The organism is Herpetosiphon gulosus, from assembly GCF_039545135.1.
GTDB lineage: Bacteria > Chloroflexota > Chloroflexia > Chloroflexales > Herpetosiphonaceae > Herpetosiphon > Herpetosiphon gulosus.
Genome location: NZ_BAABRU010000023.1, coordinates 1 through 57,671, shown reverse-complemented (window position 1 = coordinate 57,671; position 57,671 = coordinate 1). Strand labels below are relative to the sequence as shown.

Sequence of the window (57,671 nt, the reverse complement as noted above, 5' to 3'; positions counted from 1 at the left end):
CTCCAAGCCTTCCCAACGCACGACATCACCAGGTTTGATCAACGAACCATCAGCGAACGTTAGATCGCTCAATTGTAGTGGGCCATCAGCCCGCACAATATCGATCCACACCCGACCAGTAATCGGGTGAGCTTCGGTGCTCATGCCTGCTAAGGCCACACCTTTTTTCACCCGCGATACTGCCAAAACCAGCAAATCTATTGGTTGCGCCATAACGTTTAAACCATTGTCCAATGAGTGAATCTTGCACCATTATGGTGAAATCTTGAGTCATTGTCAATTTGGCTAGGGCGTTGGCTGCCACAATCAAATGGCATCCAGCACCTATTTTTCTAACAGTTGCCGAAATTCGCGTGAACGCTCCCATGCTTGTGGGTCACTTTTCGATAATAGGGTACAAATCACCCGTTTTTGATCACGATTAAGCGAATCGGCTCCGCTTGCGACTGCCCGCAACGATAGATCAGCATCAGCCCCTGGCCCACTCAGATAATCTTCCAAAAACGAATTAGGTTGTTGAGGCAAGTAGTATTGAAGTTTAAAGGTTTGGAGCGCCTGAAAGATTTCGGTGATCACATGGGTAAATTGAATCGCAAAGACCGCAGCGCCACGTGGCGCAGGAATTTCGCGATATTTACCGACAACTAAGGGTGGCGAGGTTTCACTAAACATATATTCATCGTAGGCTTCAACCATTACCCCAGAATCACTGAACAAGAGCGTTGCCCGTACCACTGTTTTACGCCAGAGCCGCATACAATCCTCCGAACAATCGTGTGTCGAGTACAACAATGTTGGACGCTATCGCCACGATAGCGCCTGCTCCTTCGATTGTCCTCTATTCTACGCCTTTTTTAGATCAGGCTTTTGGCTCTGATAGATCCGATGCAGGGCTAAACCCAACTGTAATGCCAGCCGATCAGGCGCACGGTCGAGATGATGCGATGTAATATTTTCAATTCGACCAAGCCGATAGAGGAGGGTATTACGGTGAATATGCAGCGCTGCTGCGGCCTGACTATGGTTGCCAAGATAAGCAAAGAACATTTGTAGGGTGTACAACAGGTCGCCATCTTGTTTGGCATCATGAGCAGCTAATGGGCCAATCGTCCGATCATAAAACATTCTAGCACGAGCTGAGTCTGCCACGCTCAGTAGTAGCCGATAAACGCCTAATTCGGCTCCACCAGCCAACACGCCCGCCCCTAGTAATTCGCGGCCCAACCGTAATGCGCCGATTGCCTCGGCCCAAGCCCCTGACCATGCGCCGTTTTCCGATGCAATGCCGAAGCCGCCATCAAGTACCCAACTGGCTTCATGCAAGGCGCTGTGAACCTCGCGCAACCGCTGCTCAGGATTATCAAGGCTATCGATCGGCATGGCCAACACAATAATTCCATCGTGATCAGCGATAAACGCCGGATAGCGCAAGCGATCGCAAGCTCGGCGCACCGCCGCCATCACCCGATCGATCTGCAAGGAATCTTGGGGGCGTAAAGCAGCTAGGGCATAAGCTGAATCGAGCAAAATGCCTTGCTCAGCTGCCCGCCGTTGGCCAGGCACATCCAAGGGAATCCCTGCCAACAACGATTCAAGCACGCTGCCACGCAAACGATCCTCGGTGGCTTCGATTGCCCGTTCTTTATCGAGTAGCAACGATAATGCGGCTGAGCCTTGTTCGAGCGCCCCTGCATCCCACGGATGGCTGCCGATGCTGCCCAGAAATCCCACGCGATGTCCATCCAGCAGCACTGGCACGGTGGTTGGCATCCCCGCATCAGCCGGAAAAACCACACTATGGCCAGTCCAAAGTTCAAGCATGCGCAAGAGCGTTGTGCGGCCCTCACTCAATCCATTCGTGGTTAAAGCACTATAGAGCTGAGCGGCTCGGCGTTCATATTGGGCTTCAGGATCAGAGAGCAACCGCTCACTTTCACGTTGCACCATGCGTAAATCGGCGTTATGTGGCAATTCAAACAAGGTAATATTGGCAGTTTCCGCCGCCGCCACTGCCCGTTCATCAACCATTCCGGTGAGGCCAACCGCCAACACCGAAGTCCCATTCAAACGCTCAATCAAGCGTGCTAACGAAAGCCGCAACGAATCCAAGACGGTTGTACTAACGAGCACAACTTCGGAGCCAGCAAGATCGGGGAGGGCTGGTTGGGTTGGGCGTGCCAGCACAACTGCCCGCACTGCAAGGGTGTTGGCCTCGCCAGCTCGTAGGCTGGTTGTTGGCGGTAAGGCCAAGCGCCAAATTTCATATAGAGTTGCCACGATCGATACCTAAACTTGGCGACGATTTTAGTTAAAAATCGCCTCTCTAGCAATTTGCACAATCTGATGCTGAATTATGGCATAGTGTGGCAACTCATGCAAGCGCTTCCTTGGCTGTCAATTGTTAAATTTGTGAATAGCTTTGTGCACATTGTATAGAGCTTAAGCGAACACCACCGTCGTGCAGGACGGTGGTGTTGCAATCGGGAGCCAAGCAATAATTTAAAACGGCAAGTCGTCTTCGTCGGTTACCACTGGCTTGCGCGAGGCTGGCCGTGTTTGGGTTGCAGCTGGAGCAGCGCTACGAGCTGGTGCTTTGGCGGGAGCAGCACTACCACCATTGCCATTGCTGCGAGCAGGGGCAGCAGGTCGGGCAGCGGCAGGTCGGGCAACTGGAGCTGGCTCAGGCGGGCTAGCCCATTCTTCTTCTGGCTCCTCAGCGTTGTAAGCCACGCCCTCGCGCCGGCCATCGAGAATAATCATATCATTGGCCACAATCTCGGTTTTATAGCGGGTTTGACCGCTTTGTTCCTCAACCCACGAGCGGGTTTGTGATCGGCCTTCGATATAAACGCGAGTGCCTTTATTCAAATATTGATTACAAATTTCGGCGAGTTTATTCCACGCGACAATTGAAAACCATTCGGTATCTTCACGTTGTTCGCCTTCAGCTGTTTTCCACGAGCGGTTTGAAGCCACCCGAAAGGTAGTGACAGCAGTGCCTTGGGGCGTAAAACGCATCTCAGGGTCTGCACCTAAACGCCCAGTCAATTGAACTTTGTTGAGATCCTTGGCCATAGTAGTAGATCCTCCGTTTTAACGTAAAAACTCGTCATGTATCTATCAATACTCAAGCGGCAGCGCTGTGAGCAGGACTATCTTTGCGGCGGTTTTCAAGCCGTTCGCGCTGAGTTGATTTGCGATAGGCCTCCAATCGGCCTTGGTGCTGTTGCAAAAAGTCGCGAATTTCAAGGCAAATGCCCAGCCAATCGTCGGCAGGAAAGCGCATCGCCATTTGGGTGGTTGGCTTGCCATCGGGGGCAATGCCGCCAGTTGCAGTTTGCTTGCCTGGGCCAATCGTGATTGACAAACGGATTGGGAAGCGGGCAAACTTATGATCAGCACCAGGATCGCATTCGACTTTAAATAAGCGACTTTCGATCCCATCGTCGCGAACCGAGCCACCGAATACTTCAAGCTTCCAACCTGGCTCAAAGGCCTTGCCAGTTAAGGTGTGGTGCACCAACAATTTACAGCGCAAAATTGGCAAGTAAGCGTTAGCCCGATCAAGATGCACTCGCCGTGCCCGATCATAGCTCACAACTTCCCATTCAAGCCGCTCGATACCCATTGCATCGTAAACATTGCAAAAGTTTTTGTTGGTGGTGTACTCCACTAAGGCATATTTTAGCTGTTGCTTGGCTTGCATACTCGGTTCCCCATTCGTCAAATAGCGCTTTTTTATGATTCAGTACATTTGTTCTAAACAGCATAGCATAGCCTGCGCAGATGTCAAGCGTATACACGGTCGGGTTTGCTGACCCCCAAAAGCACTAGGCTACACTATGACAAGCCGTAGGATGAAGGATGAGGGATGAAGGATGAGGGATGAAGCAGCTAGGACTAGGATTCAGATTTTCAACCAAGACTATAATAACCTCAAAAGCCCATCCATAGCCCATAACTTCCGCTTCGTGCTCTTCATGGATCAATCGCTAAAAGCCTATCGCCATACAATTCTCTGTGCCTCTGCGTTAAATCCTGATCCCTCGTCCCTAGGCACTTCGTGGATCAATCACCAAACAAAAAACGCCTATCGAATTGCTCGATAGGCGTTGGAAATCACGATCTTCGGCTTAGAATATGCCTTGGCCCCCACCAAGGATATTGCAAGGATCGTAGCGATTCTTGGCACGGCGGAAGTCATTCCAGACATTGCCAAAGTGTTGTTGCCAATCAGCTTGGCTAAACTCGATTGCGCCAATTGCGTAGCGGTTGCCACCAAGATCGCGGTTGGTTTCAAACAACTCGCGGTTGCTGGCCATCATGGCGTTGATCACTTCAGGAATATTTGGCGCAGTGCGCAAAATATCAAACAAGAAGACGATTTCGCCATCGGGTACGCGGAAGAATGGCTTGGTAAATTTATTGGTCTTGACTGGATAGAGCAAGATTGGGCCTTGGCCAGTATCGTCTAGGGTCAAGGTTTCCAAGATATTGCCAACATATTGGTTGACGTGGCGGCTCTTGACGAACACATCGAACCATGGATGTGGCAAGAACCAAACGCCGATTGAGCGCAAGAAGGCTTCGGTTGCTTCCAAGCGATTCAAGAAAGCGAAATAGGTCGTATCTGAGATAACTTCAGTGCCTTGGGTATAGCTCAAATTGCGCAACAAGCGGGTGTTATTGGGCAACTTATTGCCTGAATAATAGCTTACTGCTTCGAGCATAAAGTTCCAGCCACCACCGGCTTTGGGCACGACTTGGCCTTCAACATAATCGAAGCGCCCATCGCGGATCAAGCGGGTTTGATCGCCAGTAAAGGTTTCGATATCGTCGTAGAACAAGTTGAATACGCGGGCGCTGGTTTCGGCGCGAATCAATTTGAGTTTGGCCCGCACGATAATTGCAAATTGGCCCAAGCCACCAAGCACCGATTCAAATAAATCTTTGTTGCGGTTTTTTGAACAGGTTTCTAAGTTACCTTCGCCTGTGACAACCGTCAATTCGATCACGTTGTCAATTTGCACACCATGTTGATGGCTGGCTCCGCCAATCCCGCCGACGCTCAATGTGCCACCAATTGATAGCTCAATATAGTCGGTCATAACGGGTGGGGTTAGGCCTTGAGCCAAAGTGCTATCGAGTAGTTGATGCCATTTCAAGCCAGCATCAGCAATGACATAATCGCGGCCAATTTCATGAATCGTGTTGAGGGTACTCATATCGATCACAACCCCGCCTTGAATTTGGGGCTGACCATAGGTGGAGTGACCTTGACCACGGCCTGAGATTTTAATATTGTTATTTTTGGCAAAGCGAACGAGGCGCACAATATCATTGACTGAGCCAGGTTTAAGCACAGCATTGGGCGTACGGTGAATGATATGACCGTAATCTTCGGCTGCTTCAGCGCGGGTAGCGGCATCGGTGTAGAGCACACCATCGAACGTTGGGAAATTTGGCGCGAGTTGCTCGGCGGCGTGGGCCGAAGTGACCCACGAACTAGTAGCACGGTCAAAACCAACTACCACAGCACCTGCAACGAGACTTTTCAAGAATGTACGGCGGCTAAGTTGCGTCATAACGTCCCTCGTTTTCGGTTAAAAAAGACTGACCGCAAATTCACCACCTATTAGCTATGACGTAGGGCTGGAATGAGGTGTCAAGTGTGAATCTGCGAGTCAGCTTTTGCATCTGTCCTGACTGCATATACTGTATTAGATGTCAGTACTAGGCTCAATAGGCCAATAGTCTATGCTTTACATAGGCTGAATACGGTACTTGAGGGTACGCAGGGCTGTCGAGAGTGCTTCTTGTAAATCGCTGGTGGTTTGAAAAATCGAAAGATCAATCCCAAGGCTTACCACAACTTGGGCAACATCAGGGGTCATGCCACATAAAATAACGCCAGCACCAAGCAAATTACACGATTGCGCCGCCCGAATCAGCACATTGGCCACTTGGGTATCAATTAATGAAACCGCCGTAATATCCAAAATCACGACACTCGCTCGCGTACGCACGACGTGCTCCAACAAGAGCGCAATCATGCGTTGAGCACGGTTGCTATCGATAGCACCGATCAATGGCATCAACACCACGTTGGTAAAAATATTAAGAATCGGGGTTGAAATTTCATCGATCGTATACAGCAGTCGTTCTTCGGTTTCGCGGGCTGCCTTCAACTCGGCTAGCCGAGCTTCAAGCTCTGCCAGGTGCTTTTGATCCTGTTCGCGGGAGAGCGCTAGCTCTTTGCTAACCCGATTGACCATATTGGCCAAAATCCCGAGTTCATCGCGACGATCAAGTACAAGGTGTTCAGCAGCCTCGCCTTGAATAACTTTACGCAACGTACTGCCAATCGTGCGAATTAGCGCCCGATCTTCACGTGAAAGTCGTGATTGGTTGGTCGATGCTGGAGGTGTTGGTTGCTCTGGGCGCTCTGGTTGATCCATAGGGTTTATTTCCAAGAAACATGTAACTCGCAGAAGGCATCGCCATTGCGGATACACTTAGAATGGTTCATTTGAACATCACGGGCATCGAAGCACTCCAGCGCTCCTTGCATTGCCCCTTGTTCAAACATACAATTGTAGGGTTGTTCCATTTCAATGATTGCGGTTTTGTCGCCAGTCATACGGGTGCGCCATTCGCCACCATCGCCACGGGTCGCATACACCCACATCATCGGAATGGTTGTAATCACATCTTCGGGCTTTTGAATTCCAACTGCTCGAAATTGGGTTTCCATTGAATAATAAATGTTCTTGCCAACATCGATCACCAAGGCTGGGTCTTGATCTTCGAAGCTGTTAAGCATGGTTTCTAATAGTTGGCCATGATACCATGCCTCAGGATCAATCTCATCCAAGACATCAAGCATCTCTGGTGAACAGTGTTCGGAGGCGGTTGTTGAAATTAATAAGAAAATACCACCTTGCGTTAATGGCGGGCCACTCCGATCTTGACCAGGATCAGCATACACAGTCAGGTCAAATGGTGTGTGTCGTTCAAAACGATACATAGGGTGCCTTTCAGTTGCAATGGGGGTGAGAGCCTGAACATTGCCATTATACGCGTTCTTGCAGCATTTCCTGAACTGAATTTTAGGCATTTATTAGTTATGTTTTCCTATTTTTTTGCTAGTACGGGTGAGCTTTTAGGTGTTATATCAGGGGATATAGGCCGTTTTAGTCCACCTTTGGGGGGATTTTTCCCATGAATTCTGATTATGAGTTGCAATCTCGCCATGAGATGGTGCAAATTGGCCGCTGGCTCTATGAACGCGGCTGGACTCCTTCATATAGTGGCAATTTTTCGGTTTTGCTTGATGAGCAACGGATTTTGACCACCCCCACAGGCTATTGCAAAGGCATGCTTCAGCCCGACGATTTAATTATCGTTGATCGTCAGGGAGTCCCGCTTGACCCACAGACCCCCTTACCTTCGAGTGAATTGTTGATACACTTGGCAGTTTATGCGGTGCGACCCGATGTGCGTGCTTGTGTCCATGCTCACCCACCACGAACGATTGCCTGTAGTATTGTTGGCATCGAGCTGACCCAGCCACTTTTAGAGGATATTATTCTGACGCTGGGCAAAATTCCAACCGTGCCCTATGCTCGTACTGGTACGGCAGCGCTGGGCGAGGCAATCAAGCCGTTTATTTGTGATCATGATGCTGTGGTGTTAGACCACCATGGTTCGTTGACCGTTGCTAGTAGCCTGACCAAAGCTTTTCATCGGACTGAGCAGGTCGAACAAGCTGCCACAATTATTTCGACCGCCTTGAGCATGGGCCGCTTGCAACCCTTGGCTCCTGAGCACGTAGCGGATTTGTTGGCGGTACGGCGTGCTCGTGGTGGTAATCCAAAGGCTGAGCCTACAATCAGCAATGGTTAACCATGGAGTTAGCCCATGTGACCCCAAGCAGATTAGGCTGTTGGTACTAGCTTTGCTATTGGCATCGGTTGATCTGCATGCTATTTTGTGCTATGTTTGCGCTGATAAAACTGCTGCGGTTCCGCTATGACCCAACGTACTCGTAAACCCACGCTGAAAAATCGGGTGGAAGCCCTTGAGGCTGAACGCCATCAAACCCAACGTGCTCTCGATGCGCTCTATCGCATTGGGCTAGCTTGTCGTGGGCAGCAGGATTCGTTCGAGTTGTTGCGCACGATTTATCAAGAATTGCAGACGGTTTGGAATTTTGATGCCTGTTTTATTGCCCTCTCCGACCAATACGACGATAGCGCTTATCGCATCGCGATGTTGGCCGATGAGGGCGTGATTGAATTTAGCGAACATGATCCAATTGGCCCGCTGACTGGCTATCTGATTCGCCAACGTCAGCCCTTGCTGTTTCGCGATTTGGCGATCGAACGTGAGACGATTGGCTTACCCCGCCTTTTGCAATTTGGCAGTGATAAGCTTTCACGCGGCTGGATGGGCGTACCATTAGTTATTGGTACCTCGGCTTTGGGCGTGATTTCACTGCAAAGCTACACCGTCGGTGCATTCGATGAGACAGATCTTGATCTGCTGACGCGGATTGCTAATTCGATGGCCGTAGCACTAGAAAATGCCCTACTCTCGCATCGCCAAGCTGAATTAACTGGCTCGTTGGAGCACCAAATCGAGCTACGCAACGCCGATTTATTTGTGATCAGCGATATTGCGGCAATGCTAACCCAACAATTGCCATTAACTGAGATGTTTGGCTTGGCACTCGATTTTATGCTGGAGTTGATGCATCTCAATGCCGGCGTGGTTTGTTCGCTGAATGGCAGTGAGCTTCAGCCGATCGTGCAACGGGGCATGCAAAATGGGAGCTTGCCGGAAGCATTCGCGCCGCTTGATTCGATTTTTGGGATTGCGATTAGTAGCAATTCGGCAATTGTCGATAATCACACCCACTCCAAATATTGGCAAATGGCCCAACTCAGCCATCTCGGCACAACCCTCGCCATCCCTTTGCGCCGCCATGAAACCGTAATTGGTGTCTTGATGGTTGGCCAAACTGAGCAACGCGCCTTCAAAACTGAAGAAGTTGAGCTGTTGCAAGTGGTCAGCAATCAATTGGCCTTGGCCTTGGAACATGGCAATATTTTGGCTCAACAACGTCGCCAAATTGCTGAGCTAGAGGCCTTGAGCGCGATCAGCACGGCAACAGTTCGGGCGCTCAACCTCTCGACCTTGCTGCACCAATTAAATGATGCAATTCGTTCGTTCTTGCCAGTTGATGTGTTTTATATGGCGATTTACGACCCTGAACGCCAATTATTGACTGATAGCATTGCGATTGAGGATGAGAATGAGGCGACTTACCTGAGCGAAGAGTCGATGCCGCGCAAAGGTTCGTTTACTGATTGGGTGCTAAGCAAATGTGAACCATTGTTTTTACGCCATGTTTCACGCGATATTCGCCATTATCCAACAATCATTCGGCGCACGGTCAAAGGCTCACCCTCGGAAAGTTGGCTGGGCGTGCCAATGCTCGATGCCAATCGTCGGCCTTTGGGTGTGATTGCCATTCAAAATTATCGCCCTTATGCCTTCAGCGATCGCGATCGCTTTTTTATGCAATCGGTTGCTAGCCAAGTTAGCTTGCATGTCTTGAATGTGCAGTTGTATCAGCAGCGCGAACGCCAATTGGCTGAACTGAATGCTTTGCAACGCATCAGTAGTTTGCTCAGTTCAACCCTCGAAATTGAGGCCATGCTACGGGCAATTGATGCAGTGCTCACTGAATTTTTGCATATTGATGGCTTTTTTGTGATGCTCAATCATCCTCAAAGCCACATGGTCGAGGCAGTTTATGCCTTGAATCGCGAGGGTGAGGGCGATTTTCGTTGGATGATCGGCCTGATTCCGCCTGAGCACACGCCAACTTGGGAAGTGTTGCACACCCGTAAACCATTGCGGTTTGGTGATATTTCGCAAGAAACCTCGACTGACGTTGCCCCTGAAGATAACGAAGTGCGCATTTCGTCGGATCGGACGAAGGCTTGGCTGGGCGTGCCGCTCAACGATCAAACCACCAATGTAATCGGGCTAATTGCGATTCAAAGTTTTCAAGCCAATGTGTTTAGCAATCGCGATGAGCAATTTATGGCCCAGGTCGGCCAACAACTGACCTTGGCAATTCAAAATGCCCGGCTTTTTGCCCAACGTGAACGCCAATTGGCCGAACTCAATACTTTGAAATTGGTTGGCGAATTGCTCAATCGCACCATGGATATTCACGAAATGTTTCGTGGTTTGAATCCATTATTGACTTCGTTTCTTAAAATCGATGGCTTTTATATCTTATTAAATAATCCACAAACCTATGTGATCGAAGATTTATGTGTGGTTGAACGTGGCGAGTTGCTCGATTATGGCTCGATGATCGGCACATCGCTGCCGCTCAATACGCCGACCGCCTGGATTTTGCGCAATGGTAAAGCGCTGCGTTTTAACAACACGATTACCGATATTCCCAAACTGTATCCCGAGTTGAAAACGGTGCAGGTCAACGATGAAGTCGCCTTGTCGTGGCTTGGTACACCCTTGATCAACCACCGTGGCGAGGTCTTGGGCGCGATCACCACCCAATCGATGAATGCCAGCCATTTCAGCGAGAGCGATGAGCAATTTATGCTGCAAGTGGCGCATCAATTGGGCTTGGCAATTCAAAATGCCCGTTCATTTGCCCAACGTGAGCGCCAATTGGCTGAGCTTGATGCTCAACAAGGGATCACTCAATTGGTTACTTCGACCCTTGATTTGTATGAAATGCTGCGCTCGATGGATTTGGTCTTGCGTAGTTTTCTGAATGCCGATGCCTTTCAAGTGGTGATTGGCAACGCTGATCGGGTTGAAACGGCAGTTGTGTTGGAAGAGGGCAAGGAAGTTGAAACGGCAGTGATTGGCCATCCTTTGCCCGAAGGCTCGCTAACTCGCTGGACCTATTTGCATGTCAAACCGCTACGCATGAACGATATTTATCGCGATTGGGCGCTCTATCCCGATTTGCTGGAGCCGCCGATTCCAACCAATTCTGGCTTTATGCACTCGTGGCTGAGCGTCCCGCTGATCGCCTCGGATCAGCCGTTGGGTGTACTGGCAGTACGGGCAACGCGACCAGCGGCCTTTGGCCCAAGCGATGAGCAATTTTTGTTTAATGTGGGTCGCCAGCTAGCTCTGAGTGTGCGTAATGCCCGCTTGTATGCGGCTGAACAAACCGCCCACCGCACTGCCGAAACCATGCGCGAAATTGCCCGCGTGCTCAACACCACCTTCAATCCCGATGAAGTGCTCGATTTGATTTTGCGTGAATTGCGCAAAGTGATCACCTTCGACTCAACTTCGGTCATGCTACCATCAAATAATTTGCTGCGAATTGTTGCACGCCAAGCCCAAGATGAGCAATTGGCGGTCGAATGGCGCGAATTGACCTTCCCGCTTGACCAGACCAGTGGCGCGGGCCGCGTGATGTTGAGCGGTCAGCCCTTGGTGGTTCCCGATACCGCCAGCGATCCGCAGTGGACGCGCTCGCCGATGCCGAGTGTGGTGCGTTCGTGGATTGGCGTGCCGTTGATCAGCAAGGGCGTGGTACTGGGGGTACTGAATATTAATTCGTTGCAGCCCAACGCTTTTACCCAGAGCGATACTGATTTGGCCATGACCTTTGCCAACCAAGCAGCAACCGCGCTTGAGCATGCGCGGCTCTACCAAGAATCAGTCACTCGGGTTGAGCAAGAATTGGAAATTGCCCGCCAAATCCAGAGCAACTTATTTCCACGTAGTTTGCCAGTGGCCCAAGGTGTGGAGTTGGCGGCCTTGTGTTTGCCAGCCCGCGAAACAGGCGGCGATTTCTACGAGGTAACCGAGTTGCGTGATGGTCGCTGGGCTTTGATGGTCGGCGATGCTTCGGGCAAGAGCATTCCTGGGGCAATGTTGATGGCGGTAGCGCGTTCGATTGTGCGCTCGGAAGCGTGGGATCACGAGATACCGCAAATCGTGATGCAGGAAACCAATCGCTGGGTAACCATGGATATTCCACGGCATACCTTTGTGGCCTTGGCCTATGCGACCTTTGATACAGTTGATTATAGTTTGGCCTTGGCGAATGCTGGCCAACTCGATCCAATTATTCGCCGCGCTAATGGTGATTTGGAGTATATGACCGCGCCTGGCCCGCACTTTCCGCTGGGCATTATGGCCAACACACCCTATGAAACGGCCAGCTATCAGCTTGAACCCAACGATATGGTGCTGTTCTACACCGATGGCGTGGTTGAATCGAAGAATACCAGCGGCGAGATGTGGGGCTTCGATCGCTTCGAGAGCTTGCTGCGCGAACAAGACCATAGCCTGACCAGCGCTGAATGGGTGGATTTGGTGATCAACGAAATTAATCTATTTATCGGCGATCACCCACAGCACGACGACATTACCCTGGTGGCGCTCAAAGTTGCTAGCGCTTAATTATGATGTGGCATGGTGATCGTAAAAATTGTACCTGCTGTTGGATTACTGACCACGCCAATTTCCCCTTCGTGAGCTTCGACCGCTAATTTGCAAAAATACAGGCCCAAGCCCGTGCTACGTTGGCGGGTATGATTATGCTCATTCAAAATCGTAAAGCGATCAAATAACGATGCTTGCAAGGCTTCGGGGATGCCTGGGCCGTTATCGGCCACTTGGAAGGTAATTTGGCTTTTGGCTTGATGGGCAATTAGTTTAATTTCCGTTTTGATGGGCGTATGCTTGATTGCATTTGACAGTAAATTGCTCAACACCCGCCGCATCAAATCGCCATCGATCGTCGCATACAACTCAGGGTCGGCCTGAATCGAGATAATTTTGGCCTCTTGCTCAGCCCACGAACGCAACTCATTGGCCACATTATGCAAGAGCGGAGCGATTGGCACATGCTCACGGTTGATGCTCATGTGGCCTTCCTGCAAGCGTGCTGTATCCAACAAATCGGAAACTAAGCCGACCAACGTGCGCGATGAACGGCGAGCACCTTCGACTAACTCGCGTTGGCTCTCAGGCAATGCTTGGCGACGCAACAAATCAAGATAATTGATGATCACGGTCAGCGGATTTTTGAGATCGTGCACCACCATCTGATTCATCTGTTCGCGCAATTGCTCGCTGCGTTGCAATTGTTGGTGCTCAGTTTGCAGGGCACTATACAAACGACTATTGGTGATGCCTGTGGCGAGATGCGCTGCGACCGATTGCAACACGCCCTCGCTGCGGGCATCGATGGTTTGATCGGCATTCAATTGTAGAAATAAAATCCCAATTAACTGGGTATGGTGTTGCAATGGAATCAGGTAGGCAGGTTGTAGATTGACCGCCAAAGGCTTGAGCGGCCCTGTTAGAGCGCTGATATAGGGCAAATCGGTAACGGTCAGCCATTCCATTGGGAAGGCGCTGAGCGGCAGGCTCAGGCTTTGGTGCGATGGCTCGCCTTTGATTAAATAATGTTGAGCCTGAATTTGCAACTGCTCAGCCTCAAGCAAGCCAACTGCGGCCAAGGCTGGTTGCAACATATGCGCTAAGCTGGCGATAACGCGACTAATCAAGGCATCGGCTTCGAGTTCGAGTGTGACGGTGTGGCTAATATCGACCAAGGCTTGCAAACGGCGGCCTTGCTCACGATCCTGCTCCACCAAGCCCACGGCATGCTGCAATATATCAAGCTGATCTTCGGCGAGCGCAAAGCGTTGGCTCAGCTCGCGGCGCAAATGGTGGCTCGCTGTGCGGTCGCCTGCTTCAAAGGCATTCAACAGCTGGCTCATGGCATTTTGAAAGCCCGCTTGTTGACGTTGTAGCGTACTATTCAGCAACAAGCCCTCAACCGCACTGGTCAACGAGCCAGTTCGTTCAACCCCGCGAATCACGCCATAAGTAATTATGCCAATCGCCGCTAACAACAAGACGTGATAGCTCCAAAACGAAAGCTGCCAAAGCTCGCCATACAAGGCGGCCAAGGCTGTTTCAGCCAAGAGAATTGCCGCAATTACAAAGGTTGCTAGGGGCAGAGTGGGCGTTTCACGCCATTGCTTACCATAAAACCAAGCCGTCCAGCCAAAGAGTGCTACGGTTAGCCAAACCATAAAAGGAAAGATCGTTGGGGCCAAACTACGCATTTGGCTGTGTAATGAATGCGGACTGGTGGTGCTTGTTGGTTGGGCTGTTGCTAGCGGCGCGGCAACACTGCCATAGTCATCATCATCGCCATAGCCATAATCGTATTTATCGCCATACTCATCGTTATTTGATTGGCTGCTTTGGGTTGGCTGAATGGTTGCGGCTGGCGTAGGATCAGCTTCAGTGCCATATCCATACTCATCGCCATATTCGTCGTAGCCTTGTTGGCTGACCTGACTAGTTTGGGGCATTGGGGCTTGAATTGCTGGCATAACCGTATTGGGAATATAGATTAGCATCAATCCAGCATAGGCTAACCACAAACCGCTACCAACGATCAACCAACGCCCCCACCAACGAATCAAACCCTCGGCAAGGTGCTGGCTCATGCTCAAGGCAAAAATAATGGCCGCCACCAACAGCGCTAATGGGGTTGACCACTGGGTTGCGACTGAGGTATTTTCAAACATCACCCCAGGCGTGGCGATCGCATGAATCAGAAACATCAGCGACATGGCTAAAAAGCCGAAGCCAAGCATTAACGCTCGGCCATCGCGCCGCACCAAGGCCGCGCGAATCACCAAGCCAATCATCAAGAGGCCAACCAACAAAGCGCTGGTAACGATCCAAAAATGGCCAGCTGGCGATTGAATTCGCAGATCGAGCGCAGGAAACAGCCGCAGGATAATCAGCAGAATTGGGCCTAGTGCCAGTCCGCCGATCAAACTCCAGGCAATTGTTGGTTTGGGCTTGTTTGCTTGCGCCATAAATCTACCTTGTCTAAAATCGCTAGGCTCATTATAGAGCCAAACCCTAGCGTTGGTACATTACATTTAAATGATGATAGTCCAAATCCTACCAATGGTTTCACCCCTAGGGGTGATTTTGCCTAATTTAGGATTCTCTCATCTTGGTAAAAATTGAGTTTAGCTGTTGTTTATAGGTTGTGGATAAGCAAGTTTTGCACCGTTATAATCTGCTAAATAGTCAACGATTACAACTCGTTTTTTAGCAGCACTTTCCATAAAAAATACTACATCTAGTGTTGACAGCTAAAAAGACATACTATATATTGGATTGCATCAAACTTCTTCGAAAGCATTCAATCAGCTTTACAATGTAGATTTACAGTGGCGTTACAACTTGTAACGCAGTTTTTTTGAGTTTGTACAGTAAGTAAGAGCCAGCACTCTCTACTTGCTGTTTTTTAATGGGAAGGCTCACTCTCTAGGTATTCATGGTTGCCCCAATGCAACCAAATTAAATTAATTGCTCTGCGCCTCTGCGTTAAATGCACACGCAACCAAGCAATACTTGCTCCAACAACGGGAACAATCACATTTTGATTGCACCCTTAATTTTTTGTTGTCTTTATTTTGGATGTTTGAAAGGACTTGGTTATGACGGAACAGGTCACGTTGACCCCGCTCGATGACCGCCAAGTAGCGCCGCCAACCACAATCATCAAGCGTGATGGTCGTGAGGTGACGTTTGATGTGGCCCGGATTGAACGCGCTTTGACCCGCTGTTTTGCTGGTTTAGGCCGTCAACCGCATACCACCGTTGCCGAATTGGCCCAGCGCGTGGTCAATATTTTGGCTGCCAAATATGCCACGACCCCAACCGTCGAGGCTGTGCAAGATACTGTTGAGGTGATGTTGCAAGCTGCTGGCGAGTTTGAAGCCGCCAAGAGCTATATTCTTTATCGCGCCGAGCATGCCAAAAAGCGTGAGCAACGCCCTGTCCCAGAAGCAATTCGCCATGCGTTTGCCGAATCTGATCAATATTTCCCCTCGCCGTTGCAAAAATTTCAATTTTTCGATAAATACTCGCGCTTCGATTATGACTTAGGCCGCCGCGAAACCTGGATCGAAACTGTCGATCGCTCAGTCAATTTCTTGCGCGAAATTTCCGACAATAAACTTGATGATGCCGATTACAACCGCGTGCGCCAAGCCATTCTCGAAATGCGGGCGATGCCTTCGATGCGCTTGTTGGCGATGGCTGGGCCAGCCGCCCGCCGCAACAATATTGCGATTTATAACTGCTCGTATTTACCAGTCGATAGCATCGACTCATTTGTTGAAGCCTTGATTATTTCGATGAGCGGTTGTGGCGTGGGTTTCTCAGTCGAACACAAGTACATCGAGCAATTTCCTCGCGTCAAGCGTCAATCTGGCGCACCAGCTACTCAATATGTGGTCGAAGATTCGGCTGAGGGCTGGGCTGAAGCACTTCGCTTTGGCTTAGAAACCTGGTTTGCTGGCAATGATGTAACTTTTGATCTTTCGCAATTGCGGCCTGCTGGCGCTCCCTTGCGGATCAAAGGTGGTCGTGCTTCTGGGCCTGAGCCGTTCCGCCAAATGCTCGATTTTGCTCGCTCACGTATTTTGGCACGTCAAGGCTCATTCCTGCGCTCAATCGATGCCCACGACCTTATGTGCTCGGTTGGTAATGCAGCGGTCAGCGGCGGTGTGCGTCGTACAGCAATGATCAGCCTGTTCGATTACGACGACCACGATATGCTGACTGCCAAAGATGGCGATTTTGACCGCGAAAATAGCCAACGCTGGAACGCTAATAACTCAGCGGTCTGGCCAGCTAGTGGTTTGACCCAACTCGAAATTATCGAGCAAGTACTGTCGATGGTGAAATCTGGTCGCGGCGAACCTGGCATTTTCAATCGCCAAAGCGCGATCGATATGCGCCCAGCTCGTCGTAAGCCCGCCGAATTTGGCACGAATCCGTTAAGCCTAGCGGCCTAAGTTGGCGACAACCTAGGAAAACCCTGAATAACGATGGAAGCCTAGAAGTAGGTAACGTCGTCGGATCGCCCGCAAGGGAAGCCGCGAACGAGTGACAAGGGGCAACTCAGTCGAGTTGGTGACGCACTCTGAACTGCACGTATAACCAATTGAAGGTGCAGACCACAACAGAAATGGTTGTGGCAGCTCGCAAGAGCAGGTAACAGTTTTGGTGGCGAAATTATTCTGCGGCCTTACCAGTTTTGTAATTTGACGGCAGCGGTTGCCCGCGCCGATGATACATTTGAAAGCTTGCGCGAAAAAGTCGAAGTTGCCACGATTATCGGCACGATCCAATCGATGGCGACCCACTTCCCAGGTTTGCGATCTCAATGGTCGGAAAACTGCCAAGAAGAACGATTGCTCGGTGTCGATATCACTGGTCAAATGGATAGCACAGTGGCCCAAGATCCTGAAGTTCAACGCCGCTTGCTGGAAATTGCGGTCGAAGTCAACCGCGAGTATGCCGAAAAGTTAGGCATCAATCAATCGGTATCGATCACCTGTGTCAAGCCAAGTGGCAACAGCAGCCAACTGCTCGATTGTGCTTCGGGCTTGCACTCACGCTGGGCACCCTATTACATTCGCAACGTGCGGGTCAGCACCCACTCGCCAATTTACAAAGTGTTGCGTGATGCAGGCGTGCCGATGGACCCTGAAAATGGCCAAACCCGTGATGATGCCACGACTTGGGTGGTGCACTTCCCAGTCAAAGCACCCGAAAATGCCATCACTCGCAACAGCCGTGGGGCGATTGAGCAATGTAACTATTGGTTGCAGAATAAACTCAATTGGACTGAGCACAATCCGTCGGTGACGATCACCTACAAGCCCGATGAAGTAATGGAAGTAATGAAATGGATTTGGGAACACCGCGAGGTGATTGGTGGGATGGCCTTCTTGCCATCGTTTGATGCCAATTATGCCCAAATGCCGTATGTGGAGATTGGCCGCGAAGAATACGAAAAACTAGCGGCAGAATTCCCGCCAATCGACTTCTCGAAAGTCTATCGCTACGAAGAAGAAGATTTGACCACTGCAGCGCAAGAATTAGCCTGTATGTCGGGCGCTTGCGAAATCGATTTTTTATAAATTGAATATTCTACTGCTAGAAACAATGAAGGTCGGGAATCCCCGACCTTCATTGTTTCTCATTCTTTACCGCCGACTGAGAGCAGCATTAGCGGGCTAACTTGGAGCGCATTAGCGATTTTCTCAAGGTTCTCGCGGTCGATGCGTTTCGATTCATCGTGCCACAGTTTGCGAACCGTTTCAGGGTTGACTTTGGCAGCGTCGGCCAGTGATGTGATGTTGAACCCCTTTTGTTGCGCCACTTCGCGTAGCACTACCCGAATCCGTTGCATAAAACATCCCTCCACGAGATAAAATACCAACACACACTGCGATTATACAACCGTTCTACTTGGCGCTATGCACATATCCTGATAGGACGAAAGTCGCCAATTTTGGCTATAATGCATCCCCATAAGTAGGGAAGCCATGTGGGATACGATGGTGTAGATCGCTGGCCTAACTTACTTGGTTAGGTTTGATAGTTGGTAGGAATTGAATGATTCACGTTGCTGATTTAATCGCTGCTGGAGCGCAAATAGCCCAAGCTGGCGACCAAATACAATGGTCAGGTTGGGCTTATGACTCACGCCTAACCCAAACTGGTAATTTGTTTATTGCGCTCCAAACAGCGCGGGCTGATGGCCATGGTTTTATTCGCGATGCAATTGCCGCTGGAGCAACCGGAGTGGTCTGTCAATATGCACCTAGCGTCATTCCTGCATCGATTACCGTTCTAGTTTGTAACGATCCTTTAATCTTACTGCGCAGTTGGGCCAAGGCTCAGTTTGCCAAACACGCGCCGCGCACAGTAGCAATTACTGGCAGCGTTGGCAAAACCTCAACCAAACGAGCGATTGCCCATGTATTGGCAAGCCGCTACTCGGTGTTGCGTAGCCCACGTTCGTTCAATGCCGATTTAGGCTTATCGGTGACCATGGCCGAGCTTGCGGCTCAGCAATGGGCAGTTTTAGAGTTTGGGGCTGATCACCCAGGCGAGATTGCCCAGCTGTGCCAGCTTTTCCCCCCCGAGATTGGGATTGTCACCAATGTTGGTTCGGCTCATTTTGGGGCATTTGGCTCACAAGCCGCGATTGCCCATGAAAAAGCCGCGATTATTCAACAGTTACCCGCCCACGGTTACGCAATCTTGAATGGCGACGATCCTCTTGTGGCTGCAATGGCTGAACAAACGCACGCTCGCCTTCTGCGGGTTGGGCAGAATGCAGCGTGTGAGATTCGTTGGAGCAATGTGACCAGCACCGTTCAGTCAACCCGATTCACTATCCACATACCTGAACATGCCCCTGAATGTATTCAACTCTTAGCAAGTGGCGTGCCAAGTGTTCAGGCTGCCGCCTTTGCAATTGCCGTGGGCTATGTTGCTGGCCTCAGTTTGGCCGAAATGCGGGAAGCCTTAGCTGGTTTGCCTCCAGTTCATGGCCGTTTCAATCCGTTGGCTGGACGCAATGGCGCGACGATTATTGATGATACCTTTAATGCTGCGCCCGAATCGGTTTATGCAGCCTTGCAAACGCTTGGTTCGTTGCCAGCCCGCCGACGGATTGCGATTCTCGGTGATATGGCAGAATTGGGCGCTGCTAGTGCTCGCTTTCATCAACAAGCAGGCCAAATCGCCGCCCAACATGTCGATTTACTGATTACTAAAGGCGACCAAGCAGCGCTTGCTGCTACGAGTGCACGTGAAGCAAGTGCAACTCACGGGTATCAAATTAACACCATCAGTGTACATAGTGCGGCGGCAGTCTTGGCCGCGATCCCAAACGATCTTGGGGAAGGCGATTTAGTGTTGGTCAAGGGTGCGGCTGACGCGCGGTTGGAACATGTGGTCGCGGGCTTGTTGGCTCCTGAAGCCGATCCACGGCAGGTGTTGGTGCGCCAAGAACATGTTTGGCGCAATGTACGCATTGGCCTGCCCGATCGGCCTACGACTGTGCGAATCGATCTTGATGCTTTAGCGAGCAATGTGCAAGTGCTTCGTCGGGTGGTTGGTGTGCCAGTCATGGCGGTGCTCAAAGCCGATGCTTATGGTCATGGCGCAGTTCGTTCAGCCCGCACCGTCTTATTAAATGGTGCAAGCTCGTTGGCGGTAGCAACTTTGGGCGAAGCACTGCACTTGCGCCAAGCTGATATTGCTGCGCCAATTTTGATTTTGGGCTATACACCAGCCTGGCAAATGCGCGAAGCTTTGCTCAATCGGATCAGTGTGGCGCTCTTTGATCGCCATGTTGCTCAATCGTTGCACGAGCAGGCCTTAGCCTTAGGTTTAAAAGCCCAAGTCCATATCAAAATTGATACTGGGATGGCGCGACTGGGTTTGGCGGTTGAGCAAGCAGTCGGTTTTATTGAATGGTTGCAGGGCTTGGCGAGCATCGAAGTTGTCGGTATTTTCACCCATTTTGCCAATGCCGATGAGGCTGATGCCAGCTTTTTTAGCTTGCAATTACAACGTTTTCAAACGCTGCTTGATCAATTAACTCAGCGTGGATTACGACCGCCTGTGGTGCATGCCGCCAATAGTGCTGCGGCCATGGTTCATCCACGTGCTCGCTATGATATGGTGCGAGCCGGAATTGGGCTGTATGGCATCGACCCAAGCAGTGATGTGCCTTTGAATCTCCAGCCAGTTTTAGAATTCCAGACTGAGGTTGCCCAAGTACGCGAGTTGCCAGCAGGTAGCCCAATTTCGTATGGCTGTACCTTTGTCACCAGCCGTGCCTCGCGGATTGCCACCATTCCAGTGGGTTATGCCGATGGATTTCGGCGTGCACCCCAGCCTTGGCGTGAAGTTCTGATTCATGGTCAGCGCGTGCCAGTCGTGGGACGGGTTTGTATGGATTATGCCATGATCGATGTAACTGAGCTTGATGCTGTGCAACGCGGCGATCAAGTCGTGCTGATCGGTCAACAGGGCGCAGATCGAATTCGGGCGGAGGAAGTGGCTGCGTGGTTGGGCACAAATGCCTATGAAGTGGTTTCGGCAATCTTGCCACGCGTGCCCCGCGAGCCAGTTGAGCATTTCGCTGAGCGCTAAACGAGGGGGTAGGGATTAGAGGCCAGTAACCACGAAGAACACGAAGAGCACGAAGGTTGGATGTATCGTCCTATTCCGGTTAGCGGCAATTCAAACATACCACCTAGTTAATCTTTGCGATCTTCGTGTTCTTCGCGGTTTCGATATTCTATGTTCTATGTTCTGGTTTACGCTTCAATTGGCAAGTAGCGGGTGGCTTGGTTGCTATTGAACGAGGCGCTTTCGCGTTCGTACAAACCGCTGACCACCGCCGAAGCCATCACTTCATGGACCAATGGTCGGACTCGTTCATGCTTGATGATCAAGCGTGGGTTGGCGGTGCGCAAGGCCATCGTAATATCGTAGGCGGTAAACATTTGGCCTGCGGTAATCCAATTGCCAATTTGTTCGGCGATTAATAAACTTAATGCCTGATCATCGACAGCGTGCCAATCATCGTCATCGTTGCCATGAACCACCGTTTGGGCTGGTGGCGCAGCAACGCGGCGTTGGCGGCTGCGGCGTGGGGTTGGCGGATTGGTCAGCGTGGCATCGTGGGGGAAAACCCGGTAAGCCCGATGCAACGAAACCGCCACAATCAAAACTGGTTGGGGATTGGCTAATTGGGGCGGATTGCCACCAACCACATCATAGACATTGCGCACCCCAATCACCATTCCGCGGCGCACCCGCCCCATATTTTGGGTGGTTGGCGTACTGCCTGGGCCTTTTGATTGTTTGCTAACAATAATTTGAAATTCAACCCAATCACCGAGTTGCATACAAGCCTCCAAAGTTGATAGTGTCGTTTTTAGCGGTCGAAAAGCACCAAATAGCGTAAGGTTTGTTGGGCTGATTGATAGACAATAAATTCATCGTATTGCAGTTTGCCGGCCCAAGCGACGGTATGTTGAGCCTTGCCCCAAACCGAATCGAATCCCTTGGGCGCAGCCCGAAAATCGCTCTGAGCAGTTGGCGCAACATACGGATTGCCCAAAGCCACATCAGCCAAAAAAAGAAACATCGGGCGATTGCGCCGCCGCACTGAGCAATAATTAATTGATTTGGTAGCCTTATTGGCGAAATAAATTCCGTGACCAAACATGCGTCCATTTGAGGGTGTGCGCGGGCAAACAAGGCCGCTACGCAAGATGTGGCGCACATTTTGCCCCGCCGTGCCGTGGAATAGCAACTGAGTATTGCTCCGGCCAAGTTGGTTTTGCTCAAAGGTACGGCGGTCGGCAGCAATGTTGATTGTGAAAACGCTGTTGACCCGCACTTTATAGCCATGCACGCTAGTTCGATCCACATAATCGCAAATTTGGCGATAGCGATCGTCGCTTTGTGGCAATACATCCAAATCAGCGCCCAAGGTTTCGTAGCGTGAAACCTGGGGATTTTGCTGCTGGGCCGTCATTGTGGCAATCGCCGCCTCAAGCTGGTGCAAGCGCGTTTCTTGTTGGTCGAAATCGTTACAAAAATTCTCGACAACAGTTTCACGCTTAATCCGGCTAGGCAATTTGGTTGGTACTGTATTGTAAAAATGTTGAACCGTGCTGCTGAGCAAGGCCAAATTGGCAGGCGTTTGGCTGTGTTGCCATGTGCTATGTTGCAACTGGGCTAAGGCCAATAACTTACGGCCATGCTCAATTTGCTCAGCCGAAATTGCATCAAGGCCAACAGCCAAATACGAAGCAATGCCCTCGCCAGCCTCATCGAAAATATAATCAATCACCTTGCGAATTGGCTCAGCCAGCGTTACAACTGGCGCTGGCGCCGCGGCAACCACCGTTGGGCGGTGTAACGCTACCTCGTGATAGCCCTTTTTGAGCTTTTCACGAATTTTGCGCTCGATCCATTCTTGGGTTGTCACTTTCTCATCGATTTGGGCGGCAGAGCCAACCCGACCATAGGTAGCGCGAAAATAAACATCATGTGCTGCAAGCTGCCAAATCTCAACCAGATAGTATTTGTTGTTATTACCATCCAAGTTGGTCAGCTGGAACTTGCGGCGCTGGGTTGGTTCGCCTTGCGGCGCAGCGCTTGCCGTACCCACAATTGCACCTCGCATATACTCAAACCATTGTCTAACGCTCAAACCTGTGCATTGGGTCACTTGGTTTTGCTGGCCTTACTTTAGCAAACTGCTGTGTCAAACAAAGTCACAGTTTTGGCGTTGCGGCCAGCAAGCAAAAACCCCCTGCTCACGCTGAGCAAGGGGTTGAAATCGTTGGATTTGGCTTGTATTTTAGCCGCCAGCGCCGCCACCACCGAAGATGCCGCCTTCGGTCATGGCCCGCACGTCGAGCAAGCTATCGGCTTCTTCAGCGGTCAAATAGCCTTTTTCGACGACCACTTCGCGGATGGTGCGATTGGTCGCCATAGCTTCTTTGGCTACTTCAGCGCCTTTGAGATAGCCAATCGTTGGGTTGAGCGCGGTTACCAAAATGGCGTTCTTGGCCAACCAACCTGTGGCTTTTTCTTCGTTGGCTTGAATGCCCAAGACACACTTTTCGGTAAAGGCCTTGACTGCCCCGATCAACACATCCATCATTTGGAAAATGTTATAGCCGATGATTGGCATCATCACGTTAAGTTCTAACTGGCCAGCTTGAGCGGCCAAGGTTACTGCGTGATCATTGCCCATCACATGAAAACAGGCTTGGTTGAGCATTTCGGCCAAGACTGGATTGACTTTGCCAGGCATAATCGACGAGCCTGGCTGAACGGCTGGCAAGCGAATTTCGTCCAAGCCGGTGGCTGGGCCAGAAGCCAACAAACGCAAGTCATTGGCAATCCGAATCAAGGTGACACACAAGGCCCGCATTGAGCCAGAGAAATCGGCTTGGTCGCCCATGCTTTGCATGCGTTCAAACAAATCGTCTGATGTGCGCAATTCAATTCCAGTCAAGCCCATCAACTTCGTGACCATACGATGGTGATACTCAGGGTGAGCGTTTAATCCCGAACCTGTAGCAGTTCCACCGATGCCCAGTTCGCGCAAGCGATCGCCAGCGGCTTGGATGCGTTTGGCATCAAGGCGCACAGCCTTGGCATAAGCATTGAATTCTTGGCCCAAGCGTACTGGTACAGCATCTTGCAAGTGAGTACGGCCAGATTTGAGCACATGATCGAATTCTTGGCCTTTGGTGGCGAATGTTTCGGCCAAGCCCAAAACTGTGTTGATCAACTCATCCAAGCGCCACAACGCGCCCAAACGCAAAGCGGTTGGAATCGTGTCGTTGGTGCTTTGGGCCATATTAACGTGATCGTTGGGGTTGACGGGCTTTTTGGGGTCGTCAATCTCGTAGCCCAAAATTTGGTTAGCCCGATTGGATATCACTTCATTGATATTCATGTTGTGCGATGTACCAGCGCCAGCTTGAAATGGGTCAACCACAAAGTGATCATTCAATTTGCCGTCGATCACTTCATCGGCTGCTTGCACAATCGCGGCGGCCATTTTGGCATCGAGCAACGCTAAATCTTGGTGGACAAGAGCGGCGGCCTTTTTGATCGTCGCCATTGACCAAATGAATGCAGGATACTGTTTCAGCCCGCTGATGGGGAAATTCTGCACTGCTCGTTGAGTTTGTGCCCCATACAATGCCCATGCTGGCACCTGTACCTCACCGAGCGAATCTTTCTCCACACGAAACTCAGCCGACATAAAACCTCCACATGAAAGGTCGAATCAATATATGGCCTATTATACGCGATGCTTTTAATCATGCAGGTCGATACTTACCAAGCAAAAGTGGCAGATTTAACTACAGAAAGAACATAGAGCATAGAACATAGAGCATAGCTGTAATGGATTATGAGGTTAACAACCAGTGCTCGTGCCCTCACTCCCAGCCCGCCGCCCACGGCGGCGGGCGAGGGGAGCATTGTTGGAGCGGTTCCCCCTCGCCTCGCGTGCGGGCGAGGGGGTGAGGGCATGCCATGCGTTGCCAACCCAATGAACCATTACACATAGAACATAGAGCATAGGGAATGGGGATCGGTTGTTGGGGATAAGAGATCGGGAGTTTTGATCGACAACCTAAGGCTATCGGCGATTGGCTTTTAGATCGAGCGAAATCCCCAAAATATTCCGATAACTCTTAGCTTGATCATGCTCTGCGCCTCTGCGTTAAAAAGTTGATTTAGCTTGAGGGCTTGTGTTCGTCGGTGGCCAAATTTAGCGATATTGGCCAAAGCGCAATTGCCATTCGGCCTGATCAAAGCTGATCGAATCGTGGATGGTGATCATCGGGACAGTATCGACCAACGATGGGGTGAAGGCGGCAACGCTTAAAAATGGTTGTAAGCCTTGGCTCAGCAATAATTCAAGCAGCCGTTCTTGCTGTTCGGGTTTGAGCGTTTGCAAGCCATCAAGAGGAAAAAAGCGCTGACCATACTTGGTTTGGGCAATCAGCAGCGAATAATCATTCAAGGTCAAGGCATAGCAGGTTTGCAATTGGGGATCGGTCTCGACCTGCACATAGTCGTTTAAATCAAACTGCAACCATTCATCACCATAGGCCAAACGTAACAACAGGCTATCGCTGTCGGGGTCATATGTGGTTTGCGGCTGAGTCATAGCACACCTTCACCTACGCAAAAGAGCAGTTGATCAACAAAATGGGGCTGGAATTAACGCCATTGTAGCATAGCAAACCCGATTAACTATACAAGCCCATGGTCAAAACCATGGGCTTGTAGCAAGCTAGGACAATTTAGCGAACTTTGGGCAGAACCCAGCGCTGAATCCGGCGATTGGCTTTTTCGCTGACATACACGCTGCCATCTGGGGCGAAGGCCATGCCGCTGGGCTGGCCAGTTGAGGCATCGTCGTTGCCTTGACCACCCCAAACCAACAGCAATTGACCGGTTGCTCCATACAAGGCAACTTGATTTTTGCTAGGAATGGCCGCAGCCACCCGACCTTGACTATCAACCGCGATAAATGGGTCGAGGTAGGTATCGGTTTGCCAACCAGCAACTGGCCATTGCACGCTTGGTATACCTTGTGGAACGCCGTTGGCATCAAGTGGGAACACTTGAATTCGACCATTCCATGTATCACCAACATATAAATTGTTGTTGGCAATGCCCAAGCCAATTGGCTCGTTGAATTGGCCGATGCCTGCGCCAGCAGTACCAACTTGACCGAGATAATTGCCATCAGTATCAGTGACAACTACCCGTTTGTTGCCTGTGTCGGCGATATAGACGCGGCCACCACTGACCACCAAGTTGCGCGGCCCAAAGAAGCCTAGTGGATTGGCGCTATTGCCTTCGGTTGTACCGCCAGTACGGGTCAAGCGCTTGCCTGAACCTGGTTGTAATTCTTCGCTGCCGCTACCCCAACTGGTGACAAAATTGCCTTGCGGGTTGAACTTAGCAATCCGGGCATTCCAAGTATCGGCAACATAAACAAAGCCCTGTTCATCGACTGCAACGCCTGATGGTTCGAGCAATGCGCCAGTGTTCGTGCCGCTGATAATGCGGGTTTGGCTGTCGGTTTGATAGACCAAAATGCGATTATTTGGTGCATCGGCGATATAGACTGAGCCATCGGGGCCAGTTGCAATGCCACGTGGTTCGGCTGGTTCATCGCCCAATAATTGGCCTTCGGAAACCAGTTTGAGCGTGCTACCTGTACCACTAACTGCACCTCCCTCGCCAACGGGCAAACTAGCCAAATCGCGCTTGACGAAGACTACAATCTCGCGACCACTCAACGAAACCGCGTCGGGCAACTCGCGCGAGAGCATATATTCGCGCAGTGTGACCCAATTTGATGGACGGAAAGGCCATGTCAGAATGAATGCGCCGCCCAAGGTACAGTTGAATTTCGAGCGTCCATTGATATCTTGCTGGCCTTTGAGTGCAGGATCGCAGCCATAGGCCGGATCATACAGCTTTTCTTTATAACTTGATAAGCCATCGCTGCTAGTTTCAGGGAACCACCAGTTATGAAACGTATCATAGAGCTGCACATAGCCTGCTTGCTCCATCCGTTGGGTCGTATCAGCAGCTAAATTCGATTTCGAGAAGATCGCCATTGGCGCATCGAGCATCGTTTGGTCGAGCGTGGCGATTTGGCTCTTACTCACCCACTGAATATTCGTCCAATCGCGGAAATACCAATCGAGCGGCTGATTCAGGCCACCTTCACGGCTTGGGCTTGAATCATCGCCTGAGCTAATCAGGATTTTCATGGTATGGCCGCCAGTTGGATCTTCGATTGAGCGACTGTTGCGGGTTTGGCTAATTGCCAAACGCTCAGCTTCACGCACAATCACTGGCATATCAGGGGCAGTTTGGGTATACACCAAAAATTCCACCGGCACATCTGGTTGAATATAAGCCGCGACGACACTGGAGCGCAGGCTATAAATCCCTAAAAGTGCCAAAATTCCTAATGTGGCAAAAGCCGTGATGATGCGCAAACGTGCCCGTTGCGCCAACATCCACAGCAACACCCCAACGATCAGCAACAACACGACCAGCAAGAAACCACTGACGCGGGTGGTCATCACCTGTTGGCTGGCTCCGGTTGAAGCACCAATCGACCCCATAATCGCAATAATCAGGGCAAAGGCGATGCTGCCCAAGGGAATTGCCAACCATGCAATTGTGCGCTTGGTTTCGGCCCAATTGGTGCGCTCAACGATTTTATCGAGCGCCCAGGCTCCTGCCAAAACTGCTGGCAAGGTCATGTGAATCGTCAGCCAGGGCATTTTCTCGCCAGCCCACGAAAACACGGTCAAGGCCATCAGGAACCAATAGAATAAAAATCCTAACCAAACTGCTGGCACTGTTTCTTCGAATCCAGGTTTGGTTGCATTGGCTTCGGCTTCAGCTTGGGCCATATATGAGGTTTGGCCAGCAATCACAACTGGATTTTCACCAACCGGAATGCCATCGACGATTGGCTCAATTGCGACAACTGCTGGTTCAGCTTCGGCTGCGGGCTGAGCACTAGCAGCCTCGGCCTCGGCAGGTTTGGTGGTTTCAGTGCTGGTTTCATCCCACAAGCTCGAATTGGTAACCGCCTTGCGCCAGCCAATTTTGGCCAGCCAACCACCTAAACCCACCAAGGTCAGGCTAACGGGCAATAATTCGTAGATGCCCAATTGCATGAAATAGTAGAACCATGGCTGGTCGCCACGGGCATAGGTTTGCTGCGTGCCAAACCAATAGCTAATTCCAGCAAATAGGCCATCACCTATCCCGCGTGGGTAGGTGAAGAACGTGCTGAATAAGACAATAAAGGTTACGGCAAACGAGGCGAAAGCTTGCCAAAAGACCCATTTATTGACATAGCGCAAACCTTGACGAAACAGCGGCGCTTCACTCCAACGCAAGCTGATCAGTTGCCCAAATAGCAAGGTTGAAAAGCCAATCAAGCCGATTCCACCAAAATTTAATTCATTGGCAGTTTGATTGGTGGCGGTTGGCAGCGAGACATGTGGCTGGAAGATCATCAAAATCCCAGTGACGGCCATCAAAATACCTGAGCCAATCACGAATTTTTTCGAGCCTAAAACTTCCCAGAGCCAACGTTGCGCCAAAAAGCTGATAATGATAAAGCCAATGATAAAGACCAACTCATGAGTTGCCCAGAGCAGCGCCAAACTAGCCATGGCCAAATTGAGCCAGCGACTGCGGCCAGATTGCCAAAAGCGCAACAAGCCGACCATCAACCAGAAGGTGAACAGAATTGCCAAGGCATCGTGGCGAGCAAAGCGCGTGAAGTAGAGCAAGGTTGGTGAGAGCACCATCAAGCCAGCGCTCAACAAAGCAGCGCGTTTGCCAATCAAGGGCCGTAACATCCAACACGAAGCGACCAAGGCAATCCCCGCTACTGCCATTGGCAAACGGGCGGTGGCATCGCTCGCCCCAAATAAAAAGTAGCTCAGATAGGTGCTGAGATACAGGGTTGGGCCATGAAAAACCGGGTTATAACAGTAGGTATCCGACTGGGCACTGTTCAGGCCACATTGGAAACCGCCCTTGCCCATATAAAACTGCCAGCTATATTTGGCATGGATCGATTCATCGTGGTGCATGGCCATATTGCCCAATTGCCACAAGTGCATAAACACACTTAGCGCAATCAACACAACATAGCCGATCAGCTCGCTATTCAGCCAGCTAAATGCAATCGAACGATCTAACCATGATGAACTCTGCCGACGGCGCACTTGGATTGGCTGAGCGCGACGCAGACGCTTTTTGGTTAAGTCAGGTGTGGTCATAAGCAACAAATCATCTCGTTACAAAGTGGAAACACAGACCGGGCCTAACGCACCTGCGATTGGCCATTCACGTTTTGAGCTTGTACGCCCAACACGTGGGCATAGCGCGGGCGAACATAGACTTTAAAGTCAACCGATGAGAGTTGGCCTGGCGGCTGACGGAACAGCAAGTAGCGCCAAAGCTCATTTTGGGTTTTAGCATCAAATGGGTCGCGCAACACCCGCCCAATTGTTGAATCTTGATCATATGGTGCAGGTTGCATCACTTGCTCGCCATCGCTATCACGCATGGTTTGGCCATTGGCATCAAGCTTAGGCACTTCGGCAAAGCGATAAAACTGGCCTTCAGGGAACCACCAACGCAATGGGAAGCGCCCTTCAAGGAAGCCTTGCACATTGGCTTCGTTGGTTGACCAATTGCTGTCGATCATCAAAATTGCCGCTGTTTCAGCGCTAGCTGGGCTATTCATCGAGCCAGAAAAGCCGACCGCCTTGGTATATTCGCGCACATACCACTTCCAGATTTGCTCATTATCGTACATAATCGGCAATTCCATACGGCCTGTCTCGGCAACCGAGATTTTGCGCAAATCGTCCATCACGCGGCCAACATCGGGCGAACTTTGCACATACACCAGCATTTCCACTGGAATATCGCCATTTTGGTAGTTCAAGCGCCAAGCAGAGCGGAATGAATAGGCACTCCACATAATGGTTAAGGCCAAGGTAAGCCCTGTGAGCGCTCGCCGCCAGCCATGGAATAAGCTATAAAAGCCCGTAATTGCCAGCACAATTAAGATCATGCTTACGAGGAACATCGGTGTGGCGGGGCTGCCAGTTGGTGCAATGTTGGGTTGGATGCGAATCATGCGTACCAATTGCATGAGTGCATAGCTCGCAACCAAACCGACCACCGTCAAATAGCTGAACAGCCCAAGCCATTCATCGCGGCGGGTTGGCATTTTGCTGCTGAGCCAAGCTTTTTGAATTGGCTGAAAGCCCCAATCGAAGATCCGCCCAATGCCCCAAGCCGCAATAAAAATCAATGGTACTGCCACGTGCAAGGTGATCCATGGCATTTTCTCGCCCGCCCAGCTATACAAGGCAAATGAGCCAGCCGCCCACCATGCCAACAAGCCAGGAGCCATGCGCTGAGCCGTCAAGGCAGCGCCGCGTTTGATTTGCAATACTAAGTGGCCGATACCTGCCAAGGTGGCCGCAAAGCCAGCAAAGAGCAGTAATGGCTCGTAGACTAGCAATTGCACAAAATAATAATGGCTGGGCTGACCGCCGCGCTCAACATCGTGTTGCGCCACCCAATACAATAGCGAGCCAGCAATCCCCGAAACCACGCCAACCGGATGCACTCCAAACGAGGTGAAGAAGGCGGCGTAAATTACTAAACCCAAAATGACCGCCAGTGCCCCATGAATGCTCCAAAGCGAATCCAAGGCTGGCAATAAACTACGTTCTGGGGCGTGGCTGACTGCCCGTTTCCACATGGTTTGGGTTTGATCTTTGCCCTTGTAAAACCAAATAATCACAATCACCGCGATCAAAAAGACCACTGTGAGCAGCGTCAAGGCGGTAATTGGCATGTGCATAAACACGCCGTTATTGCCATAGAGCGTTTGATTTTTAACTTGGTGATAGAGGCGGCTCGGGTTCGATTGCACCTCAGCCGCGCTAATGCCAAACAACGTTTCGCGCAATTTCGAGAAGTAGCCTTGGCGGAAACCACCATTGGCGGTGTCATCGAAAAACAGATCATCGCCTTGATTACGCACGACCAAGGCTTGGCTTTCGGTCACCAACGGCAGCGGTAACCATTGCTCTTGGCCATTGGCATCGAGCACTGGGGCTGGGTTGCCATTCGATGCAACCAAGAGGCCACGATGATCAGGGATGCCCTTGAGACAGGCCACTGCCAACAAGCCATAGACCCCAAACAGAATCAACAGTTTGCGGTTGACTTGCCACAAGGTGACCAGCACAATAAAACTGCCAAGGGTCAGGGTAAAGAGATATGAGGTCTCAATCGTCACAAACATCAAGGCAAACGAGGCAAAGAAAATATAAATCCAGCGCACATGGCGAGTGGAAATATAACGAATGATCGCAATCAGACAGATAATTTCTTGGGTAACCGCAAAAATATCGTGGCGAATAAAGCGCCCAACATACAAGGTTACTGGTGAAATTAACAGATAGCCCACCATCAACAAGGCCGTGCCGCGCCCAATATTTTTGCGTAACAGCCAAGGTGTGAGGGTTAGAGCAATCCCAAAGGTCGCAGCGGCCAAACGTGCCGTAAACTCATTGTCGCCAAACAAAAAGTATTGCAAGGCTGTCCAATAATACAAAAACGGCCCGTGGGTCAATGGATCATGCAAATAGCCATCGCCGCGATAGAGCAACCACGAATAATAGGCATGAATCGTTTCATCGTGGTGCAATGATCGACCGCCAAGCGCCCACAAGTGCATCAGCACCGAGAGCAAGCCAAGGCCAATATAGGCCAGATGTTCAACCGTGAAGCGGCGACGTTGTGTGCGTGGCACGGCTACCTGTCGTGAAGATGTTGCGATCATAAGTGTGTGTTCTCGTGTCGTTGCAAAGGGGTTGGAGCAGCGCTGCTCATTGAGACAACGAAATGTGCCAGAATTTTTTGGTATTGTACTCGAACGAGGGGGGAGTGACAAGAAACAAAGTCTTAACGCGCTTTTGTATCCCAACCAAGAGCCAGCCCAACGGCTGGCTCGCGGCTGAAATAATGGTTATTCGGCGTTATCGATTTGGGCGCGTTGCAAGCCACCACTGTAATCGACATACAACGATTTCCATTCGCTGTAAGTATCGAGCACCTGCGTGCCGCCTTCGCGCTTGCCGTTGCCAGTGCCTTTGGTGCCGCCGAAGGGCAGGTGAATTTCGGCCCCAATGGTTGGCGCATTGACATAGACAATCCCAGTGTAGAGATCGCGCATGGCAATGAAGGCATTGTTGACATTGCGGGTGTAAATCGACGATGACAAGCCATAAGGCACATCGTTGGCAACATCAATCGCTTCTTCAAGGCTATCAACCGGAATGATCGAAACCACTGGCCCGAAAATTTCCTCTTGAGCGATCCGCATATTACGTTTGACATTGCCAAAAATGGTTGGCTGATGGAAGAAACCATGGCCTAAATCGCCATCAGTCAAGCGTTCGCCGCCTAGCACTAATTCAGCGCCTTCTTCGCGGCCAATCTTGACATATTTTTCAACCACGCTCAATTGGCCTTGATTAATTGATGGCCCCATTTGCATGCCGTCGACTAAACCATTGCCCACTTGAATGGTTTTGGCTTCGGCTTGGATGCGGCTGGTCAGTTCATCAACAATCGCCCGATGGGCAATAATCCGTGAGGTCGCGGTACAGCGTTGTCCAGTTGTGCCAAACGCACCCCAAACCGCGCCCGCCAACACCAAATCAAGATCAGCATCGTCCATGATGATCATGGGGTTTTTGCCACCCATTTCGAGCGACACATGCTTGCCCTGTTGAGCACACAAGGTTGAAACATGGCGACCAACTTCGGTTGAGCCAGTGAACGAAATCACTTTAACATCGGGATGTTGCACCAATGGCTCGCCTGCAGTTGGGCCATGGCCTGAAACAATATTGACCACACCTTTGGGTAGGCCAGCATCAACCAAAGCTTGCACAAAGTTGTAGGTTGAGAGCGGGGTATCTTCGGCAGGCTTGATCACCACGGTATTACCACAAATCAAGGCTGGAAAGATCTTCCACGATGGGATGGCCATTGGGAAGTTCCATGGCGTAATCAAGCCACACACGCCCAAGGGTTGGCGCACGCTCATCTGGAATTTATTGGGCAATTCCGAGGGCGTGGTTACGCCATACAAACGCCGACCTTCGCCAGCCATAAAATAGCCCATGTCGATCGCTTCTTGCACATCGCCACGGGTTTCGGCCAAAACCTTGCCCATTTCACGGGTCATATCGTTGGCATATTGCTCTTTGCGTTCTTGAAGAATTTGCGAAGCCCGATACAGCAACTCGCCACGCTTGGGAGCTGGCACAAGTCGCCATGCATTATAGGCCTCTTTAGCCGCAGCAACCGCATCGGCAATATCCTCAGCACCAGAGTCGGGGAAGATGCCAATCACATCGCGGGTATCGGCGGGGTTGCGGTTCTCGTAGGTCTTGCCCGAACGCGCTGGCACCCACTCGCCGCCAATGTAGTTATAGTACACCTTATGGTCCGACATCGTTGTCCTCCGTGAAGTAAAATCAAATCTTGCCTTATCTTACCATACAAGCTTGGGGCGACGAGGGATGAAGGCAGAAGACCCCGAGCTTTTTTAACCACGAAGGACACGAAGAACGGGGCTGTTGGCGTTTGGCTATCGGAGATTGTTTGAAATCGCATAAAACGTTCCGATAGCCGAGATCCTTTAGCCATTCCACACTCTGCGACTCTGGGTTAAAATTCCTCTTGGTGATCTTCGCGTGTTTCAATTCCTGATCCCTGGCCCCTGACTTCTAACCAGTATTTTTCAAGCCTGCGGCAATCCCATTGATGCTGAGCAGAATTGCATCCTCAAGATTGCTATGTTCAAGCCCATCGGGATCGGTACGTAAACGCCGTAGCAATTCGATTTGCACGAAACTTAATGGGTCAACATAGGGGTTGCGCTGCTTGATCGAGTGCTTCAAAATTGGACTGGTATCCAACAGCTCGCTAATTTGAGCTACCTCGCAAATCCATTTAACGGTGCGAGTGTATTCAGTTTTGATCAAGCCAAAGATTTCGTTGGCTAAGGCTTGGTCGGGCACAAGCAGAGCATATTGCGCCGCAATATCCATATCGGCCTTGGATAAAATCATTTGGGCATTATCAAGCATGGTGCGGAAAAATGGCCAATCGTTGTACATTCCTTGCAAGGTGGTCAAGCCATTGGCATCGGCTTGAATTAAGTGCTCCAAGGCGCTGCCCAAGCCGTACCAACCAGGCAAGGTATGCCGACTTTGCATCCAACTAAAGACCCACGGTATCGCCCGTAAATCTTCGATGCGGTCGCTGGCTTTGCGGCTGGCTGGGCGTGAGCCAATGTTCAAGCGGCTAATTTCGGTAATTGGTGTCGCATTGCGAAAGTATTCCAAGAAGTGTGGATGATCGTAGACCAAGCCACGATAGACTTTGCGCGATACTTGGGCTAGGCTGCTCATCGCGTCGTGCCATTCTTGGCTGATATGGGCGATGCTCACGCCCAATGATGAGCGTAATACGGCGTTGATAATCTGTTCTTGATGGCGATAGGCCGTTTCTGGCTCGGCATAGCGATCGCTAATCACTTCGCCTTGTTCAGTGATTTTGATTCGCCCGCCGACTGTGCCTGGTGGTTGGCCCAAAATCGCCCGATTGGCCGGCCCGCCGCCACGGCCAACCGCTCCGCCACGACCATGGAACAAACGCATGGCCACGCGATGGCGGAAACAGGTTTCAGCCAAGGCCACTTGGGCTAAATACAAGGCCCAGTGAGCATCGGCAAAACCACCATCTTTGTTGGAATCGCTATAGCCCAACATAATTTCTTGGACATCGTTGCGCAGCACCAAATGTTGGCGATAGGCTTCGCTCGAAAGCAGCGTATGCATAATCTCCGGCGCGGCGATCAGGTCGGCTCCGGTTTCAAATAATGGCACAATATTCAGCCAGCTATGCTCGCCTGGCTGATAAATACCGGCCTCGCGGGCTAGCAACAGCACCGCCAAAATATCGCTTGGGCCTTCAGTCATCGAAATGATGTAGGTTTCGATGGCCTCAGCATTCAAATCGGAAAGTACCGCGCGAATTGTGCGGAAGGTTTCGATGATCTCAACTGTTTCGGGGCTGTAGTAGAGATGGGTTGGGATCAACGGACGATTATTGGCTAGCTCGCGCTCCAAAACAACGGTACGTTCGGCTTGGCTTAGGCTAGCGTAATCGTCGCAGATGCCTGCATATTCAAAAATTTCGCTCAGGGCGTTGGTGTGGCGGCTGCTATGTTGGCGAATATCCAGCGTGGCGGTGTGCAAACCAAAGACTTTGGCTGAGCATTGAATATCGCGCAAAAAGCCATCGGCCACCGAGGCCGCGCCATTGGTGCGCAAGCTATATTCCATGGTCGCCAAATCGGCGAGATATTGGTTGGCATTGGCATACCAAATGCCCTCAGCTGGGCGATGACCGCCACGTGCCCAATCTGGCTCGTAGCGCTCAACATAGGCCAAGGTAGCATGCAATTTGGCGTGAATATAGGAGCATTTTTGGCGATATGGCTCATGCGGATTGCGCCGCTCCAGCACTTGGGCCAATTCAGGGAACAACGGCGCATCGTGGATTAACGATTGAGCTAATTCTTCGCTAATCGGCACTTGGCGCGACGATTGGCTTAGCCGATGGCTCAAGCGCTCAACTGAATGAATATGCTCACGCAACGAACGGCCCATCAACAATTTAAGCGTTTCAACCGTGACCGAAGGAATCACAAAGGGATTACCATCGCGATCGCCGCCAACCCACGAGCCAAAGCGCAAGAAGGCTGGCACGCGCCATTCGTGCTCAGGGTAAATTCGGCGCAACGAGTCCTCAGTATCACGGTAGAGTTGCGGAATCATATCAAACAGCGATTCTTCAAAGTAGTAGAGATTATTCTTTACCTCGTCGATCACGGTTGGCTTGATAATCCGCACTTCATCGCTTTGCCACAGCGAGATAACTTCCTCACGAATTGATTCGAGCAAGCGTTCGCGTTGACGTTGAAAGGTTGTATCAGCAGTTAATTGGCGTGCCGCCTCGGCAATCCGATGATGTTTTTTGAGCGTTGTTCGGCGTTTGGCCTCGGTCGGGTGGGCGGTAAACACTGGCCGAATCTCGGCATGATCTAGCAAATCTTGCACTTGCTGGGCAGTAATGCCGCGATCACGCAACTCTTGCAACGCCAGTTCGACCGATTCAGAGCGTGGTGCATCGCCATTTTGGCGGTCGCGCTCGGCTAGCACCCGCAAGCGTTCAACACTTTCGGCCAAATTGACCAAACCAAAATAATGCGTAAAAGCCTTGATCAGCCCCATAAGTTGGGCAACTGGTAATTGACTAATCAACTCAGTCAGGGTTTGAGTCTCTTGCAGTGTTCCATCGCTTCGGCGTTGCTTGGTGCGTTGGCGCACATCTTCTTCAAGCTCAAACGCTGACACCCCATCTTGCGCCACAATCACATCGCCAAGCACATGCCCGAGGGAATGGATTAGCATTGAAAGCGGCGTGCGGTCGGTTTCAGGTGTATACATCGCCACACTCCAAACCATAAGCGGCACGTTGGCCGCAGCCTAATCACAATAGCGACGCACCACACGCATCAAATCATCGATCGCGATTGGCTTTTCGAGGTAGCCAACCGTGTACGGTAGCGGCGCTGGTTCGTCATATAAATAGGTTGAAATGATCACAACTGGAATCGCGCTGAGGCGTGGCTCGGCTTGCAATGCCTCGAGAAATTCTTCCGACGACATATACGGCAAGACCCGATCAAGCAAAATCAGACGCGGCGGTTGGCTGGACTGGAGGTATTTTAACCCATCCACGGCAGTTGTGTAGGTTGCAACCTGATAGCCATCGTCGCGAATGATATGCGCAAGCATATCGCGCACAGTCGCGCTATCTTCAATAATCATAATTTGTGCGCTCTGCGGCGTTGATTTAAACATACTGGCGCTCCTTGCTCATCCTACACGAGTTCTTTAGCAACTCATGGTCTTGTGGTTAAAGAATCGTGAATAATTACGATATGATGTAGTAGTACAATAATGACTATACGATAGCATATTGCGGCGAGTCGTTGGTTGGCGTAAAACCCCCACCCACAATTAGCAGTATTGGCCTGTTATGGTCATCGGCGATAGTAGGCCAAGCAGAGGGGATTAAGGTACTTTAACCATTTCCCCCCAAAGTCGTGCTTGCATGGGGTGATTTTTGCCCCCTATAATCAATTAGATGATTTTGAGAATTTAGCAACGCTTGCTGCAAGCGCAGTAAACGAAGGGATGTGAGGCATGCGATTTTTACTCGATGCGCGTTCGTATGACGAAATGAAAGCCCGCAATGATCATACACCCGACTGCTACGTGCGACCGGGCGAATATTTGCATCATATGTATGTCGATGGAATTAAGTATGCCGTCGCTCGTGCCCTGTATGATTGCTTGAAGGAAGCGCGTGAGCAGAACGACTATGAGGCGACGCGCCACTTAAATATGCACAAACAACAGCTTGATGCGCTTGTGGCTGAGGCTCAAGCTAGCGGCAAATTGAGCGGTGCGCGGGTACTTGGGGGGGATGTGCCGAATGATGACGGCTCAGCCCCATCGGGGAATAGCTATCACCCCAAAGTACCAACCACGATTGAAGAAACTGGCCTGAATCGAACGCAAATTCAGGACCAATTGCTACGGGTGATTTATAACCGTTCGCGGGTCACGGGGATGGAGCTAGCTCAAGAAGTACGCTTGTTCTATAGCGTGGTCGATCCGGTGATCACCCAAATGCGTAACTCGGAATATATCGATATTGCGGGGCAACGTGGCTTTGGCGATACCAATTACGAATATATTTTGACTCCACGTGGCTCGCAGGCTGCTGAAGATGCCATGAAGAAAAGCAACTACAGCGGGCCTGCTCCAGTTCCATTCGAACAATTTTTAGAATCAGTCAAGGCTCAAACGATCAAAAACATGGTGATCACGCGACGTAATATTCGCAAAGCCTTTAGCGATTTGATTATCACCGACCAAGTGTTGAATGAAGTTGGGCCAGCGGTCAATTCGGGCGCATCGATCTTCTTGTTTGGCTACCCTGGCAATGGCAAAACCAGTATCGCCGAACGAATCACCCGCCTGATGGGCGATGATATTTTCGTGCCCTATGCGATTGATGCCGATGGCCAAATTATCAAAGTTTACGATAGCATTGTGCATACCTTGGTCGATAAAGAGGCCAATATCGGCACTTCGGCCTATGATTTGCGTTGGGCTAAAATCAAACGGCCCGTGGTGGTGGTCGGGGGCGAACTGACGCTTGAAGCACTCGATTTGACCTTCAACGAAACTGGGCGTTTTTATGAAGCACCCTTCCAGATGAAAGCCAATGGCGGGATTTTCTTGATCGACGACTTTGGCCGCCAACAATGTCGCCCGATGGATTTGCTGAACCGTTGGATTGTGCCGCTCGAAAAGCGCTACGATTATTTGACCACGATTACTGGCCAAAAAATCGAAGTGCCATTCGATCAATTGCTGATTTTTTCGACCAACCTCGACCCTAGCCAAGTTGCAGATGAAGCCTTCTTGCGCCGGATCAAATTCAAAATTGAGGTGCGCGACCCCGATGAATCGCAATGGCGACAAATTTGGTCGTTGGTGTGCAAAGGCCGCAAGATCAACCTTGATCCCAAGGGCTTAGATTATTTGGTTGAAAAATGGTATAAGCCCGATGATCGCCCCTTTCGTATGTGTCAACCGCGCGACATTCTCGATCAGATGATCAGCATCGCCAAATATAATATGGAACAAGTGACCTTCAATCCCGATTTGATTGATGCAGCTTGTGGCACCTACTTTGTGAGCAAAGAAGCCAAAAACTTCGGAGCCAAAGTCCGGCTCGATTAATCAGTTTCAGTCGATTATTATAGAACAGCCTGTTGTATCGACAGGCTGTTTATATTTAATCAACCAGACATAATTAATAACTATAGCTAGATATTGTATTAATTATTGTAGTAATAAAATTGAGTGGCTTTAATAAAATCATTGACAGACTTTCTATACTACTTACGAGGCGAGGTAGTAGTAGTTGATTAATATTGTAGCCCACTACACCTGGCTAGGAATAGCTAGCGGCATGCAGATGCCTATTGGAGTTCAGCAATGGCGCGGAAACGGATCGTCGGAAGCAGGATCGGGTTTTATTTAATCTTAATTGGTATCCTTCTCAATTTGGGCACGGTCAAAGCCCAACAGCCCCAGCATACACCGAACTACCTGCTCAACTCAGCAACAGACAGGGCTTTTGAACCAGCAAGCATCCAATCCTCGCCCTTAACCTTAACCAACAGCAGCGTGATTAGTGGCACATGGAATACGGCTTTTGGCAATAGTTTAGCGACCGCTGGCACGATTACCAAGTTGCATCTTGATGCTAATAATCGTTTGTATGTTGCAGGTAAATTCAATTATCTCAATGGGCAATTGTTTAATGGCCTCGCCGTGTGGAATGGTACAACCTGGCAAGGTTATGGTTTGCAACCTAACGATGTGGATACGATCAATGCCATGGATAGCTACCAAAACCAATTGGTGGTTGCTGGGCGCTTTCGTCAATTTGCTGGGCAGCCGATGAATGGCCTCGCCCGTTGGGATGGCAGCCAATTTCAAGCTTTTGGTACTGGCATCAGTGGCATCAACGATTCGTATCGCAACAATGTTGTTTCGCAAGTCTATGATATTGAAATCCTGAGCGATACGCTGTATCTGGGTGGTAATTTTGATACATTTAATGGCCTAGCTGCCCATGGCACAGCCTATTGGCGACCAACTGGCTTTGGCGAATTTGGCGATTTTAATGGCGTAATCAGCGATCTCGATGCAATTCCCAATACGATTTTTGCTGGTGGCAGTGTGAGCCGCGTCAATCAAACGCCAATTCAAGGTTTAGGTTTATGGAATGGCACAAGCTGGCAAAACGCTAGCGTACCAGGCCCAAATGTCGCACGTGATCAGATTGGGCGAATTGGGACGACGCTCTATACGTGGGTCAACGACTTTGATCCGCGGCAAACCATGATTTATCGTTGGAATAATAATCAGTGGCAAGCGTTTGGTGGTTGGATCGAAGAATTTGTGGTGGGTGTGGCTCAAAGCAACGATTTATATGCCTATACCGTCAGCGATCTATGGCGCTTAGTCGGCAACCAATGGCAACGGGTCAATCTGCCAATGACGATCAATACCATCAATGCAGTTGTTGGCAATGCCAATGGGTTGTATCTTGCTGGTAATTTTGAACTGGATGGCAGCGCTGTCCAATTAGTCCATTGGGATGGCACAACCCTCACGCCACTCGCCAGCACCAGCGTATATCCACGGCTCGATGATCTCACAGGTATTCAAGGTCAGCCAGTTATTAAACCCAATTGGCCGAATGTGCTCAAACAGTGGGATGGTCAGTCATGGCAAACGAGCTATGCATTGCAGGGGATGGCGAGCCTTTTCGCCACGAGTGATGATCGTGCCTATTTGGCTTACCCCTATCCCTATCAAACCTCAGGCTCGTTGAGCAGTTCGCTGTGGCAATTTGATTCGACTGGTGCGTTGAGTGCTCCCTTGCAATTAATTGGTCAGACAACTACTTGGACGCTTTCGGGAACCGAGCTTTTGGCCAATGGCATAACCATGATCAATAGCCAACCAGTGAGTGGGGTAGTGGCGATTGATGGTTCTGAATGGCGTGAATTGGGGCTAAAAACCGACTTTCGCAAGATCTATTATGCCAATAATCGCATCTATTCGCTGATGATCACCCAAAACCATGATTGGTGGGAAATTGATCTTGACACCTGGAATGGTTCGGCTTGGGTCGATTTTACTGGGCTGTTTGTGCAAAGCAATGGCTCGATGCCGCAATTTGTAACTTGGCGCAATCAGCTGTATTTCACCAATGGCAATCAGTTGCATCGGCTCGAAAACACCGGCAATAGCATGGTATTTGAGTTTGATGGTGCGCCATTACAGCTCGCCAACATCAACGATCGCTATTTATATGTTGCTGGGGCATTTAGTAAAGCCGGTGAGCAACAGCTTGGCAGCATCGTGCGTTGGAATGGCAATAGCTGGCAAGCCCCAAGCCAAAGGCCCAACGGTACCGTTGAACACATGGCAATTACCGAAAACTATCTCTATTTGAGTGGTAATTTCACTCATGTTGGAGCAAACCCAAGTTTAGGTGTGGCGAGTTTTCGGCTTGCTGCTGAGCCTGAACCATTGCCATATCAATTGTTCATTCCCCAAGTTGTAAAATAATTTTAGCTAGCTACTTAGGCTGCTTGGTACCTCAAGCAGCCTAGGTGCTGTTTGGTCTAAGCTTGGTTAAGTTGCTGCCGAATCTGGGCTAAATAATTTGTTAGCCAATCGTGCTCAGCCTGAATCATGGTTTCGGTATAATCGAATAAGCCATGAATATGCCAAGGTAGGGTTGGTTCTTCATCGCGACGTTGGTGCACCCGCCCAATTTGCGACCGTAACTCCTCACAATATTGCTCCAAGGCAACCACAACCTCGCTTAGCTCAAGCAATGGTAAATTGGCCATGCCCAACAGCAAGGCTGAATAACGTTGCTGCGGCACGCTCAGCATTGTGCGCAGGCTCTCTTGCAAAGCAACCCGCCCACTTGGTAGAATGTTGTAGACCATGCGTGATGGCCGCCCATCGCCTTGGGATGTTTCGCCCGCGACCAATTGCGCATGCTCAAGCTTTTTAAGCAAATAATAGATCGACGAAAAGGCTATTTCCGTCCACGAGCGCATCCCCCGCGCCTGAATAATTTGTTCGAGCTCATAGCCATAGCGTGGCTGCTCTGCCAACAAGCTTAAAATCGCCGCCTCAGCCTGAGTCAACTTTTTCATAGCACGTATATCCTAGTAGTAGAATAGTGTCTATCTAGATTATTGAACAATCAGGGGTTTGTCAAGGTGAATTCAGGGGGGAAGCATTGTAGGGATGAGGGATGAAATGTAACCACGAAGGACATGAAGATGGGTAGGCTCTAGGCTGTTGGCTATTGGCTATCGAAGTTATTGAGATCCTACAAAATTATTCCGATAGCCTAGAGCCTTCTGCCAAAAGCCATGGTTCGTGCTCTTCGTGCTCTTCGTGGTTAAACAAACAAATAGTTTAGGCTTGCAAAATGCTAGCAATTTGCTGCATTTGGGCGGGGTTCAATGGGCCAAATTGCAGTGCCTTGGCATTTTCGCTGGCTTGGGCGACGGTGCGGAAGCCTGGAATTGGCAAGGTTTGGCTGCTGCGCCCCCATAACCAAGCCAAAGCTCCTTGAGTTAGCGTGCGGCCCTCACTGGTCAATACTTCGCGCAAGGCTTCGAGCTTTTTGAGCCATTCAGGATTGGGCTTGCCAGCCTGAAAACCTTCAAACCATTCAACTTTACTGCGCACATCGTCGCTGCTAAAGCTAGTGCTGGGAGTGAATTTTCCAGTCAACAAGCCCATCGCTAGTGGTGCACGGTTGATGCTGGCTAAATTGTGGGCTTCGCAAAAGGCAATAATTGCATCGCTCTCGCCCGTGCTATGGCCATGCAGTAAATTCAATTGTTGTTGCACAGCAATACAATGTGGGCCTTCAGCAAAGAGTTTAATCGCATCAAGCCGATCGGTGCTCCAACCATAGCCGCGAATTTTGCCCTCGCTCACCAAGCTTTCGAGCGTATCGCGAACTGGAGCAGCATCTTCGACCGGATAGCCCCACAAATGAAATTGCAATAAATCGACATAATCGGTATTGAGCCGTTTGAGGCTGGCTTCCAGTTGTTGGCGAATTTCGGCAGGGCTAATCGGAATTTGCTCGAAGGAATCTTTGCTGCCATCAGCCCAGCTATTGCCAAATTTAGTTGCTAGAATCACTTGATCGCGGCGGCCAGCGATGGCTTGAGCAATAATCTGCTCGCTATGACCACAACCATAGACATTGGCGGTATCGAGAAAATTAACCCCTAATTCAAGCGCTGCATGAATCGCCTGAATTGATTCTGCATCGTCAACTTGGCCCCAGCCAGATGGATTGCCATTGTGATTGAATGGGCCGCCAATCGCCCAACAGCCTAAGCCCAAAGCACTGACTTCAATCCCACTTTTGCCAATGGTTCGCTTGAGCATGCGCGTATCTCCCTGCTAAATATTTGTTGTTGTAGGCATTCTAAACATTCGTGTGCGCTCTAAGTCAATCCCCAATTTTGGGCAATGCAAAAAGCCCCTGTGCAACACAAGGGCTTTGGTCGAATAATATTTTTAAGCTAACGGTTGTGGTTTAAACTTTCGGAAGCGAAGCCACTAGGTAGCAACTCGCGTGGCGTGGTATGTTGGGTTTGCTCGGCCAAATTTGCCAGCAGCACAGGCAGATCGGGAGCTAGCTCAAACATAAATTGGCGGCACATACCACAGGGCGCAACTGGGCCAGGCGTATCGGCAACGACCGCTAGTGCGATAAACTCAATTTCGCCAGCGCTCCAAGCCGCAGCGAGGGCCGAGCGTTCAGCGCATAAACAGACCGGATAAGCTGCATTTTCAATATTACAACCATGGAATATTTGTCCGCTGGCTGTCAGCACTGCCGCGCCAACTTTGAAACGTGAGTATGGCGTGTAAGCTCGTTCGCGGGCGGTTTTGGCGTTGGCCAACAGGGCTTGGTAGTCAACCATCATCGGTATTACTCCCAACCTCGGCTAGCTCGTGTTCGGCATGGGCTAAGCTTACGCGCAGGCGTTGTGGTCGCAAGCCTTGAATGGTCACAACTTCAATCGTTGTATCACCAACTTGGATAACATCGCCGACGTTGGGCATTGAGCCTAACATTGACAAAACGAAGCCACCGAGACTATCTACATCGTCATTGATTAATGTTAACTCTGTGGCATCATTGACTGCATCAATCGAGACCCGACCATCGAACAGCCATTCGTGAGGGCCAAGCTGTTGAATCGGTGCTTCTTCGCTATCGAACTCATCTTGAATTTCGCCAACGATCTCTTCCAGCAAATCCTCAATTGTGACTAAGCCCGCCGTGCTACCATATTCATCGACGATAATCGCCATGTGCACTTTGCGGCTTTGCAAAGCCCGCATCAAATCATCAACTTTGATCGAATCGGGCACAAAATAGGGCTGGCGTACCAAGGAGCGTAATGGCGCATCACGCAATCCATCACGCAACAGCGGAAACAGATCCTTAGCGTACAACACTCCGAGCACATGGTCAATTGATTCGTCGTAGATTGGTAACCGCGAGTGGCCAGCGCTAATAAACAAATTCAGCGCTTCTTCCATCGATGCGGTCGCTGCCAAACCGACAATATCAATCCGTGGGACCATCACTTCGCGCACAGCGGTATCACTAAATTCAAAAATGCCCTCGATCATGTCGCGCTCTTCAGCTTCGATCACGCCCTCTTCTTCGCCAACGTTGACCATTAATTTCAGTTCTTCTTCGGTAACGATGTGAGGATGTTGACCAGTCACCAGGCCAATTGGGCGGGCAATTTGGCGTAACAGCCATTGCATTGGCGCAACCAACCACAGCAAAATCCGCAATGGACGCACCGTCCAAAGCACCATACTATCGGGATAGGCGGTGGCGAGGGTTTTAGGTAAGGTTGTGCCGATGGTGAGCCAAACCAGCAGAAATATCAACAGAAACGAGGCTTGTTGCCAACCAGTGCGATTGGCGACAAAAGTCAAGAGCAGCGCTGTTGCCCCAATTGTCCCAACTGTACTAAGCAACAACGTCCCAATTCGTAGATGATAGGGGTCTTCCAACAGGCGCATCGCCACATTGGCGCGGCGTTCGCCGTTCTCCAACAGCGTATTCATTCGATGGCGTGAGATAGTAGAGAGCGCTGCTTCGGCTGCTGAGGCGACACTCACAATAATGAGACACATCGCAAGCCCAAGCAGCTCTAAACTAGATGCAGGGTCCATGGGTTCAATCGGCTTCAATCGGGCCTTACGGCGTTATTATGGCTGGCTGGTTGTGGACGCAGCAGCAACAATCCAGATTGTCGCCTTCGTCCTCCTCGAACTAGAGTATATATTTCGGTACTATGCAGTATGAGGCATATTGTGGGTGAATGCAAGAGGCCAACCGTTAACGTTTTCAGATTTTTAACCACGAAGGGCACGAAGGGGGCTATGGCTATCGGCGATTGGTTGGAAATATCAAAAATTGTTCCGATAGCTATCAGCCTACAGCTCCACATGCTTTGCGTCTCTGCATTAAAATCTTCACCTTCGCATTCTTCGCGGTTAAATTTTATGGTTGCTCATTTTTTATGGAGTTTACTTCATCCCTCATCCCTCATAATTCTTCCTTTTTTGTTGGGTTTTCTTGTACAATGCAAGCGAATCGCAACCGAATTAGCAGCAAGATAGGAGATTGGCATGGCTAGTTTGAGTGAGGCTATTGGCGCAATTATCAAACGCAAACGCTCTCGCGATCGCTTAACCCAAAATGATTTAGGCGCAAAAGTTGGAGTTTCTGGCTCATACATTAGCGCGGTTGAGGCTGGCAATACTTCACCACGAATTGCCGAAGTTGAAGGCTTGGCTCAAGTATTTCGGACGACTGCCTTAGAAATGATTAGCGAAGCAGCCTCGACTGAAACCAAAATCTACTCCGATTCGCGGCGTGAACAAGAAGCATTGCTCTCAATTTTTACTACGCTTAGCCCTGATCGCCGCCAGCAAGTTTATGAATTTGTCTTGTTTCAGCGCGATTTACAAGATCGTAACGATGATAAGCGTAATAACTAGCGATTGATGGTCAATAATCTGCTTGTGCTAGCAATTGATCGAGAATGCTGCTGGAGCTATTTTGGCGTAGCAAGGCTGGATATGCTATGATGCGCCTCGCAACGAAGCAGCATCCACAAAAATACCCACAGAATTTTCCCTCAAAGCCTAGTCCGCTACAAGGAGGTTTTGCTTGGCAAAAGCAAAAAAAGCTGATAAGAAAATTGGGGTCATGGTTGGGCGTGAATGGTCGTGGCCGCCAGCATTTATCGAGGAAGTCAATCGGCGTAATGTTGGCGTAACCGCCGAGTACCTGCAATTGGGTGGGACGGCCATGAACGAGCCAAACGAGTACGCTGTCATCGTTGATCGGATCTCCCACGAAATCCCCTACTATCGCACCTATCTCAAAAATGCTGTGCTCCAAGGCACGGTTGTGGTCAATAACCCGTTTTGGTGGAGTGCCGATGATAAGTTTTTTGGTGCTTCGCTCTCCGATGCGATTGGGGTCAAACATCCACGCACGATTGCTTTGCCCTCACATTCATATGTCGAAGGCGTGGTCGATGAATCGTTGCGCAATTTGATCTATCCGATTCCGTGGGAAGATCATGTCGAGGCGGTCGGGGGCTTTCCGGTAATTCTCAAGCCAGCTTGGGGCGGCGGTTTTAAGCAAGTGTTTAAGCTCTATACGTATGATCAATTGTACGATGCCTATAACACTACTGGCACCGAGTGCATGATGCTGCAAGAATGTATCGAATGGGAAAAATATGCCCGCGTGATGTGTATTGGCAAAGAGCATTTTATGGTAATGAAGTTTGATGCTAATGCACCATGGCCGCATCGCTATTTCCACGAGCCTAGTTTCCTCACGCCTGAAGAAGGCCAACAGGTGCTCGATGGCGCACGCAAACTCAACGAGGCTCTTGGTTACGATATGAACACGGTTGAGTTTGCGATTAAGGATGGCATCGCCTACGCCATCGATTTTACCAACCCAGCTCCCGATATGGATATTAACTCCTTGACCGACCACTACTTCCCGTGGGTGGTCAATGCCATGGCTGATATGTGTATCGATTATGCCTTAGGCAAGCGCAAACAAACTAAAGTAACTTATCAATGGAACTCGTTGCTGACGGCGACGAGCAAACCCAAGGCGCGTTCAAGCAAACCCAGCGAAGAATAATCGCTACAAGTCATGGTTCATTAGGGTGCAATGCTGATTATCCCTCACCCCCTAGCCCCCTCTCCCGCACGCGAGGCGAGGGGGACCCGCTCAGGGAGTGCTCCCCTCGCCCGCCGCAGTGGGAGAGGGGCTGGGGGTGAGGGAACGCTAAAATGTTTGTTAATGCTATGAACCATTACAGCTACAAGCCAGCGAACATAGCCCATTTAAATACCTTCGGCTATGTTCGCTGTTGCTATTCATGGAGCGGCCTATGTTAGAGCAAGCGATTCGTGATTATCACGCCCTCCTCACGCCCGATCTCGCTCGTGCTTCCCAAGAACGTCTCACCAGCCTACAACAAGAACAAAATCTTTTTTTTGGCACACGTCCGTTGTGCAATGTGCTACGGCCACATTTTCTCAGTGCTGAGCAATCGAGCCTGATCGCGCGGGTTTCGCAGTTGGTGGCCGAAGCGTCGCGCACGGTGGTTGAGTATGCTTTGCGCACGCCAGAGGTACTCGATCTGCTGGCCTTGACCGAGGGTGAACATCAATTAATTAGTTATGAGCCTGGCTACCGTGAATTGAGCGTTTCTTCACGGCTTGATTCATTTTTAACCAGCGATAGCAGCTCGTTTCAATTTGTCGAATATAACGCCGAAAGCCCCGCCGCAATTGCCTACGAGGATATTCTTTCGCAGGTGTTCGAGCAATTGCCGATTATGCAAGAGTTTCAACGCCACTATCAGGTTGAAAGTTTGCCTGCTCGTCAACGCTTATTAGAAGCTTTTTTGGCGGTTTATCGCGAATGGGGCGGCACAGGCGATCCAAAAATTGCAATTGTCGATTGGCATGGCTTGCCAACGCTCTCGGAGTTTCAACTATTTCAGCAATATTTTGCTGAGCATGGCTTGAAAAGCGTGATTTGTGCGCCGGAAGATTTGCGCTACTCCGCTGGCACGCTGTATGCCAATAACACACCAGTTAATTTTGTGTATAAACGCTTGTTGACGACCGAATTTTTGCAGCGTTTAGGCAATGAAGCCTTCGACCACCCATTAACTCAGGCCTACCGCGATGGAGCAATTTGCTTGGCCAATAATTTTCGCGCCAAGTTGCTGCACAAGAAAATGATCTTTGGCTTGTTGTCTGATCCGGCGATTACCAGCGCCGCTGGAATTAGCACTGCGACCCAGCAACAGCTTGCCCAGCATATTCCTTGGACGCGGCGGGTGGCCGCTGGACGTACCGATTATGCTGGCACCGAGGTTGATCTGCTGGATTTTATCCGTCAAAACCGCGATCGGCTGTTGCTCAAACCCAACGACGATTATGGTGGCCAAGGCATTACGATTGGCTGGGAAACCGAGGCCGAAGCTTGGGATTTGGCGCTACAACAGGCCTTAACTGAGCCATTTGTGGTGCAAGAGCGGGTCGTAATCGCCTACGAAGATTATCCGGCTATGGTCGATGGTCAATTGCACATCGGCCAGCGCTTGGTCGATACCGATCCGTTTTTATTTGGCAGCGAAGTTCAAGGTTGTCTGACGCGCTTATCGACGGTGACATTGCTGAATGTGACCGCAGGCGGCGGCTCGACCACACCAACCTTTCAGCTCGCTAAACCAAGCTAAATCTCACCGTAGACAAGCACAAAAACATCAACTATTCTAAGGGCAATACCACTGGCAGCAACCCACTCAAAGCCCACTATCAACTGACACACCAACGGGGGATCTTATGGAATATCGTGATCCAGGGCATCCGCATTTTCCTTTTACGATTGGGATCGAAGAAGAATATCAGATTATCGATCCTGAAACCCGCGAATTAAAATCGTACATTACCCAAATTCTCGACGAGGGTCAGTTGATTTTACGCGAGCAGATGAAGCCCGAAATGCATCAATCGATTGTCGAGGTGGGCACGCATGTCTGTCGCACGGTCGAGGAAGCTCGTGCCGAAATTATTCGTTTGCGCGGAGCAATTGGCAGTTTGGCTGCGAGCAAAGGCTTGCGGATTGCTGCTGCTGGCACACACCCATTTTCGTCGTGGCAAAAGCAGGATATTTACCCCCACGAGCGCTATTATGGCGTGATCGAGGAGATGCAAGAGGCGGCGCGACGCTTGTTGATTTTTGGTATGCATGTGCACATCGGCATGCCCGATAACGAAACCTGCATCGAAATTATGAATGTGGCGCGTTACTTTCTGCCGCATTTATTGGCGCTTTCCACCTCATCGCCCTTCTGGATGGGCCGCAAAACTGGTTTTCAATCGTATCGCTCAATCATCTTTACCAACTTTCCACGCACTGGCATTCCCGATACCTTCCAATCGTATGCCGAATTTGAGCAATATATCAACATTTTGCTCAAAACTCATAGCATCGACAATGGCAAAAAAGTCTGGTGGGATGCGCGGCCACACCCGATGTTTGGCACGCTAGAAGTGCGGATTTGCGATATTGCCACCAAAGTTGACGAAGCAATTATGATCGCTGGCTTGGTTCAGGCGATTTTTGTCAAAATTTACAGCTTATTCCGCCAAAACCAAACCTTCCGCGTTTACAGTCGCGCCTTGATCAACGAAAACAAATGGCGGGCGGCTCGTTATGGAATGGGTGGCAAGCTGATCGATTTTGGCCGCCGCGAAGAATTATCAGCCCATGATCTGATGGCCGAATTGCGTGAATTTGTTGATGATGTGGTCGATGACCTTGGCTCGCGCTCAGCGGTCGATTATATTGACCAAGTGCTCAAGCATGGCACCAGCGCCGAACGCCAACTGCGCACCTACGAAGAAACTGGCGACATCAAAGCGGTCGTTGATCAACTGATTCGCGAAACGATGGAAGGCGTACCGCTCGATCAGGCAACTCAAGTAGTCAGCGGCTAAACGCAATCCCACCCCCCGTCCATTGTCGTGGGCGAGGGGTTGGATTTTCTGCCTGGCTTAATTTAGGCGCTATCGCAACCAAACCGATTGACTCGCCAGCGAATATTTAATGTTGGTGAGGCAACTGGAGCGCTCTGCGGATCGACATAACGAGCATACACCTCGCTCCAATCTGGTTGACACCCACCAACGTGATGTGAAATTGTCAGCTCGACAAAACCCTTGATTGAAGCATGTTCAAAGCGCATGCTTATTGCTGGTTGGTTGATTGTGGTTGCTTGCAAGTGCCAAGCACGTTTAGCTAGCGCATTGATGTGAAAATCCTCAAGCTCACGTGGTTCAAGCTGTTGCAACAAATAATAATGCACTGCTTGGCCATTATGCCGAACGTTAGAACTATTGAGATAAATGGGAAAATCGTCGATTGGGCCAAGTGCTGCATACGCTTGAACTGGCTCAAACACCATCAGCAACACAAATATCAGAAGGCTACCTCCTATGATTGTGATGATCAATTTTCTCAGCATTACTCTCTCCTATTCAATCTAATTCGCTATTCCACTCAGTTTTGAGTATAGTGATTGCTGATCGGCAGCAGTAGCAGATTTAGAGCAGAATCGTTGCAAGGATGCAGCTAAAAAGCCAAGAGCAGCGCCGTAGCACTGCTCAAACGATCACAACCACTAGTAGCTTAAGTTTTAGTTTGAATGTTTGATAAGGCTGCGAGCTATGGCACAACATCGGGCCGTTGTTTCGCAGATTTGCCCTGAGCTAGAGCCTCTCACCGCACTAGCTTTGAGCAGGGGTAGCGCCTCTCACCGCACTACCGTTCAATTCCTTATCAGTAACTCAGACCTCCTTGATTGCTGGTTAGTTTGTGTTTCAAAGTTCTTCGCTCACAAAAGAGTATAGCAGCGAGGCTTGCTAAAAAAGTCGCAAAAAAGTCGCAGCTTTGGTTACGATCTTGCGACTTTTGATTCACGAGGGGCAGAATCCAAGGATCAGAAGGTTTAATGTGTAGCCATAGGCTTCATGCTATCGGAACATATTGTGGGATTTTCAATAGCCCATAGCCCATAGCTGTAATGGTTCATTAGATTAACAACCAATTCTCGTGCCCTCACCCCCTCACCCCCTCACCCCCTCTCCCGCCCGCGAGGCGAGGGGGGAACCGCTCCAGGAGTGCTCCCTCGCCCGCCGCAGTGGGCGAGGGGTTGGGGGGTGAGGGCATACTGACCGTTGTTAACGCGATAAACCATTACACATAGCCCATAGCCCATAGCCCATAGCCACAGCTTCGTGGTTAAAAAACTTAAATGTAGGAGGAAGATCCATGCGCTATCGCAAATTAGGCCGAACAGGACTTAAAGTTTCGGAATTATGCTTGGGTACAATGACTTTTGGCTGGAGTGTTGAAGAGCCAGAATCGTTTGCAATTATGAGTCAAGCACTCGATGCTGGAATCAATTTCTTCGATACTGCTGATGTTTATTCGCGTTGGGACCCACGTTCGTATGCTGGCAAAACTGAGGAAATTATCGGGCGTTGGCTGGCCGAGGAGCCAAGTCGCCGCGATAAAGTGGTGCTTGCAACCAAAGTGCGCGGCCAAATGGGCGATCAGCCGAACGATCAAGGGCTTTCGCGCAAGCATATTATTGCAGCAGTTGATGCCAGCTTGCGGCGCTTACAAACTGATTATATCGACCTCTATCAAACCCACTTTCCCGACGGCGAAGTGCCAATCGACGAGACTTTGCGAGCGCTTGATGATTTGGTACGAGCAGGCAAAGTGCGCTACATTGGCTGCTCGAATTATCGCGCATGGCAATTGATGGAAGCCCTATGGACAAGCGATAAACTGAATCTTGCCCGTTACGATTCACTGCAACCACATTATCATTTGCTCAATCGAGCCGAGTTTGAGCGCGAATTACAACCTGTTTGCGCCAAGTATGGGGTTGGGGTGATTGTCTATAGCCCGCTGGCAGGTGGCTTGTTGACTGGCAAGTTTCGGCGTGATCAGCCCATCCCTGAGGGCACGCGGGTTGCTGAACGTGGCCGTGATGACAAACGCTTGAGCGAGCCATTGTGGACATTAATTGATCAGCTAGAAGTGTTAGCTGAGAAGCACCAAAAAACCATTCCCCAACTGGCAGTGGCATGGGTCACAGGTGCACCAGCGATCACCTCGGCGATTATTGGGGCAACCAGTAGTGGCCAACTCCACGATACCTTGGGCGCAGCCGATTTTGAGTTGAGTAGCGAAGATCGGGCCATTTTGGACAACCTAAGTGCTTGGGAGAACGTCTAAACATCATACGGATGACCGACGAAGCTCCATCGTAAGATTGGTTTTTGCTGAGGGACGTTGCCAAGGCGTAGGGGCAATGATACAATACCACGGGCAACTACATCGCATCTTCCATGTCGAAGGAGTCTGATCGCGATGAACTCTCCCGTACTCGTCCTCAACCATAATTACGAGCCACTCAATATCTGCTCTGCACGCCGTGCCTTGATGCTTGTGTTGGGTGGTAAAGCCGAAGTGTTGGAACACAACCACGCCGTGTTGCACACGACCAACGACACCATTGCTTGTCCGTCGGTCATCCGATTGGGCCATATGATTCGTCGTCCCTTGCCTAATGTCAAGCTTTCTCGCCGTGAAATTTTCCGTCGCGATCACTACACCTGCCAATATTGTAATCGGAGCAGTGCTGATCTCACGCTTGACCATGTGTTGCCGCGCCATCGAGGTGGTGCACATAGCTGGGAAAATCTTGTAAGCGCCTGCCGAACGTGTAATCATCGCAAAGGTGGGCGAACTCCCGAGGAGGCACGAATGCGCTTAATTCGGCCACCCTTTCGCCCGTTTGCTAGCCCATACTATTTAATCGAACGCCGAATGCATGGGCTTGGTCTTGAAGAATGGCGTAAATTTCTGCCTGCGTCCTTTCAGACCGTGGAGGACGATCAATAAGGAGTTGTGGTATGTTACAGCGCATAGCGGTGGTCGATGATTCGAGTGAATTTCAGCAGTTAATCGATGTGATGTTGCAATACCTTGGCATTCAGGAAATTCACCATTGGGCTTCGAGCCTCGAAGCGTTGCCAAAGTTGTTACAAAACCCACCAGAACTCCTGGTTCTTGATGTAATGATGTCGGGAATGGATGGGTTGAACGTTTGGCGTGAATTGCGTGCTCAGCCTCAAACCCACAGCCTACCAGTGATCATCTGCACCGCTGCGATTAATAGCATCGTGCATCAAGAAGCTGATCTCAATAACGATCCATTAACCGTAGTTTTGCCCAAACCGTTTACGCTTGATGAATTGCGTCAGGCCATAGGGCGGGTCGCACCACTTTGGCAAGTGGCAGCCTAACGACAAAAAGCCGTAGTTAATTTGGCCTAAAAATGCGAATTAGCGCACTGTAATGCTATTTCTGCTTGCGTAGCATCAACGGGTACGCTATAATACTTTCGCATTTTACGCCATTATTCTTTAGCAATTCGCCCAAATCCACGATCTATAAATTAATTGATCGACACGGATTATCAGATGCGCTGGATGCACAGCGCAGGGAGGAGCGGCATGGCTCTCACCACGATCCAAGCACTCTACGATGAAGCACGGTCTGCTCTCGAAACAGGGAAGGAGGAGCGTGCCATTGGTGCGAGTGAGCATCTGCTTGAATCGTTTCCCTATTATCTTGAAGCGTACCGTATCCTCGGCGAATCGTATCTTAACCGCCAAGATTTAGCCAAAGCCGTCGAAGCCTTTGAACGGGTCTTACGTTCTGACCCCGAAAATATCCCTGTCCATGTGGGCTTGGGGGTAACTTACGAGCGTCAAGGCAACCTCGCAGCGGCAATCCGCGAGTTTGAGCAAGCATTTGAAATTAAGCCCGATTTGCCTGAGTTGCGTTCGCAAGTGTTGCGTTTGTATACCGAGGCTTGGGGTAGCGAAAACGCCCGAATCTTGCTAAAAAAGGCAGGTCTCGGGCGTATGTATGTGCGCGGACGACGCTTCGATAAGGCGATTCAGGAATTTAACGATGTGCTCGCCGATGACCCCAAGCGGGTGGATATTGCGGTAGCGCTCGCTGAAGCACTCTGGCGCAATGGCCAAGAGGCTGAAGCCGCCGAGGTTGCCAGCGATATTCTGCGCGATTACCCCGATATGCTCAAGGCCAATTTGATCTTGGGCTATCATTTGTTGGCCGCTGGTGACCCCAAAGGCCGTAAGCTGTGGCAACATGCCCAGCAACTCGACCCCAGCCAAGGCGTGGCCTATGCCTTGTTCGATGGGATGCTGCCACCAGTCGAAGCCCCCGATACCAAAATCGAGGCCTTCGATGAAGCCGCTTGGAAAGCCAAGAAAGCTGAAAAGGCCGAAAAAGAACGCCTTGCCCGCGAAGCTGCCGAACAAGCCGAGCGCGATCGCTTGGCCGCCGAACAAGCGAGCAAAGCGCCAGCCGCCGCTTGGTTGGCTGAAGTCGAGGCTGCTCCAGTTGCGGTTGGGGTTGCGGCTAACGCCGACGATGATTTCTTGCGCAGCTTGTTGTTTGGCGACTTTGGGGCAGCACCCGCTAGCCCTCCACCAGCAGCGGTTGCAATCGCTGAGCCAGAATACGATGTCGATTTCAATCTCGACGACTTGGGTTTAGATCTTCAGCCCTTCTCGCTCGATGAAGTTGATGATGTTCCTAGCAATAAAGCACCAACGCTTGCGCCCGAGCCTGTGGTTGCTCCAACCAAACCTGAACCAGAGCCGATCGTTGCCAGCGCTGATGATTTTGAGTTGCCAGGCGATCTAACGCCCTTTAGCTTTGGCGATTGGGATGAAAGTAGCATCGACGATATTCCAGGTACTGGCGCGGATACTGGCAAGTTGCCTGAGCAATTGCAGCCCTTCTCCTTGGAAAATTTTGATGATGTACAGCCTGAAACGAGCTCGAAAGCCCAAGATGATGATTTGGCTTTACCAAATACCTTAAAGCCATTCTCGCTTGATGAACTGAGTTTCGATTCAATCGATACACCATCAGAGCCAAGCATGCCTTTCAGCCGCGATTTGCCCAGCTTCCCCGATACCGATCAAGAATCAAGCGGCTTTAGCTGGCAACAACCACGTTCACGCTCGCGTTCGATCTTTGGAGCGCAACCTGAACCAGAGTTCAACCAAGATGAAGAAGATGATGCTGGAATCTTCAACCGCATGGTGATTAAGAAGCAGACTCAGACCCTGCCACCATTGGTTGAGCCAGTCTATGATCCTGCCGATTCTGACGATGAGGCGATGAACTTCTTCTCGAATGATGATGTTGATTTGCGTAATTATGATGAGCATGATCTGCACACTGCTGATACTGAGCCAGCAATTACGCCTTTCTCATTAACTGAATTGGGCTTGGATGCCGATGAAATTGCCGATTACAACGCCATGGGCAATCTCGGCCAACCGCAAACCCAAGTCGATGAAGAATTGGAAATCAAGCCCTTCTCGTTGACTGAACTTGGTTTGAGCGACGATGAAATTGCCTTGTTACAAGCTGGCGAAGATAGTGCTTTGCCCACTGACCCAACCAACGATGAATCGGGCTTAACTCCATTTTCCTTAAATGAATTTGGTTTTGATGCGCCGGTAACTAACGATGATCAAGGCTTCAACTTCGATGAGCCAAGCATTACACCATTCTCGCTCGATGATTTAGGGCTTGATCCTGAGGAGCAAGCGCTTTATTCAGGCGAGTTTAATCCAAAACCTGCAGCTGAACCCACGCCCAAGGTTGAAGAAGAGCCAAATATGACCCCCTTCTCCTTGACCGATTTGGGGCTTGATGCTGATGAAATTGCTCAATTTGAAGCAATGAATCAAGCACCAGCTGCCGTCGATGATGATGGTTTTGATGGTGGTTTGCAGCCATTCTCGCTCGACGATTTGGGTTTCGACCAAGAACCCCAAGCCTACGAAGAGCCTGTGCGCGAACTAAGCGATAGCTCACAACCCTTCTCCTTGAACGATATTGGTTTATCGGCAGAGGAAATTGCGGCAATTGAGCAAGCTGGCCAAAATCAAAGCGATGACCCGGTGTTTGATGCGCTCTTGGGAATTGGTCAAGAACAAGGCTATGTCGATTTGACCGATATCATCAATCAATTCGATGATCCTGAATCACAAACTGAGGAAATCGACCGCATCGCTTTGGCCTTGCACGATAATGGCATTCAAATTCGCGATGGCGATGAAGTGATTAATATGGACGAGGAGTTCTCCGGTGATGAGGCTGAAGCCTATGAAACCGAAGAGCCACTTGAAAACTTCATTGCTGGCGATTTCGACCAGCCAAGTGCGGACGCTGAGCCAGAAATGACTCCGTTCTCGCTGACGGATTTAGGCTTGAGTGCCGAAGAAATTGCCATGCTCAACGGTGAAACGAGCGAAACGGCGGCGGAAGAACCAGCGCCATTCTCGTTCGATAACTTCGAGCTTGAACAGCCAAGCGCGGATGCTGAGCCAGAAATGACTCCGTTCTCACTGACCGATTTGGGCTTGAGCGCTGAAGAAATCGCGATGTTGAATGGGGAAACGAGTGAGTCTGCTGCGCAAGAACCAGCACCATTCTCGTTCGATAACTTCGAGTTGGAGCAACCAAGTGCGGAAGCCGAGCCAGAAATGACTCCGTTCTCACTGACGGATTTGGGCTTGAGCGCCGAAGAAATTGCCATGCTCAACGGTGAAACCAGCGAGCCAGCGGCGGAAGAACCAGCGCCATTCTCGTTCGATAACTTCGAGTTGGAGCAACCAAGTGCGGACGCTGAGCCAGAAATGACTCCGTTCTCGTTGACCGATTTAGGCTTGAGCGCCGAAGAAATCGCGCTGTTGAATGGGGAAACGAGCGAAGCAGCGGCGGAAGAACCAGCGCCATTCTCGTTCGATAACTTCGAGTTGGAGCAACCAAGTGCGGACGCTGAGCCAGAAATGACCCCGTTCTCGCTGACGGATTTGGGCTTGAGCGCCGAAGAAATCGCCATGCTCAACGGCGAAACCAGCGAGCCAGCGGCGGAAGAACCAGCGCCATTCTCGTTCGATAACTTCGAGTTGGAGCAACCAAGTGCGGACGCTGAGCCAGAAATGACCCCGTTCTCACTGACCGATTTGGGCTTGAGCGCCGAAGAAATCGCGCTGTTGAATGGGGAAACGAGCGAAGCAGCGGCGGAAGAACCAGCGCCATTCTCGTTCGATAACTTCGAGCTTGAGCAACCAAGCGTCGAAGTCGAGCCAGAAATGACCCCGTTCTCACTGACCGATTTGGGCTTGAGCGCCGAAGAAATCGCGATGCTGAATGGGGAAACCAGTGAAACGGCGGCGGAAGAGCCAGCGCCATTCTCGTTCGATGATTTTGAGTTTGAGCAACCAAGCGTCGAAGTCGAGCCAGAAATGACCCCGTTCTCACTGACCGATTTGGGCTTGAGCGCCGAAGAAATCGCGATGCTGAATGGGGAAACCAGTGAAACGGCGGCAGCAGAACCAGCTCGATTCGGGTTCGATGATTTTGAGTTTGAGCAACCAAGCGTCGAAGTCGAGCCAGAAATGACCCCGTTCTCACTGACCGATTTGGGCTTGAGCGCCGAAGAAATCGCGATGCTGAATGGGGAAACCAGTGAAACG

The 57,671-nt window shown here is 50.4% G+C and carries 39 protein-coding genes (1 of these 39 running past the window's edge); 15 read left to right on the top strand and 24 right to left on the bottom strand.

Annotation, left to right across the window (positions count from 1 at the left end):
- The 8 genes from ABEB26_RS22675 to ABEB26_RS22640 form a co-directional block, all read right to left on the bottom strand.
- A protein-coding gene (locus tag ABEB26_RS22675; protein WP_345724367.1) for a dual OB domain-containing protein crosses the window boundary here: on the bottom strand, positions 1-213 show its start. Its footprint begins 474 nt before the window's first position; the window shows 213 of its 687 coding nt (coding positions 1-213); the start codon lies at positions 211-213; the stop codon falls past the left edge of the window.
- A 111-nt stretch (positions 214-324) separates the two neighbouring features.
- Entirely contained in the window at positions 325-756 is a 432-nt protein-coding gene (locus ABEB26_RS22670) for a hypothetical protein (protein WP_345724366.1), read from the bottom strand.
- An 87-nt stretch (positions 757-843) separates the two neighbouring features.
- A complete protein-coding gene (locus ABEB26_RS22665) occupies positions 844-2,277 on the bottom strand; it encodes a helix-turn-helix domain-containing protein (RefSeq protein ID WP_012191633.1) in 1,434 nt (477 codons plus the stop codon).
- A gap of 222 nt (positions 2,278-2,499) precedes the next feature.
- Positions 2,500-3,075, bottom strand: coding sequence for a single-stranded DNA-binding protein (locus ABEB26_RS22660; protein ID WP_345724365.1), 576 nt, complete (start codon positions 3,073-3,075; stop codon positions 2,500-2,502).
- A 52-nt stretch (positions 3,076-3,127) separates the two neighbouring features.
- A complete protein-coding gene (locus ABEB26_RS22655; RefSeq protein WP_345724364.1) occupies positions 3,128-3,706 on the bottom strand; it encodes a hypothetical protein in 579 nt (192 codons plus the stop codon).
- A 427-nt stretch (positions 3,707-4,133) separates the two neighbouring features.
- Positions 4,134-5,585: an FAD-binding protein gene (locus ABEB26_RS22650; protein WP_345724363.1), complete on the bottom strand. Its 1,452-nt coding sequence runs from the start codon at positions 5,583-5,585 to the stop codon at positions 4,134-4,136.
- Between the two features lie 177 nt (positions 5,586-5,762).
- Complete coding sequence (locus ABEB26_RS22645) at positions 5,763-6,458, bottom strand: STAS domain-containing protein (RefSeq protein ID WP_012192292.1); 696 nt, start codon at positions 6,456-6,458, stop codon at positions 5,763-5,765.
- Between the two features lie 5 nt (positions 6,459-6,463).
- A complete protein-coding gene (locus tag ABEB26_RS22640) occupies positions 6,464-7,027 on the bottom strand; it encodes a hypothetical protein (RefSeq protein ID WP_345724362.1) in 564 nt (187 codons plus the stop codon).
- A gap of 194 nt (positions 7,028-7,221) precedes the next feature.
- Here ABEB26_RS22640 and ABEB26_RS22635 point away from each other — a divergent pair, with 194 nt between their 5' ends.
- Both ABEB26_RS22635 and ABEB26_RS22630 read left to right on the top strand, forming a co-directional pair.
- Positions 7,222-7,905 (top strand): class II aldolase/adducin family protein, encoded by a 684-nt coding sequence (locus ABEB26_RS22635; RefSeq protein WP_345724361.1) that lies wholly within the window; start codon positions 7,222-7,224, stop codon positions 7,903-7,905.
- A gap of 126 nt (positions 7,906-8,031) precedes the next feature.
- The gene (locus tag ABEB26_RS22630; protein ID WP_345724360.1) at positions 8,032-12,474 is read left to right on the top strand and encodes a GAF domain-containing protein; all 4,443 of its coding nucleotides are present in this window, start codon (positions 8,032-8,034) and stop codon (positions 12,472-12,474) included.
- Here the strand turns inward: ABEB26_RS22630 and ABEB26_RS22625 are convergent.
- On the bottom strand, positions 12,471-14,921 hold the full coding sequence (locus ABEB26_RS22625) for a sensor histidine kinase (RefSeq protein ID WP_345724358.1): 2,451 nt from the start codon (positions 14,919-14,921) through the stop codon (positions 12,471-12,473). The two genes, ABEB26_RS22630 and ABEB26_RS22625, sit on opposite strands and share 4 nt — an antisense overlap.
- Before the next feature lie 633 nt (positions 14,922-15,554).
- Here ABEB26_RS22625 and ABEB26_RS22620 point away from each other — a divergent pair.
- Together ABEB26_RS22620 and ABEB26_RS22615 are read left to right on the top strand one after the other, a co-directional pair.
- The gene (locus ABEB26_RS22620; protein WP_345724356.1) at positions 15,555-16,919 is read left to right on the top strand and encodes an ATP cone domain-containing protein; all 1,365 of its coding nucleotides are present in this window, start codon (positions 15,555-15,557) and stop codon (positions 16,917-16,919) included.
- 177 nt (positions 16,920-17,096) lie between these two features.
- Positions 17,097-18,050, top strand: coding sequence for a glycyl radical enzyme family protein (locus ABEB26_RS22615; protein WP_345724355.1), 954 nt, complete (start codon positions 17,097-17,099; stop codon positions 18,048-18,050).
- Between the two features lie 59 nt (positions 18,051-18,109).
- On the opposite strand, the gene ABEB26_RS22610 is transcribed toward ABEB26_RS22615, so the two are convergent.
- The gene (locus ABEB26_RS22610; RefSeq protein ID WP_041304953.1) at positions 18,110-18,322 is read right to left on the bottom strand and encodes a helix-turn-helix domain-containing protein; all 213 of its coding nucleotides are present in this window, start codon (positions 18,320-18,322) and stop codon (positions 18,110-18,112) included.
- A gap of 206 nt (positions 18,323-18,528) precedes the next feature.
- Between ABEB26_RS22610 and alr the strand changes: the two genes are divergently transcribed.
- On the top strand, positions 18,529-21,084 hold the full coding sequence (gene alr / locus ABEB26_RS22605; protein ID WP_345724354.1) for an alanine racemase: 2,556 nt from the start codon (positions 18,529-18,531) through the stop codon (positions 21,082-21,084).
- A gap of 167 nt (positions 21,085-21,251) precedes the next feature.
- Here the strand turns inward: alr and ABEB26_RS22600 are convergent, their stop codons facing one another.
- The 9 genes from ABEB26_RS22600 to ABEB26_RS22560 form a co-directional block, all read right to left on the bottom strand.
- Complete coding sequence (locus ABEB26_RS22600; protein WP_345724353.1) at positions 21,252-21,845, bottom strand: hypothetical protein; 594 nt, start codon at positions 21,843-21,845, stop codon at positions 21,252-21,254.
- A 29-nt stretch (positions 21,846-21,874) separates the two neighbouring features.
- Positions 21,875-23,134, bottom strand: coding sequence for a WGR domain-containing protein (locus ABEB26_RS22595; protein ID WP_345724352.1), 1,260 nt, complete (start codon positions 23,132-23,134; stop codon positions 21,875-21,877).
- A gap of 177 nt (positions 23,135-23,311) precedes the next feature.
- Complete coding sequence (locus ABEB26_RS22590; protein ID WP_345724351.1) at positions 23,312-24,733, bottom strand: aspartate ammonia-lyase; 1,422 nt, start codon at positions 24,731-24,733, stop codon at positions 23,312-23,314.
- Between the two features lie 513 nt (positions 24,734-25,246).
- Positions 25,247-25,648, bottom strand: coding sequence for a hypothetical protein (locus ABEB26_RS22585; protein WP_345724350.1), 402 nt, complete (start codon positions 25,646-25,648; stop codon positions 25,247-25,249).
- 136 nt (positions 25,649-25,784) lie between these two features.
- Positions 25,785-29,315: a flippase activity-associated protein Agl23 gene (locus ABEB26_RS22580; protein ID WP_345724349.1), complete on the bottom strand. Its 3,531-nt coding sequence runs from the start codon at positions 29,313-29,315 to the stop codon at positions 25,785-25,787.
- Between the two features lie 44 nt (positions 29,316-29,359).
- Positions 29,360-31,906, bottom strand: coding sequence for a flippase activity-associated protein Agl23 (locus ABEB26_RS22575; protein ID WP_345724347.1), 2,547 nt, complete (start codon positions 31,904-31,906; stop codon positions 29,360-29,362).
- Between the two features lie 186 nt (positions 31,907-32,092).
- Complete coding sequence (locus tag ABEB26_RS22570) at positions 32,093-33,589, bottom strand: aldehyde dehydrogenase family protein (protein WP_345724346.1); 1,497 nt, start codon at positions 33,587-33,589, stop codon at positions 32,093-32,095.
- 274 nt (positions 33,590-33,863) lie between these two features.
- Positions 33,864-36,653: a phosphoenolpyruvate carboxylase gene (gene ppc / locus ABEB26_RS22565; RefSeq protein WP_345724345.1), complete on the bottom strand. Its 2,790-nt coding sequence runs from the start codon at positions 36,651-36,653 to the stop codon at positions 33,864-33,866.
- Positions 36,654-36,692: 39 nt separating this feature from the next.
- Positions 36,693-37,070, bottom strand: coding sequence for a response regulator (locus ABEB26_RS22560; RefSeq protein ID WP_345724344.1), 378 nt, complete (start codon positions 37,068-37,070; stop codon positions 36,693-36,695).
- 345 nt (positions 37,071-37,415) lie between these two features.
- Between ABEB26_RS22560 and ABEB26_RS22555 the strand changes: the two genes are divergently transcribed.
- Complete coding sequence (locus tag ABEB26_RS22555) at positions 37,416-39,026, top strand: ATP-binding protein (RefSeq protein WP_345724343.1); 1,611 nt, start codon at positions 37,416-37,418, stop codon at positions 39,024-39,026.
- A gap of 258 nt (positions 39,027-39,284) precedes the next feature.
- Complete coding sequence (locus tag ABEB26_RS22550) at positions 39,285-41,435, top strand: hypothetical protein (RefSeq protein WP_345724342.1); 2,151 nt, start codon at positions 39,285-39,287, stop codon at positions 41,433-41,435.
- Positions 41,436-41,491: 56 nt separating this feature from the next.
- Here ABEB26_RS22550 and ABEB26_RS22545 read toward each other — a convergent pair whose 3' ends face one another.
- From ABEB26_RS22545 to ABEB26_RS22530, 4 genes are all read right to left on the bottom strand, one after another.
- Positions 41,492-42,037, bottom strand: a complete 546-nt coding sequence (locus tag ABEB26_RS22545; protein WP_345724341.1) for a PadR family transcriptional regulator — start codon at positions 42,035-42,037, stop codon at positions 41,492-41,494.
- A 268-nt stretch (positions 42,038-42,305) separates the two neighbouring features.
- Positions 42,306-43,298, bottom strand: coding sequence for an aldo/keto reductase (locus tag ABEB26_RS22540; RefSeq protein WP_345724340.1), 993 nt, complete (start codon positions 43,296-43,298; stop codon positions 42,306-42,308).
- 137 nt (positions 43,299-43,435) lie between these two features.
- Positions 43,436-43,843 carry a cytidine deaminase gene (cdd, locus tag ABEB26_RS22535; RefSeq protein WP_345724339.1) on the bottom strand — a complete coding sequence of 136 codons (408 nt, stop codon included), beginning with the start codon at positions 43,841-43,843 and terminating at the stop codon, positions 43,436-43,438.
- Positions 43,833-45,116, bottom strand: a complete 1,284-nt coding sequence (locus ABEB26_RS22530; protein WP_345724338.1) for a hemolysin family protein — start codon at positions 45,114-45,116, stop codon at positions 43,833-43,835. Before ABEB26_RS22530 ends, cdd begins: the two co-directional genes overlap by 11 nt.
- Before the next feature lie 459 nt (positions 45,117-45,575).
- Here ABEB26_RS22530 and ABEB26_RS22525 point away from each other — a divergent pair, with 459 nt between their 5' ends.
- The 4 genes from ABEB26_RS22525 to ABEB26_RS22510 all read left to right on the top strand — a co-directional run bounded on the left by ABEB26_RS22525 (position 45,576) and on the right by ABEB26_RS22510 (position 49,997).
- Positions 45,576-45,947 carry a helix-turn-helix domain-containing protein gene (locus ABEB26_RS22525; protein ID WP_012192347.1) on the top strand — a complete coding sequence of 124 codons (372 nt, stop codon included), beginning with the start codon at positions 45,576-45,578 and terminating at the stop codon, positions 45,945-45,947.
- A gap of 172 nt (positions 45,948-46,119) precedes the next feature.
- Positions 46,120-47,118, top strand: coding sequence for an ATP-grasp domain-containing protein (locus tag ABEB26_RS22520; RefSeq protein WP_345724337.1), 999 nt, complete (start codon positions 46,120-46,122; stop codon positions 47,116-47,118).
- A gap of 253 nt (positions 47,119-47,371) precedes the next feature.
- Entirely contained in the window at positions 47,372-48,733 is a 1,362-nt protein-coding gene (locus ABEB26_RS22515; RefSeq protein ID WP_345724336.1) for a hypothetical protein, read from the top strand.
- A 106-nt stretch (positions 48,734-48,839) separates the two neighbouring features.
- A complete protein-coding gene (locus tag ABEB26_RS22510; RefSeq protein WP_345724335.1) occupies positions 48,840-49,997 on the top strand; it encodes a carboxylate-amine ligase in 1,158 nt (385 codons plus the stop codon).
- 62 nt (positions 49,998-50,059) lie between these two features.
- Here the strand turns inward: ABEB26_RS22510 and ABEB26_RS22505 are convergent, their stop codons facing one another.
- Positions 50,060-50,524 carry a hypothetical protein gene (locus ABEB26_RS22505; protein WP_345724334.1) on the bottom strand — a complete coding sequence of 155 codons (465 nt, stop codon included), beginning with the start codon at positions 50,522-50,524 and terminating at the stop codon, positions 50,060-50,062.
- A gap of 806 nt (positions 50,525-51,330) precedes the next feature.
- Here ABEB26_RS22505 and ABEB26_RS22500 point away from each other — a divergent pair.
- The 4 genes from ABEB26_RS22500 to ABEB26_RS22485 form a co-directional block, all read left to right on the top strand.
- Positions 51,331-52,308 (top strand): aldo/keto reductase, encoded by a 978-nt coding sequence (locus ABEB26_RS22500; RefSeq protein ID WP_345724333.1) that lies wholly within the window; start codon positions 51,331-51,333, stop codon positions 52,306-52,308.
- Between the two features lie 135 nt (positions 52,309-52,443).
- On the top strand, positions 52,444-52,977 hold the full coding sequence (locus ABEB26_RS22495) for an HNH endonuclease (protein ID WP_012191744.1): 534 nt from the start codon (positions 52,444-52,446) through the stop codon (positions 52,975-52,977).
- 11 nt (positions 52,978-52,988) lie between these two features.
- Positions 52,989-53,381, top strand: a complete 393-nt coding sequence (locus tag ABEB26_RS22490) for a response regulator (protein WP_012191745.1) — start codon at positions 52,989-52,991, stop codon at positions 53,379-53,381.
- Between the two features lie 210 nt (positions 53,382-53,591).
- On the top strand, positions 53,592-57,671 hold a 4,080-nt coding region (locus ABEB26_RS22485; protein ID WP_345724332.1), incomplete at its 3' end, for a tetratricopeptide repeat protein.

Excerpts from the sequence above, each read along its gene's own strand:
- ABEB26_RS22630 (WP_345724360.1), top strand. The coding sequence starts at position 8,032 with ATGACCCAACGTACTCGTAAACCCACGCTGAAAAATCGGGTGGAAGCC.
- ABEB26_RS22640 (WP_345724362.1), bottom strand. The coding sequence starts at position 7,027 with ATGTATCGTTTTGAACGACACACACCATTTGACCTGACTGTGTATGCT.
- ABEB26_RS22545 (WP_345724341.1), bottom strand. The coding sequence starts at position 42,037 with ATGAAAAAGTTGACTCAGGCTGAGGCGGCGATTTTAAGCTTGTTGGCA.
- ABEB26_RS22530 (WP_345724338.1), bottom strand. The coding sequence starts at position 45,116 with ATGGACCCTGCATCTAGTTTAGAGCTGCTTGGGCTTGCGATGTGTCTC.
- ABEB26_RS22505 (WP_345724334.1), bottom strand. The coding sequence starts at position 50,524 with ATGCTGAGAAAATTGATCATCACAATCATAGGAGGTAGCCTTCTGATA.
- ABEB26_RS22560 (WP_345724344.1), bottom strand. The coding sequence starts at position 37,070 with ATGTTTAAATCAACGCCGCAGAGCGCACAAATTATGATTATTGAAGAT.
- ABEB26_RS22540 (WP_345724340.1), bottom strand. The coding sequence starts at position 43,298 with ATGCTCAAGCGAACCATTGGCAAAAGTGGGATTGAAGTCAGTGCTTTG.
- ABEB26_RS22555 (WP_345724343.1), top strand. The coding sequence starts at position 37,416 with ATGCGATTTTTACTCGATGCGCGTTCGTATGACGAAATGAAAGCCCGC.
- ABEB26_RS22525 (WP_012192347.1), top strand. The coding sequence starts at position 45,576 with ATGGCTAGTTTGAGTGAGGCTATTGGCGCAATTATCAAACGCAAACGC.
- ABEB26_RS22575 (WP_345724347.1), bottom strand. The coding sequence starts at position 31,906 with ATGATCGCAACATCTTCACGACAGGTAGCCGTGCCACGCACACAACGT.
- ABEB26_RS22670 (WP_345724366.1), bottom strand. The coding sequence starts at position 756 with ATGCGGCTCTGGCGTAAAACAGTGGTACGGGCAACGCTCTTGTTCAGT.
- ABEB26_RS22635 (WP_345724361.1), top strand. The coding sequence starts at position 7,222 with ATGAATTCTGATTATGAGTTGCAATCTCGCCATGAGATGGTGCAAATT.
- ABEB26_RS22500 (WP_345724333.1), top strand. The coding sequence starts at position 51,331 with ATGCGCTATCGCAAATTAGGCCGAACAGGACTTAAAGTTTCGGAATTA.
- ABEB26_RS22515 (WP_345724336.1), top strand. The coding sequence starts at position 47,372 with ATGTTAGAGCAAGCGATTCGTGATTATCACGCCCTCCTCACGCCCGAT.
- ABEB26_RS22580 (WP_345724349.1), bottom strand. The coding sequence starts at position 29,315 with ATGACCACACCTGACTTAACCAAAAAGCGTCTGCGTCGCGCTCAGCCA.
- ABEB26_RS22650 (WP_345724363.1), bottom strand. The coding sequence starts at position 5,585 with ATGACGCAACTTAGCCGCCGTACATTCTTGAAAAGTCTCGTTGCAGGT.
- ABEB26_RS22570 (WP_345724346.1), bottom strand. The coding sequence starts at position 33,589 with ATGTCGGACCATAAGGTGTACTATAACTACATTGGCGGCGAGTGGGTG.
- ABEB26_RS22585 (WP_345724350.1), bottom strand. The coding sequence starts at position 25,648 with ATGACTCAGCCGCAAACCACATATGACCCCGACAGCGATAGCCTGTTG.
- ABEB26_RS22625 (WP_345724358.1), bottom strand. The coding sequence starts at position 14,921 with ATGGCGCAAGCAAACAAGCCCAAACCAACAATTGCCTGGAGTTTGATC.
- ABEB26_RS22510 (WP_345724335.1), top strand. The coding sequence starts at position 48,840 with ATGGAATATCGTGATCCAGGGCATCCGCATTTTCCTTTTACGATTGGG.
- ABEB26_RS22655 (WP_345724364.1), bottom strand. The coding sequence starts at position 3,706 with ATGCAAGCCAAGCAACAGCTAAAATATGCCTTAGTGGAGTACACCACC.
- alr (WP_345724354.1), top strand. The coding sequence starts at position 18,529 with ATGATTCACGTTGCTGATTTAATCGCTGCTGGAGCGCAAATAGCCCAA.
- ABEB26_RS22610 (WP_041304953.1), bottom strand. The coding sequence starts at position 18,322 with ATGCAACGGATTCGGGTAGTGCTACGCGAAGTGGCGCAACAAAAGGGG.
- ABEB26_RS22495 (WP_012191744.1), top strand. The coding sequence starts at position 52,444 with ATGAACTCTCCCGTACTCGTCCTCAACCATAATTACGAGCCACTCAAT.
- ABEB26_RS22595 (WP_345724352.1), bottom strand. The coding sequence starts at position 23,134 with ATGCGAGGTGCAATTGTGGGTACGGCAAGCGCTGCGCCGCAAGGCGAA.
- ABEB26_RS22590 (WP_345724351.1), bottom strand. The coding sequence starts at position 24,733 with ATGTCGGCTGAGTTTCGTGTGGAGAAAGATTCGCTCGGTGAGGTACAG.
- cdd (WP_345724339.1), bottom strand. The coding sequence starts at position 43,843 with ATGATGGTTGACTACCAAGCCCTGTTGGCCAACGCCAAAACCGCCCGC.
- ABEB26_RS22550 (WP_345724342.1), top strand. The coding sequence starts at position 39,285 with ATGGCGCGGAAACGGATCGTCGGAAGCAGGATCGGGTTTTATTTAATC.
- ppc (WP_345724345.1), bottom strand. The coding sequence starts at position 36,653 with ATGTATACACCTGAAACCGACCGCACGCCGCTTTCAATGCTAATCCAT.
- ABEB26_RS22660 (WP_345724365.1), bottom strand. The coding sequence starts at position 3,075 with ATGGCCAAGGATCTCAACAAAGTTCAATTGACTGGGCGTTTAGGTGCA.
- ABEB26_RS22620 (WP_345724356.1), top strand. The coding sequence starts at position 15,555 with ATGACGGAACAGGTCACGTTGACCCCGCTCGATGACCGCCAAGTAGCG.
- ABEB26_RS22645 (WP_012192292.1), bottom strand. The coding sequence starts at position 6,458 with ATGGATCAACCAGAGCGCCCAGAGCAACCAACACCTCCAGCATCGACC.
- ABEB26_RS22490 (WP_012191745.1), top strand. The coding sequence starts at position 52,989 with ATGTTACAGCGCATAGCGGTGGTCGATGATTCGAGTGAATTTCAGCAG.
- ABEB26_RS22600 (WP_345724353.1), bottom strand. The coding sequence starts at position 21,845 with ATGCAACTCGGTGATTGGGTTGAATTTCAAATTATTGTTAGCAAACAA.